We start from the raw sequence: 56,101 nt of genomic DNA on the forward strand, positions 1-56,101 counted from the left end.
ACCGAGCGCAAGTTCTTCCCCGGCTATGTGCTGGCCAAGCTCAAGATGACCGACGATGTCTATCACGTCGTCAAGAACACGCCCAAGGTCACCGGCTTCCTGGGCCCCAATGGCAAGCCGCAGGCGATCAGCGACGCCGAGGCCGCCCGCATCCTGAACACCAAGGAAGAAGCCGCCAACGCGCCGCGCGCCCGCATCGATGTCGATTACGAGATCGGTGATTCGGTCAAGGTGCTCGAAGGTCCGTTCGCCAGCTTCAACGGCATCGTCGAGGAACTCGATTTCGACAAGGCCCGCGTCAAGGTCTCGGTCTCGATCTTCGGCCGCGCAACGCCCGTCGATCTCGACTTCGAGCATGTCGAACTGGCAAAGTAAGGTTTCACCCTCTCCCTTTACGGGAGAGGGACAGCTTCGCGTAAGCGAAGCAGGGAGAGGGCTGGGAGCACAATTCGCGCCCAGACATGCCCTCTCCAACTCCGCCTAGGCAGCGAAGCTGCCAAGGCTCCATATCCTCTCCCGTAAAGGGAGAGGATAAAACGTGCGGGAGACGGGCCTCAACCCGTCGCTTGACCGCTTAATTTGAGGGCAACCGCCCGATAGAATGAAGGAGTGCCATCGTGGCAAAGAAGATTGAAGGCTATATCAAGCTGCAGGTGCCTGCGGGCTCTGCCAACCCCTCTCCGCCGATCGGCCCGGCTCTGGGTCAGCGCGGCGTGAACATCATGGAATTCTGCAAGCAGTTCAACGCTGCCACGCAGGAAATGGAAAAGGGCACGCCCCTTCCGACCGTGATCACCGTCTATGGTGACCGCAGCTTCACCTTCGTGACCAAGACTCCGCCGGCGAGCTATCTGATCAAGAAGGCGGCCAACCTGAAGAGCGGTTCGAAGCTTCCGGGCAAGGAAAGCGCCGGAACCATCAAGCGTTCGCAGCTGGCCGAAATCGCCCAGGCGAAGATGGCTGACCTCAATGCCAACGACATCAAGGCAGCAACGAAGATTATCGAAGGCTCGGCTACGTCGATGGGCCTCGAAGTGGTGGAGGGCTGATATCATGGCAAAAGTGACCAAGAAGGCAAAGGCTCTCGCCGCCAAGCTCGACGCTGAAAAGCTGTACGGCGTTGATGAAGCCATCAAGACCATCAAGGAACTGGCGACGTCGAAGTTCGACGAAACCATCGAAGTCGCGCTGAACCTGGGCGTTGACCCGCGTCATGCCGACCAGATGGTCCGCGGTGTCGTGTCGCTGCCCTCGGGCACCGGCAAGGACGTGCGCGTCGCCGTGTTTGCTCGCGGTGACAAGGCCGAAGCGGCTCTGGCTGCTGGCGCCGAGCGTGCGGGCGCCGAAGACCTGATGGAAGAGATCCAGAACGGCAAGATCGATTACGACCGCATCATCGCCACCCCCGACATGATGGGTGTGGTCGGTCGTCTCGGCAAGCTGCTGGGTCCCAAGGGCCTGATGCCGAACCCGAAGCTGGGCACCGTGACCCCGAACGTCGCCGAAGCCGTCAAGGCGGCCAAGGGCGGCCAGGTGGAATTCCGCGTCGAAAAGGCCGGTATCATCCATTCGGGCATCGGCAAGGCGAGCTTCTCGGACGAGGCGCTGCGCGCCAATTTCGATGCATTCGTCGATGCGATTGTCAAGGCAAAGCCCTCGGGCTCCAAGGGCAAGTATCTGCGCAAGATTTCGGTCAGCTCGTCGATGGGCCCCGGCCTGAAGGTCGATGTGTCGGAAGTGCACGCAGGCTGATTGTCACAACAATCGGTTAAACCCATTCAGGGGTCGAAGGGGAACCTTCGGCCCCTTTTTGGTGTCTGGCTTCGATGAGCCAGTCCTTTGGCCCATCGCCCTCTTGCCGGAGCCCCCATCCATGACCCTCGATCTGCACGTCACGCTGACCTATGACATGGAGGTGCCGACCGACATCCTGCTCCAGGTCGAAGCCGCTGCCATCCCCGAGCAGCGGATCGAATGGGCGCATATCGAGGCATCGACCTGCGATCATTTCGTCCGGGTGGCGGCGCTGGACGGGATCGGCGACCGGATATGGCTGCGCACCAGTGGTCGGCTCAGCATCGATTATCGCGCGCGGATGACGGTGCTGCGCGACCTGGCCGATGTCGCCACCCTGCCGCAGATGCCGCTGCACCTGCTGCCGGGCGAGACGGTGCAATATCTGTTCGATTCGCATTATTGCCCGGCGACCAAGTTCCACAGCTTTGTCGACACCGAGTTCGGCGAGCTGACCGGCGGCGCGCGGATCACGGCGATGCGCGACTGGATTGCCGAACATTTCGTCTATCAGCCGGGCAGTTCCGACGGCACGACCACCGCGCTCGACAGCTTCGTGATGCGCCAGGGCGTCTGCCGCGATTATGCGCATGTGATGATCGTGCTCGCCCGCGCCTGCTCGATCCCCGCGCGCTTTGCCAGCGTCTATGCGCCCGATGTGTCGCCGCCCGATTTCCATGCGGTGGCAGAGGTGTTTCTGGGCGATCCCTCGGGCGAGGGCGGTGCCTGGCACCTGATCGATCCGACCGGCATGGCGACCGCTTCCGACATGGTGAAGATCGGCGTCGGCCGCGATGCGCTCGACGTGGCCTTTCTCACCGCGTTCGGCACCGTCGAACTGGTCGAGCAGCAGGTCAGCGTCACCCGCGCCTGAGGATCGGTCATTCGGTCAGGTCAGGCCGCCAATCCGCCGCCAGCCTGCGGCCAGGGGGAGGGGCCTGGGGTTCGTCCGACAGCTCGGCCACGTCGAGCAGCCGGGCCAGCAGCCTTTTGCCGAAGGGCCAGTCGCCCAGATCCGATTCGGCATTGATATGGCCGGCGCGGCCCGCATCGACATGGTCCGCGCCCCAGAAGCTGGCGAGCCGATAGGCTCGGTCGGGGCTGATATAGGGGTCGTCGCGGCTGCTCACCAACAGGCTGGGGAAGGGGAGTACCCCGCGCGCCGAGGGCGCAAAGCTGTTGAGCCGCGGGTCGGCAGGCGCATTGTCGACCTCTGGCGGGGCGACCAGCAACGCGCCGACCACCTTTCCGCCCGCGCGGGGCCGCTCGAGCGCAGCCCACCAGGCCACCGCATGGCAGCCCAGCGAATGCGCGACCAGCACGATCGGCCCTTCGGTCTGGCGAATCGCCAGGTTCAGCCGGTTGACCCAGGCATTGCGGTTGGGGGTGTGCCAGTTGCCCATATCGACGCGGTGGCAATTGAGCCATTGGCGCTCCCACAGGCTCTGCCAATGCGCGGGGCCGCTATTGTCGAGTCCGGGAACCAGGAGGATATTAGGATCGCTGTGCGAACGGGAATGAAAACCGGTCATGAGGCACCTTCCATTTCGAGTCGGCCCGTCCGGGGAGTGGCGGACCATGACCAGACAATAACTCAACTAAACTAGTAGACAAGTGATCTGCGACACATCGAAGCCGCGCTGCGCCGGGCCGAAACAGCGACAAGGCTTGACTCACGGGCCAGTGCTGCTATTGGCCCGCCCTGACCGGACACGCCGCAAGGCCTGTCCGATCGCCGTCCGAGACAGTTGGTGCGGGGGATTTGCCCCGCTTAATTTCCAGCCTAGACGGGGACATGTTTTTCACTGCTTCCGGCTTCGACCGGAACAGACGCTGCCATTTTCGTCCCTCTGGCGCTTTGGCGCAGCAGGGGCTTCGGCTCGGCAAACACCCCCACGGACAGACGGAGCAGAGCGGCAGGGACCGGCAACGGCCCTTTTCGCGCTGCACAAGCAACCGGGCGCACCGGTGGATGATCGCCGATCGTCCGCAAGCCGATGCGCTCATGTGGAAGGAGAACGGCATGGATCGTGCTGAAAAGAAAGCCGCTGTTGCCTCGCTGAACGCAACCTTCGGTGAAGCCGGTGTGGTGGTGGTGACCCGTAATCTGGGTCTGACCGTTGCCAAGTCGACCGAGCTTCGCACGAAGATGCGCGCAGAAGGCGCCAGCTACAAAGTGACCAAGAACCGGCTGGCCAAGCTTGCCGCTCAGGGCACGCCTTATGCCTCGATCGCTGACCTGTTCACCGGCCCTGTCGCGCTTGCGACTTCGGGTGACCCGGTGGCAGCGGCCAAGGTCGCGGTCAATTTCGCCAAGGATAACGACAAGCTCGAAATCGTTGGCGGCGCGATGGGCGACGTCGTTCTGGATGCCGAAGGTGTCAAGGCGCTCGCCTCGATGCCCTCGCTCGACGAACTGCGCGCCAAGATCATTGGTCTCGTCAATGCCCCGGCAACCAAGGTTGTCCAGGTCATTCAGGCTCCGGCCGGGCAGCTTGCCCGCGTGTTCGGCGCCTATGCGGCCAAGGAAGACGCATAAGCTTTTGTACCCCCTGTCGCAGGCCCGGCACGGTCCGGCTGCGGCAAGCAACATTATCTAGAATTGGAGACTTAAAATGGCAGATATCGCAAACCTGGTCGAAGAACTCTCGAAGCTGACCGTTCTGGAAGCCGCTGAACTCTCGAAGGCCCTGGAAGAAGCATGGGGCGTTTCGGCCGCTGCTGCTGTGGCTGTTGCTGCTCCCGCCGCTGGCGGCGCTGCTGCAGTTGTCGAAGAGCAGACCGAATTCGACGTCATCCTGACCGGCGACGGCGGCAAGAAGATCCAGGTCATCAAGGAAGTCCGCGCGATCACCAACCTGGGCCTGACCGAAGCCAAGACCCTGGTCGAAAGCGCTCCGAAGGCGATCAAGGAAGGCGTCAGCAAGGCTGAAGCCGAAGACATCAAGGCGAAGATCGAAGCAGCCGGCGGCACCGTCGAGCTCAAGTAATCTTTCGCTCCCGCGCCTTCGGGCCTGGGGATGAAGAAAAGGGCGGCCTGCACTGCGCAGGTCGCCCTTTTTCTTTGGGGCCGCAGGGGTTCACGCGAAGCCGCGAAGGTTCATGGAACATCCTGTTCTCCGGCGAAAGCCGGAGCCCAGAAGTCAGATTGCGCGACATCGCCCCTGGACTCCGGCTTTCGCCGGAGAACGGGAAGGAGATAGGCAATCAGCTGCGCAGCAGCTCGTTGATTCCGGTCTTGGAGCGGGTCTGCGCGTCCACGGTCTTGACGATCACCGCGCAATAGAGCGACGGGCCGGGCGTGCCATCGGGCAGCGGCTTGCCAGGCATGGTACCGGGCACGACCACCGCATAGGGCGGCACCTTGCCATAATGCACCTCACCGGTGGCACGATCAACGATCTTGGTCGATGCGCCCAGATACACGCCCATCGAAAGCACCGCGCCTTCGCCGACGATCACGCCCTCGGCGACTTCGGAGCGGGCGCCGATGAAGCAATTGTCCTCGATGATCACCGGGCCCGCCTGAAGCGGCTCGAGCACGCCGCCGATGCCGACGCCGCCCGAGATATGCACGTTGCGACCGATCTGCGCGCAGCTGCCCACCGTGGCCCAGGTATCGACCATCGTGCCTTCACCGACATGCGCGCCGATATTGACGAAGCTCGGCATCAGCACGGCATCCTTCGCGATGAATGCACCGCGCCGGGCGACTGCGCCGGGAACCGCGCGGAATCCCGCGGCCTTGAACTCGTCCGCGCTCCAGCCATCGAACTTGCTCGGAACCTTGTCCCACCAGCTCGCCCCGCCCGGCGCGCCGCTGATCAGGTCCATCGGGTTGAGCCGGAAGGACAGCAGCACCGCCTTCTTGAGCCACTGGTTGACCTGCCAGCCGCCCTGGCCATCGGGCTCGGCGACACGTGCCGCGCCGGTGTCGAGCAGGGTCAGCGCTTCGAGAACGTCTGCGCGCACAGCGCTGTCCGCGCCGGTGTCCAGAGTGTCGCGGCCATCCCAGGCGGCTTCGATGCGGCTTTGAAGGGTGTCGGTCATCCTGCAGTCTCCTGTGTCAGCGCCGCGAGCCACTCGCCCAGCGCGGTAATTTCATGGTCGATATAGCTGTGGTCATGGTCATGATTGCCACCATCGGAGCCATTGTTCATCCACACCGTGGTCATGCCCAGCTGCTTGGCGGGCCTCAGGTTGCGCGCCAGATCGTCGACGAACAGCGCGGTCGCAGGATCGATATCCAGCGCGTCGACCAGGCTCGCATAGGCCGCTTCATGCGGCTTGGGCTGGTAGCGCGTCGCATGGATGTCGTGGATCGCCTCGAATTGGTCGTCCAGCCCCAGCCGGGCCAGCACGCGGCTGGCATATTTGACATCGCCATTGGTGAAGATGAGCTTGCGCCCCGGCAGCTGCGCAAGGCCAGCGGCGGTCACCGGGCACGGCTGCACCCGGTCCATGTCGATGTCGTGCACATAATCGAGGAAATGGTGCGGATCGACCCCATGGTCGAGCATCAGGCCGGCCAGCGTTGTGCCATGCTGGTAATAATAGGCCTTCTGGATGCGGCGGGCCTCGCCCACGTCGACCTTCATCAGCTCGGCGACATAGGTCCCCATGCGTTCGTCGATCAGCGCGAAAAGATCGGTCTCCGCCGGGTAGAGCGTGTTGTCCAGATCGAAGATCCAGGTGCGGACATGATCGAAGGGCGGGCGCATGATGCCCAAGCGCCTAGACGCGCGCGGGCGCATCGGCAAGCCGCCATTCTGCCTGCACCTGCGGATCGGCCTCCGTCGCGGCCCGCATCGCACGCTCGGCAGCCGCCCTGTCCGGATCGAGCCTCGCCAGTGCCCAGACCGCCGCGCCGCGCACCACCGGATCAGCGTCATCCAGCAGCCGGGCAACCGGCACTACCAGCGCGGGATCGCCGCTATTGCCCGCCGCTACAGCCGCATTGCGCACCATCCGTCCGCGTCCGCTGCGCTTGATCGGCGATCCGGAAAAGAGCGCGCGGAAACCTGTGTCATCGAGCGCCAGCAGATCGGCGAGCGACGGCGCGACCAGCTCGGCGCGCGGAAGGAAGGCGCGGTGGCGGTGCGCGGTATCGGCGAACTTGTTCCATGGGCAGACGGCCAGGCAATCGTCGCAGCCATAGACATGGTTGCCGATTCCCTCGCGCAGATTGCGCGGGATGGGTCCTGCATGTTCGATCGTCAGATACGAGATGCAGCGGCGGGCATCGAGCCGATAGGGCGCAGGGAATGCCTGGGTCGGGCAGATGGTCTGGCAGGCGGTGCACGATCCGCAGCGGTCCTGGCCGGCCCGGCTGGGTGACAGCTCCAGCGTCGTGTAGATCGCGCCCAGGAACAGCCAGCTGCCATGGCTGCGGCTGACCAGGTTGCTGTGCTTGCCCTGCCAGCCCAGCCCGGCCGCCATGGCGAGCGGCTTTTCCATGACCGGTGCGGTATCGACGAACACCTTGACCCCGACAGCCTCCGGCGTGGCTTCCGCCTGCTCGACGATCCAGCGCGCCAGTGCCTTGAGCGCGGACTTGACCGTCTTGTGATAGTCGCCGCCTTGCGCATAGACCGAGATGCGTCCCCGGTCCGGATGCGCCTCCAGCGCGAAGGGATCGCGCCCCGGCGCATAGCTCATCCCCAGCATGATCACCGATCGCACATCGCTCCACAGCACCTGCGGTTCGGCGCGCTGGTCGGCGCGCGCCTCCATCCACAGCATCTCGCCATGGCAGCCTTCGTCCAGCCATTGCCGGAAGCGCGCGGCGTTCTGCGGCCCCAATGTGGCGGGCGCAAAACCGCAATCGGCAAAGCCCAGAAGGGCCGCCTGTTCCGCTATCTCTGCCTCAAGGTTTCGCTTGCCGCTCGCCATGGTCATCCGCTACCCGATTACCGGGTTTCGACCAAGTGCGACGGCCCATCCGGAGAGACGCTTGACCAAGGATCGCCCGTGACCGCCAACGCCATCGAAGCGCATGGCCTCGTGAAGATTTTCGGACGGCAGCGCGCGGTGGACGGGGTGGACCTCACCGTGCCCGCCGGCAGCATCTTCGGCATTCTCGGCCCCAATGGCGCGGGCAAGACCACGACGCTGCGCATGCTGCTGGGGATTGTCGATCCCGATGAGGGGACGCGCACGCTGCTGGGCACCGATCACCCGCTCGATGTCGCGCGCCGCGTGGGCTACCTGCCCGAAGAGCGCGGCTTGTACCCGTCGATGAAGGCCTATGACGCCATCGCGTTCATGGGCGCGCTGCGCGGGCTGCCGCTCGCCGAAGGGCGCAGGCGCGGCCGCGCGATGCTGGAGGAGCATGGCCTCGGCAAGGCGGTGGACAAGGAGGTGCGCACGCTCTCCAAGGGCATGGCGCAGACGGTGCAGCTGCTCGGCACCCTGGTGCACGAGCCCGAGCTGATCGTGCTCGACGAGCCGTTTTCGGGGCTCGATGCGCTCAACCAGGCCAAGCTGGAACGGTTGATCCGGGCCCAGGCCGCGCGCGGCGTGACCGTGATCTTTTCCACCCATGTCATCGCGCATGCCGAACGGCTGTGCGAGCGCATCGCGATCATTGCAGGCGGCAAGGTGCCCTTTGCAGGGTCGGTCTCCGAAGCGCGCGACCGGCTGCGCCCGCAGGTGCGGCTCGAGACGCGCGCGCTCGAGGGGCCGTGGCGCGCAGCCTTGCCAGCGGACGCGGTTCCGGAGGGGCATTTCTGGCACTTTACCCTGCCCGAAACCGGGGTCGAGCCGCTGCTGCGCGCGCTGATCGAGGGCGAGGCGGGCATCCAGTCGCTGTCGATCGAGCGGCCAGGCCTGCACGATGCCTTTGTCGCGATTGCCGGGGCCGATGCCGCGCGCCAGCTCGAAGAAGATCAGCAGCAGGAGAGCGCCGATGCCTGAACTCATCCGCGCCGCCTGGGTCATCGCCCGGCGCGATTTTGCCGCGATCATCTTTTCCAAGGCGTTCTTCTTCTTCCTGCTCGGCCCTGTCTTCCCGCTCGCCATCGGGATTGCCGCCGGCAGTATCGGCGGGCAGGTCGCGCGCGATATCGACCGGTCCAGCTTCGCGCTGGTGATGGACAGCGCCGACAGCGGCGCAGCGCTCAAGGCGCGCGCCAGCCTGGCCGAGCAGCTGGGCGAACAGCGCGTGCCGGTGCTGGTCGCGGTGGAAACCGATGACCCGCAGAGCGTGATCGCATCGGGCAAGGACACGCGCTTTCTGGGCGTGCTCACCGGGACGCTGGCCAAGCCCCGGCTGATCGGAACCAAGGGCGAGGTCGAACGCTGGCAGGGCCCGCTCGAATTGCTGGTCGAGCGCGCCCGCGAGGGCGCGGCGGCAGCCCCTGCAACGCTCGAAACGCAGCTGGTGGCCGAAAGCAGCGGATCGCTGGAACAGGGCCGGCTGGTGACCGCGCAGGTCGGCCAAGCGCTGCTGGTGCTGCTCACCATGCTGCTCGCCGGCATGGTGCTGTCGAACCTGGTCGAGGAAAAGACCAACAAGATCATCGAGATTCTCGCCGCCGCCGTGCCGATCGATGCGATCTTCCTGGGCAAGCTGTTCGCGATGGTGGGCATGGCAATGATCGGCATTGCCTGCTGGACGTCGCTGGCGCTAGTGGCTGTCCTGCTCGCGGCCAATGGCCTGCCCGCGCTGCCGACCCCGGCGATCGGCTGGCCCATGTTCCTGGCGCTCGGCATTGCCTATTTCGCCATGGCCTATCTGCTGCTCGGCTCGCTGTTCCTGGGGATCGGCGCGATGGCATCCACTGTGCGCGAGGTGCAGACCCTGTCCATGCCTGCCACGATGGGCCAGCTGCTGTTCTTCTTTCTCGCCTCTTTCTCGGTCACCCGGCTGGGCGAGCCGATCGAGATCTTCGCTGCAATCTTTCCGTTCAGCTCGCCCTTTGCGATGCTCGCCCGCGCGGCGCAGCAGGACGTTCTGTGGCAGCATCTGCTCGCGCTCGGCTGGCAGGCTTTCTGGGTGCTGGTGCTGATCCGCTTCGGCGCACGGCTGTTCCGGCGCAATGTGCTGAAATCGGGTGGCGGCAAGCGCGGGCTGATCGCCGGGCTGTTCGCGCGGAGCTGACACAGAAAGGGCCGCGACGGTCACCCGGCGCGGCCCCATTGGTTAGGGATCAGACGCCCGTCAGTACATGTGCTGGCCACCGTTGATCGACAGCGTCGATCCGGTGATGAAGGCAGCCTCTTCGGCAGTCAGGAAGACCACGCCGCGCGCGATTTCCTCTGCATTGCCCAGCCGTCCGACCGGAATCTGCGCGACGATCTTGTCCATCACGTTCTGCGGGATGGTGGAGAGCATTTCGGTGGCGATATAGCCCGGCGCGATCGCGTTGGCGGTGACGCCGTATTTCGCGCCTTCCATCGCCAGCGACTTGGTGAAGCCGTGGATGCCCGATTTGGCGGCGGCATAGTTGACCTGGCCGATCTGGCCGCCCTGGCCGTTGACCGACCCGATATTGACGATGCGGCCCCATCCGCGCGTGCGCATGCCAGGGAAGCATGCCTTGGCCATGTTGAAGCAGCCGGTCAGGTCGACGCGAATCACCTCGTCCCACTGTTCCCAGGTCATCTTCATCATCGTCGCATCGCGGGTGATGCCGGCATTGTTGACCAGGATATCGACCGGGCCGAAATCCGCCTCGATCTTGGCGACCGCATCCAGGCTCTGCTGATGATCGCCGACATCCCATTTCTGCACGGCGATGCCGGTGCGATCGGCAAAGGCCTTGGCCGCCTCGTCATTGCCGCCATAGCTGGCGATGACATGCGCGCCTGCGTCCTTGAGCGCCAGGCTGATCGCCTCGCCAATGCCGCGCGTTCCGCCAGTCACGATTGCGATTCGGCCCATCATCATCTCCCTCATTGCCCGGAAATCGGTGCGTTCAGGGCCACACTAGGAAGGCCTTGCGCGCAAGACAAGTTGACGCGCACGGGAAGCGTTGGGGTTCTGGTTTCGGGTTCACGCGAACAAAAAGGGCGGCACCAACCGGTACCGCCCCTTTTGCTTGCTGCTTGACCCGCCGTTACTTGGTGCGCAGGCGGACCGGCAGGAACTGCGGCTGGCCGGTGCGGCGCTGGACGCGCAGCAGCACGGCTTCGCGATTGGCAGAGCGTGCCTCGGCAATCACCCGGTCGACCTCGGCCGAGGTGGCCACGGGCCGGTTGTTGATCGACAGGATCACGTCGCCGCGCCGGATACCCTTGGTGGCGGCATCGCCCGACGGATCGACCGCCGCGACGACCACACCCTTGAGCTCGGGCGGAACGCCGATCTGGCGCGCGATCTGCGGCGTCAGTTCGGTCACGGCCATGCCCAGCGCCTGGCGGGTTGCGGTTTCGCTGTCCTGCTCGTCCTGGTCGGAAAAATCTTCTGCCGCTTCGGGGTTGAAGGTCTGCGCCGCCAGCTCTTCCTCGCTGGGGCGACGGCCCACCGTGGCACTGAGCGTCAGCCGCTCGCCATTGCGGACGACGACGACCGGGATCTTCTTGCCCGGCGCGGTATTGGCGACGATGAACGACAGCGTCTGGTCGGGGGTGACATCCTTGCCATCGACCGAGATGACGACGTCGCCGGCCTTGATGCCTGCCTTTTCGGCAGCCTCGCCCGGCTCGACACGCTGGACGAACTCACCGCGACGCTTGGGCAGGCCCAGCGATGCCGCCAGGTCATCGGTCAGCGGATTGATGCCGATGCCCAGATAACCACGCTCGATCGCAGCACCACTGCGCAGCTTCTCGACGATCGGGGCGGCGACTTCAGCGGGGATCGCAAAGCCGATGCCGACGCTGCCGCCGGTGGGCGAGATGATGGCGTTGTTGATGCCGATGACATTGCCGTTGAGGTCGAACATCGGGCCGCCCGAATTGCCGCGGTTGATCGCGGCGTCGGTCTGCAGATAGCGGTCATAGGCGCCGCCTTGGCCGGTGTTGCGATAGACCGCCGAGATGATTCCCGAGGTCACCGTACCGCCCAGGCCGAACGGGTTGCCGATGGCGATGATCCAGTCGCCGACGCGCGTCTTGGTCGAATCGCCGAAGCGCACGAACGGGAAGGGCTTGGTGCCGCTGATCTTGAGCACGGCCAGGTCCGACTGCGGATCGCGGCCGATCAGCCGGGCAGGATATTCGGTGCCGTCGGGCATGGTCACGGTGATCGATTCGACCGAGGCATTGCCCTCTGCGGCGATCACATGATTGTTGGTGACGACATAGCCGTCCGCCGAGATGATGAAGCCTGATCCCAGCGATTGCGCCTCGCGGGTGCCGCCGCCGCCGCCTTCGGGCGCGCCGAACAGGCCGCCAAACGGGGTTCCGGCAAACGGATTGTTGGGCACGCGCACGCGCTGGCGGGTGGAGATGTTGACCACCGCCGGCTGCAACTGCTCGGTCAGGTCGGCAAAGCTCATCGGCGCGCCCGCACGCGGGGCTGCGGCGAGCATCGCGCTCTGGTCGTTCTGGGCAACCTGTGCGCCCAGCGGCTGGCCGGTCGCCAGAACGATCGCGCTGCCACCCAGCAAAAGGGCCGACGTCACTGCATAGGCATATCGCACGTACAAATCCTCTTCATTGATCAAGAAGCGTCCACCGGCGTGCCCCAGATCGCCGGAAAACCGGCACACACCATGGCCATATCCGGTTTGCAATCCACGCCTGAACGCAGATTGAATGGCGGGCGCGCATTCACGCCCGCAGTCTCTTATCGATTCCCCCGACCCTGAAATTCGCGCAGATATTCGTTGTTCGGCGACAGGATGATCGAGGTCTCGCCCGATCCGCCCAGGAACGTCCGCTCATAGCTCTGCATCGCGCGGTAGAACTCATAGAAGGACGCATCCTTGCCGAAGCTGTTGGCATAGGTCCGCGATGCGGATGCATCGGCCTCTGCCCGGATGATCTGGGCGTTCTTCTGGCCCTGCGCGGTGATGGTGCGCGCTTCCTGCTCGCGCGCGGTGCGCATCCGCTGGAAGGCGCTCTGCAGCGGCGTACCCTGGGGCAGGTCGGCGCGCTTGATCTGCACATCGACGATCTGTGCGCCGTACTGAGCGGCGATGCGATCAAGCCCGGCCTGGATGCGGTCCATGATGCCGCCGCGTTCCGGGCTCAAAAGGGCGGCGAACTGGCGCTTGCCCAGCTCGTTGCGCAGCGCCGAACCCAGAATCGGGCGCAATTCCGCCGCGACGCGCTCGACGCTGCCGGCCGAGACGTACATGCGCTCGGGATCGACGATGCGGAAGCGGGCATAGGCGTCCACCTCCAGCCGCAGCTGGTCGGTGGACAGCACCTGCTGCTGTTCCATTTCGACCGCGATCACGCGCTTGTCGACCCAGACGATCTGTTCGGCAAACGGGATGCGCGCGATGAGACCCGCGCCGGTCTGGCCGAATTCCTCATTCTCGCGATAGACGTTGAAGGTGCGCACCGGCTGGCCGAAGCGGACGATCACCGCCTGCTTGGTTTCGGGGACGACCGCGACCGAGCTTGCCAGCACGATCAGCAGCAGCGCGAGCAGGCCCAGCAGCAGCATGGGGCGTTGCATCAGATTGTTCATCAGTTCGACCCCCCCTGCGCCCGCGGGGCTTCCACGGTGGTGCTCTCCTGCATCTTCTTGCGCAGTTCGGGCAGCGGCAGATACGGGGTCACGTTGCCCGGTTCGATGATCGTCTTGTCAAGCTTGGACAGCACGCGCTCCATGGTCTCGTAATACATGCGTCGGCGGGTGACTTCGGGCGCGAGGCGATATTCCTCGTACACCTTGTCGAACGCGGCGGCCTCGCCCTGGGCAGCGGCGGTGAGCTGCTGCGCATAGGCGCGGGCCTCGTTGAGATAGGTCTGCGCTTCCTGCTGCGCGGCGGACACGGCCTTGAACGCCTCGTTCACCGCTTCGGGCGGGTCGGCCTTCTTGATCGCGACGCCCTGCACCTGGATGCCCGAACGATAGCTGTCGAGCAGCTCCTTCATCCGCTGTTCGACCTTCTGTTCGACCTCGATACGGCCGGGGCCGATGGCATCGTCCAGCGTCACTTCGGCAACGCTCGCGCGCATCGCGGCTTCGGCGGCTTCGCGGATGGTCGCCTCGGGGTCGGCCAGCTGGAACAGGTAGAGCGTCGGGTCCTTGATCGTCCAGCGCACCGAATAGGCGAGGTCGACCAGATTCTGGTCGCCGGTGAGGATCAGGTTTTCCTGCGTGCCAGCCGCCGGAATATCGATGGTGCGGATGTTCTGCACATCGACCGTCTCGAACGATTCGATCGGTGCTGGCAGGGTCAGCGCGATGCCGGGATCGACCGTGCGCGAATAGCTGCCCAGAAAGGTGACGACGCCGCGTTCCTGCGGGCCGACACGGTGAAAGCTCGAAAGCACCAGCCAGGCCACGACCACTACGCCGATTGCGATCGGTACATAGCTCTTGCCGTTGGGGCGCTTGGGCAGGCCGCCAAAGCCGCCGCCCCTGAAACCGCCGCCGCCACCGCCACCGGGACGCCGCTTGAACAGGTCCTCGATATTGCTGGCCTTGCGCCCGCCGCTGCCGCCATTGGCTTGCGGCTGCCAGGGGTTGCGCGGGCCGTTGCTGCTACCGTTGCCATCGCTGCCGCCTGAGCCGGAATCGCCGGAGCCGCCCGAACCTCCCGATCCGCTGCCCCAGGGGCTGTTATTGGCCATCGTCAATATGCGGGGGAACCACCCGGTCAGTCTTGTCATATGACCTTTATAGGTTGTGGCTTCGCAAAAAACAGGGGGTTCATGCGCTTCTGTTGTGCGTGGACGCGCATTTCGTCTAGGCGGGTGGGTGCGTCTGCCCGCAAGGCTTGCCTCGCAGGCGCGCACCGCATTATGCGCGAGGGGATGATGGCAGAGCAGAACGAGATCGAGGCCGTAGCGGCAGGTGCCAGCGAGGGCAGGGCCAGCGCGGTCAAACTGCGCGAGGGCGGCGTGGTGTCGCTGGTGCTCGACGTCGCCGGGCTCGACGGCCTGGCGCGCGACAAGCTGGAAATCGCGGTCAAGGGCGCGCTGCTGAAGGTGCAGGACGTCACCAAGGTGCAGGTGGCGATGACCGCCGAACGCCGCCCGCCGCGGCTGATCGTCGTCGGCAGCGGCAAGGGCGGGGTGGGCAAGTCCACCTTCTCGGCCAATCTGGCGGTGGCGCTGCACCGGGCCGGGCGCAAGGTCGGGCTGGTCGATGCCGATATCTACGGCCCCAGCCAGCCGCGCCTGTTCGATTGCGAGGACCAGAAGCCGACCGCGCGCGACCAGAAGCTGGTGCCGGTGCCCAATGATTTCGGCGTGCCGATCCTGTCGATGGGCCATCTGGTCCAGCCGGGTCAGGCAATCGCGTGGCGCGGCCCGATGGCGGGCAATGCGCTGGGCCAGCTGATCGATGCACATTGGGGCGACATTACCGACATCATCGTCGATCTGCCGCCGGGCACCGGCGATGTGCAGCTTTCGATGCTGCAGAAGCACAAGCCGGCAGGCGCGGTGATCGTTTCCACCCCGCAGGACCTGGCGCTGATGGACGCGGTCCGCGCGATCAGCCTGTTCGAACAGGGCAGCGTCCCGATCATCGGCCTGATCGAGAACATGGCAGGCTATGTCTGCCCGCATTGCGGCGAACTGTCCGACCCGTTCGGCATCGGCGGCGCGGAAGCGGCGGCCAAGTCGATGAACCTGCCGTTCCTGGGCCGGGTGCCGCTCGACATGGCGATCCGCAAGTCATCGGATGCCGGCGTGCCCCCGGCTTCGGGCGAGGGGTTGATCGCGGATTCGTTCGGCGCGATCGCGGCCCGCATTTCGACCTGGATCGACAACCGCTTCGGCACGGCGGGCTGACCGCGCATGGCGATGATCACGCGGCGCGGGCTGCTGATCACGGCGGCGGCGGGCACCGGGCTGACCGTCGCCTGGGCGCTCTGGCCGCGCCGATACGACAATCCGCCGGGCATGGACGGCAAGGAAGCGGCGTTCGGCGCGTTCCTGCGCATCGCATCCAACGGCACGGTGATCGTGAGCAACCCGCATTGCGAAATGGGGCAGGGCGTCGGCACGGTGCTTGCGCAGATCGTGGCGGAAGAGCTGGGCGCGGACTGGCGCACCATCGCGCTTGAACCCGCACCGCCCGCGCCGGTCTTTGCCAACGCCCGGCTGGCGAGCGAATGGGTGCCGCTGCTGCTGCCCCCCGCGCTGGGGCTGCAGCCCGACGGCAATGATATCCTCATCCGCCGCTGGGCCGCGATGCGCGATTTCGTGGTGACCGCAGGCGATACCGAGATCACGGCCTATGAAGCCAGCTATCGCGCCGCCGCCGCTACTGCCCGCGCGCTGCTGTGCCAGGCCGCGGCCGATCGCTGGGGCGCGGCGGTGGAAGAGACCGACACGCGCGACGGCTTTGTCGTCTGGGGCAACGAGAAGCTGCGCTTTGCCGAACTCGCGGCCGAGGCGGTCGGCTATCCGGTGCCCGATCCTGCACCCCTGCGCACCAGCCTGCCCGGCAATGTCCGGGCCGAGCCGATCGGCGATGCGCCGCCCTTTGCGCGGCTCGACCTGCCCGCCAAGGTCGATGGCAGCGCGACCTTTGCCGGCGATGTCCGGCTGCCCGACATGGTCTATGCCGCGATCCGCCAGGGCCCGGTTGGCGCGGTGCGGCTGGAAAGCGTCAGCCGCAAGCCGGCACACGGCGTCACCGGGCTGATCGATGTGATCACGGGCGATGACTGGGTGGCGGCAGCGGCGACGAGCTGGTGGGGGGCGGACAAGGCGGTGCGGCTGTTGCGCCCGCGCTTTGCTCATATCGGCGGCCGTTTGAGCGGCGACGAGATTGCCGAGCGGCTCGACAAGGCGCTGGATGGCCCGGACAAGGGCGGGCGCACTGGCTATCGCCTGTTCGCACGCGGCGAGGAGGACGCAGGCTTTGCTGCGGGCAAGGGTATCGCCGCACGCTATTCGATCGCTGCTGCGCCGCATGCCACGCTGGAAACCGGGGCGGTGACCGCGCGTTTTGCCGACAACCGGCTCGAGCTGTGGGTGGCGAGCCAGGCCCCGCAGGTCGCGCGCCGCCGTGCCGCCGCTGCGCTCGGCATTCCTGCTGCACAGGTGCAGATCTATCCGATGCCGGCAGGCGGATCGTTCGACCGGCGGCTGGATGACGATCTGGTGGCGCCTGCAGCGATCCTGGCGCGCGATCTGCGCCGCCCGGTGCAGCTGATGCGCTCGCGCATGGAAGAGACCGCTCGCGATCCGGTGCGCACGCCCGCTGCCGCGCGCGTCGCCGCGCTCACCGACGCACAGGCGAATATCCGGGCCTTGTCGGTCAAGATTGCCTGCCCGCCCAGCGCGCGCGAATTCGCGCAGCGGCTGTTCAACGATGCGCACGGCACCGATGCCATCGATTCGACCAGCGGTGAGGCGGACCGGATGGCGGTGGCAGGCGCGATGGTGCCCTATGACATCCCGAACCTGGCGGTCGATCATTATCCTGTCCGGATCGACGTGCCCACCGGGCGCTGGCGCGGCAATTCGGCGACCTATGGCGTGTTCGTCACGGAAACGTTCATCGACGAGCTGGCGGCGCGGGCGCGGCGCGAGCCCTTGTCCTATCGGGTGCAGATGCTGGGGCAGAATATCCGCCTCGCCAACTGCCTGACGCGCGTGGCGGGCCTGGCCGAATGGGATGGCGGGCTCGACAATAGCGGGCAGGGCGTGGCCTGTGCCTCGTGGAACAATGCGCATATCGCGGTGATCGCCAGCGCCTCGCGCGCCAGCGACGGTCCCGATGGCAGCGCAGGGCGCGGCGGCTTCCGCGTCGAGCGCCTTTCGGCGGTGGTCGATGCCGGTCGCATCATCAATCACGACATAGCCTTGCAACAGATCGAGGGCGGCATGATATTCGGCCTGGCGATGGCGATGGGGTGCGCCACCGGCTGGACCGATGGTTATCCCGATGCCAGAGCGTTAAGAGACCTTTCCCTGCCGCTGCTCGCGGACATTCCGGAGATCCGTGTGGACCTTATCGAAAGCCAGGAGCCGCCTGCGGGGCTGGGCGAGATTGGCGTGCCTGCCGTTGCACCTGCGATCGCCAATGCGCTCGCGTCTGCCACCGGTCTTCGCCTGCGCCAGCTTCCCCTTCTGTCAGGTGGCCTGTGAGCGGAGCCGAAATCTCGCGATCGGGCATGGTCCCGCCGCCCGAGCATCCGCCGATCCTGAAGCCCAGGGTCGGCGTGCTGCTGATCAACCTGGGCACGCCCGCCGCGCCGACGACCAAGGCGGTGCGCGATTATCTGGGCGAATTCCTCTCGGACAAGCGCGTGGTGGAAATCCCCGCCATCGTCTGGCAGCCGCTGCTGCGCGGCGTCATCCTCAACACCCGCCCGCAGAAATCCGCCGCCGCCTATGCCGAGGTTTGGACCGACCAGGGCTCCCCGCTCGCGGTCTATTCGCGCCGTCAGGCCGAAGCGCTCAAGACCCGGCTGGGCGATGCGGTGCTGACCGACTATGCGATGCGCTATGGCCAGCCGTCGATCGAATCGCGGATCAAGGCGATGAAGGACGCGGGGTGCGACCGCATCCTGCTCGCCCCGCTCTATCCGCAATATTCGGGCGCGACCACCGGCACCGCCAACGACAAGGCGTTCGAGGTGCTGCAGGCGATGCGCTGGCAGCCGGCCATCCGCACGCTTCCCGCCTATCATGACGATCCGGCGCATATCGACGCGCTCAAGCGCAATATCGAGCATGCCATCGCCTCGCTCGATTTCGAGCCCGAAGAGATCGTCACCAGCTTTCACGGCATGCCGCTGCGCACGCTGCATCTGGGCGATCCCTATCACTGCCAGTGCCGCAAGACCGCCCGCCTGCTGAGCGAGGCGATGGGGCGCAACCTGATCGTCTCGTTCCAGTCGCGCTTCGGCCGCGCCAAATGGCTCGAGCCCGCGACCGACGCGACGCTCGAGGCCTTGGGGCGAAAGGGCGTCAAGCGCATCGCCATCGTCGCGCCGGGCTTTTCGGTCGATTGCCTGGAGACGCTGGAGGAGCTGGCGATGCAGGGGCGCGAACAGTTCGAGCATGCCGGCGGCGAGAAATTCGCCTATCTTCCGTGCCTCAATGCGAGCGCCGAGGGCATGGACATGCTCGAGACGCTGGTGCGGCGGGAACTCGCAGGCTGGGTTTGAGGTACTGAGCCCTCTCTCCTTCAGGGGAGAGGGTTGGGAGAGGGGCATGCGCAACGCTTCCCCTCTCAGCTGCGCCTAGGCAGCAAGCTGCCAAGTCTCGCGTCTCTCCCCTGAAGGAGAGAGAGCGGGAATCTCCTCAACAGTTTACAAGCCCTCACCCTCGACTTGGCACCACAGGCACGGCATATCGTCCTCAACATCAGCAGCAGGGGTGAGCCATGTCCGATATCTTTCTAGGCCTTGGCGGGGGCGAGCGGCAGATGCTGGTGCTGGCCCGTGCCAACCGGCATGGCATGGTCGCAGGCGCGACCGGCACCGGCAAGACGGTGACGCTGCAGGGCATTGCCGAAAGCTTCTCTGCCGAGGGCGTTCCCGTCTTTGTCGCCGATGTGAAGGGCGACCTGGCAGGCATCGCCATGCCCGGTTCGCCCACGCACAAGGCGCACGACAAGCTGGTCGCGCGCGCGGCCGAAATCGGGCTGGAAGGCTTTGCCTATTCGGACAATCCGGCAGTCTTCTGGGACCTTTATGGCGAGCAAGGCCATCCCATCCGCACCACGATCAGCGAAATGGGGCCGCTGCTGCTCGCGCGGCTGATGGGATTGAACGAAACGCAGGAAGGCGTGCTCAACATCGCCTTCCGCTTTGCCGACGAACAGGGGCTGTTGCTGCTCGATCTGGCCGACCTGCAATCGGTGCTCGCCTATACCGCCGAAAATGCCAGCGAGTTGTCCGCGCGCTTCGGCAATGTCACCAAGGCCAGCGTCGGCACCATCCAGCGCCAGCTGCTCCAGCTCGAAAGCCAGGGCGCCGCGCAGTTCTTCGGCGAACCCGCGCTCGAGATCGACGATTTCCTGCGCTGCGACGATCAGGGCCGCGGCTATATCAACGTGCTGGCCGCCGACAAGCTGATGCAGAGCCCCAAGCTTTACGCCACCTTCCTGCTGTGGCTGCTGTCCGAACTGTTCGAGACGCTGCCCGAAGTCGGCGATCCGGAAAAACCCAAGCTCGTCTTCTTTTTCGACGAGGCGCATCTGCTGTTCGATGACGTGCCGGAGGCGCTGGAGGAAAAGATCGAGCAGGTCGTCCGCCTGATCCGCTCCAAGGGCGTGGGCGTCTATTTCATCACCCAGAACCCCATCGACATCCCCGAAAAGGTCGCAGGTCAGCTCGGCAACCGGGTGCAGCACGCGCTGCGCGCCTTCACCCCGCGCGACCAGAAGGCGATCAAGGCGGCAGCGGACACCTTCCGCATCAACCCCGAACTCGATGTCGAAACCGCGATCACCGAACTGAAGACCGGTGAGGCCTTGGTCTCGACGCTGCTCGAGGACGGGTCTCCCTCGATCACGCAGCGCACGCTGATCAAGCCGCCGCGTTCGCGCCTCGGCCCTCTGACCCCCAAGGAGCGCGCGATCATCCAGTCGGTCTCACCGCATGACGGCAAGTACGACACCCGGGTAGAACGCGAATCGGCCATGGAAGTGCTGGCGCAAAAGGCCGCCGATGCCGCTGCCGTGGCCGAAGAGGTCGAGGCCAAGGGCAAGGAAGAGGTCGCCAAGCAGCCGCGCAAGACGACATCGATCTGGGCCAAGGCCGGCAATGCGGCAGCTGGCGCGGCGGCGGCATCGGCCGGTGCGGTGATCGCGGGGGCGATTCGCGGCAAGAAGAGCAGCGCGCGCCCCGTCGCATCGGCGGCCACAGCCGCAGCGGGCGAAGTCGCGACCGAGATCGGCAAGGCGTTTGGCTTTCCGGGCCTGGGCCGTTTCGCGCGGAATTTGCTGGGCGGGCTGATGCGCTGACAGCCGTTCTGGAATTCTGGTTCACGCGAAGACGCGAAGTTTATCGTTCTCCGGCGAAAGCCGGAGTCCAGAGCGAACTTGGTGCAACATGACTCCTGGGCTCCGGCTTTCGCCGGAGAACGGCTCAGGTCAGGGCGGTGCGCTTTCTCTCTTCGCGCCTTCGCGCCTTCGCGTGAACCCCAAAGCCCTCAAACGCTCTGGATATAATCCCTGAGCGCCGCCGCCTCGCTTTCGATCTTGTCGATGCGATATTTGACCAGATCGCCGATCGACACGAAGCCGATCAGCGTCGTGCCCTCGACCACCGGCAGGTGGCGGATGCGCCGCCGGGTCATCAGCGACAGCGCGGACATGACCTGGGTGTCGGGCGTCACGGTGATGGCAGGGGCGGTCATCGCCTGTTCGACCGGCTGGTCGAGGATGCCGGGCCCGTCCGAATGCAGCCGATAGACCAGGTCGCGCTCCGAAAAGATCCCCACCACCTCGCCATCGCGCACGATCGGCAGCGCGCCGATGCGCTTTTCCGCCAGCAGATTGGCGGCATCGCGCACGGTCGCATCGCAGGTGCAATGATGGACGCTTCCATCGCGGGCGGAAAGAATATGGGCAATCGTCATGGCAAGCGCTCTCCCAAGTCAAGGCCCGGTCGCCTCGTTGACCGGCGCTGCTGCATGAGCGCCGCCAGAGCGACTCAAGGCCATGCCATGGTCCCACGAAATGCTTGGAAAGAAAAGCGGTGCGCACCTATATCCACGTCCATGCCTCGATTTTCAAATCTCGACGATCCCGATTATGCCCGCTTTGCCTGGGGCCGCTACTGGCGGGTGATGGGCTGGATGGCTGCGGTCACGACGCTGGCCATCGTGCTGATCCTGGGCGTGCTGTTCCTGCTGCACGGCTGGGTCTCGATCCATCTCTATATTGCCGCCGCGCTCGGTATCGGCTTTACCATGCTGCTCACTGCGGCGCTGATGGGGCTGGTCTTCCTCTCCAGCGGCACCGGGCATGATGATTCGATAGACGACGCGCTCGATCCCGACGCGCCTTGAAGGGGCCTTTTGATGTCTGAACCCACTGGATCGCTGACTGCGGGCCGCGAGCCCGTGCTGCGCGTGGTGCCTGCCCCTGCGGACATCAATTCCAACGGCCATATTTTCGGCGGCTGGGTGCTGGCGCAGATGGATATCGCAGGCGGCATCGTCGCCGGGCGCGAAGTGCAGGGGCCGTGCGCCACCGTCGCCATCGAGACGATGCAGTTCCTCGCGCCGATCCTGCTGCGCGACATCATCTCGATCTATGGCGAGGTCGAGCGCGTCGGGCGTACCTCGATCGCGATCCGGCTCGACGTCATCGCCACGCGCGGACGCGGCGCGGAGGAAGTGCGCGTGACCAGCGGGCTGTTCACCTTTGTGGCATTGGACGAGAACCACCGTCCGCGCGCGATCGTTCGGGAAGCGCCGTTGGTCTGACCATCCTTTGCGCACCAGCGGAACCCCCGCCTGCGCGGGGGTGACGGGTCACTTGCTGGAGAGGTCCGACATCAGATTGCCGACTGTCTGCACCAGCAGCGCAATGTCGCCGTCGCGCGACAGGCGGTGGTCGCCATCCTTGATGAGCGTCAGCTGCACATCGGTCGATCGCAGCTGCTTGGCCGTTTCCAGCGCATATTGCCAGGGCACGTCGGGGTCGTTCTGCCCCTGGATCAGCCGCACCGGGCCGTCATAGGCGATCTCGCCGATCAGCACACGGTTGCCCTCGCCCGATTGCCAAAAGCGGCGCGTGGTCACCATCGGCTCGGGCCCGTATTCGCTTACCCGTTCCAGCCGCCCTTCGGTGAGGATGGTCATCTTCTCCTCCTGGCTGAAACCCCACATGGTGAAATCGGGCGCAGCGGCGATGCCGATCAGCCCCGCGACGCGCTGCGGACGCCCCAGCGCGGCGAGCAGCGCCAGCCAGCCGCCCATCGACGATCCGACCAGCAGCACCGGCCCTGTCACCACCGTGTCGATCAGCGCCAGCGCATCGCCCAGCCAGTCGGCCAGCGCCTGCTCCTCGAACGCGCCGCTGCTCGATCCGCACCCGGCATAATCGAAGCGCAGCATCGCATGGCCGGTATCCGCCGCCCAGGCATCGAGCGCCAGCGCCTTGGTGCCGGTCATGTCGCTGGCATAGCCGGGCAGGAAGACAAGCGTCGGCGCGCCGACGCGCTCGGGCGCTGCGCGGCGATGCGAATAGACGATACGCGGCCGGTCGGCGCGGTCGAGAAAGCTGAGGCTGTTGGTCATGGCTGGCGGCTTAGCCGAGCATCACCTGTCTGGCTAGCCACGCCTCTCCCCTCCCTCTGGGGAGGGGTGGCCGAAGGCCGGGGTGGGGATGCGCGACCTGTGGTGCTCCTGGCCCACCCCGGTGCGGCAAGCCGCACCTGCCCCTCCCGCATGCGGGAGGGGAAAGGGCGTGCGCATCATCTGCCTCTCCCTCGATGGGAGAGGCAGCGAGACTTGGCGACGTGAGGAGCCTAGTCGCAGCGGTGAGGGTGAGGGCGCGGCTCGGCGCGACATCACGACGGAGGCCCTATCTTGCGCGATCACCCCCACCCAACCCTCCCCCATCAAGGGGGAGGGCTTCAGGCTCAATCGCGCATGAAGATCGCCTCGATCGGCAGGGCGAACAGATCGGCGATGCGGAAGGCAAGGGGGAGCGAAGGGTCGTATTTAGTGCCGAGGTTAGGCGTAGGTTGCGACTGGTGAACGAAACATTACCGAGGTCGGTCTGGCAACAAGTACTTTATTTTCAAATGATGCCATTTTGTGTATAGCTTAAACATGATCACTTTTGATTCGGTGCAGCAAGAAATTGAGTGGGCGAGGTCTAATCTCAATCGAGCTGGGATTTTGTTGGATCAATATGTTGAGAGTCAGCCCTTTTCCTTAGTGATTGAGGATGACGCCGAGACTGGTGGAAAAATCCACAAAATTAAGCGAATGGTGGATCCACCTACCGAAATCGGTCATTTGATTAGAAATTCTATTCTTGACTTGAAGCACTCGTTCGACAGGTCTCTTCATGTGGCAGCATTCACTGCCGGAAGGGAGGATTTTAACAAAAATTACCCTTGGTCAGAAAATGTCGCCGGGCTAAAGGCGATTCTGCGCTCGCGCCAGTCCAAAAATTCGACATCTTTACCTCTCAATATTATCAAGGAGATTTTTCGCCAAAAGCCGTACTCTGGAGAAAAAATGCCGATATCAAGCCGGTATTTAGTAAGGGAAATGGCTCAAATGGCGAATAATAAGCACTCAATTGGATTTGAGTTTGTTGCTAGGCCTAGCGGGACTATGATTTCGGGTTTCATGTCGTATAATGCTTCTATATCGTTTGGTACATGGGACGCGGTGAACAAGGAAAGTGTATTTGTTAGAGTTTGGCCCGGTGGACACGCAGCTTATGGGCAAACTAGCATATCCGTCGATATATTCTTCAAGCGAGATGGTCCGATAGGTAAGGTACCGGCTTCGGTTGCGTTAAGAGAATTTTTAAAAAGCGCTCAAATGTCTCTTGAAGGGTTTCAGCGGGTCTGTGGCGTTTAAGTTATCTGGATTGATACAGAGCGCCCGATTTGGCTACGTTACACCAAATGGCAATCAGATTTTTTGATGAAAGTCCCAAGTTGGTTGCACTTGTGATCGGCGAGAAGCTCGTCTCCTGAACTAAGAGGGGGGAGCTTCGTGGTGCGCCTAGTGACTCCCGCCCCCTTCCCCGCTATACCGAGCGCATGGCGAGCATCCGCACCCTCACTAGCACAACCACTCCGGGCGACCGGGGGCGGGGCTGCGTGGGCTGAAGGGCACGCGGCGCTGGCCACCCGGAGCGGGTGGCGCGGCGTCGGCTCTCCCGCACTTTCCGGCAAGAAACACAGGCGCATAACCCCTTTTGGGGCGCGGCGCTTTGTGCCATGGCGCCTCAGGCGCTGCAGGGCGCCAGGAACAGGAAAGACAGTCATGTCCCAGCTTTTGAAGATCAGCCTGCCCGATGGATCGGTGCGCGAAATGCCCGAGGGCTCGACGCCCGCCGATGTCGCCGCCGCGATCGGTCCCGGCCTTGCCAAGGCGGCGATTGCCGCGCGTGTCGATGGCGAGCTGCGCGATATCACGCGCCCCTTTACCGGCGATGCGCAGCTGGCCTTGGTCACCGCGAAGGACGAGGCCGATGCGCTGGAGCTGGCGCGGCACGATTTCGCGCATGTGCTCGCCGAAGCGGTGCAGAACCTGTTCCCGGGCACGCAGATCACCTTCGGTCCATCGACCGACGACGGCTTCTATTATGACTTTGCGCCTGCCGAGCGCCCGTTCACTGACGAGGACCTGCCCGTCATCGAGGCCGAGATGCGCCGCATCATCGCTGCGAACAAGCCGCTCAAGCGCGAGGTGTGGGAACGCGATGCGCTGATCGCGCGCTGGACCGAGCAGGGCGAGACGTTCAAGGCCGAATGGGCCGCCGAACTGCCCCAGGGCGACGAAATTACGGTCTATTGGTCGGGGGACGACTGGATGGACATGTGCCGCGGGCCGCATCTGGCCTCGACCGGCAGGCTCGATCCTGCAGCGTTCAAGCTGACGCGCGTGTCGGGCGCCTATTGGCGGGGCGACCAGCGCAACCCGCAATTGTCGCGCATCTATGGCACCGGCTGGCTCAACAAGAAGCAGCTCGACGCGCATCTGGTGCGGCTGGAAGAGGCGGCCAAGCGCGATCATCGCAAGATCGGGCAGGAAATGGACCTGTTCCACCTGCAGCAGGAGGCGCACGGGTCGGTCTTCTGGCATCCGCGCGGCTTCGTGATCTATCGCGCGCTGGAGGCCTATATGCGCCGCCGGCTCGATGCCGCGGGCTATCTGGAGGTCAAGACCCCGCAGGTGATGGACGCGCGCCAATGGGAGCAGTCCGGGCACTGGGGCAAATATCGCGAGAACATGTTCGTCATCCCCGACGAGGTGCCCAACACCGAGGATGAAGGCCCGGTCGTGTCGAACGATGCCGCGTGGATGGCCTTGAAGCCGATGAACTGCCCGGCGCACGTCCTGATCTTCCGCCAGGGCATCAAGAGCTATCGCGACCTGCCCTTGCGCCTCGCCGAAATGGGCTGCTGTCACCGCAACGAGCCGCATGGCGCGCTGCACGGGCTGATGCGCGTGCGCCAGTTCACGCAGGACGATGCGCACATCTTTTGCCGCGAGGACCAGCTGGTCGACGAGATCAGCAAATTCTGCGACCTGCTCGACGTGGTCTACAAGGATCTGGGTTTTGGCGATTATGCCATCAAGCTCGCGCTGCGCCCCGAAAAGCGGTTCGGCAGTGACGAGATGTGGGACTGGTCCGAACAGTCGATGCGCGATGCCGTCGCCGCCACGGGGCGCAACACCGAAGAATGGGGCTGGGAAGAGCTGCCCGGCGAAGGTGCCTTCTATGCGCCCAAGCTGGAATTCCATCTCACTGATGCGATCGGCCGCACCTGGCAGGTGGGCACGATCCAGACCGATACCGTGCTGCCCGAACGGCTCGATGCCAGCTATGTCGCGGAGGATGGCAACCGCCACCGCCCGATCATGCTGCACCGTGCGATCCTGGGAAGCTATGAGCGGTTCATCGGCATCCTGATCGAGCATTATGCGGGCAAGTTCCCGCTGTGGCTCGCGCCGGTCCAGGCGGTGGTCGCGACAATCGTGTCCGATGCCGATGATTATGCGCGCGAGGTGGTGGCCCAGCTTCAGGCGGCGGGCATCCGCGTCGAGGAGGATCTGCGCAACGAGAAGATCAACTACAAGGTGCGCGAGCATTCGGTGGGCCGCGTGCCCAACATCCTGGTCGTCGGCAAGCAGGAGGCCGAAAAGCGCACCGTGGCGCTTCGCCGCCTGGGCGAACAGCAGCAGCAGTTCCTTTCGCTCGACGAGGCGGTGGCAATGCTGAAGAACGAGGCGCTTCCGCCCGATCTCAAGGGCTGACACGCCCAGCATCGGTTGAAGCAAAAGCCCCCTGTTCCACCACCGGAACAGGGGGCTTTTTCATGCCCGCGCCATGCCGCTCTCGCGCAAAAGAAAAGGGCGCGATGGCCAAGCCACCGCGCCCCGATCCTCTCCCGCGAGGGGAAACGTCTTAGAAGGTCACGCGAACCCCGAAACGCACCGCCCAGAGCGAGCCGCGCAGATCGACAGCCTCGGCCGGAGCCGTGAAGGTGGTGCCGGTGCGGTTGGCGAACTGGTACTGCGCGCAGGTGTTGGTGCCCTGCGCAACGCAGGTCACGTTGGCGATCGTGCCGTAATAGGGGAAGCCAACCTGACGGATGGTGCCCCAATCGGAGTCGAGCAGGTTGAGGACGTTCTCGACGTCCGCCAGCAGTTCGACCTTGGTGCCCAGCACGAACGGCACTTCCTGACGCAGCGACAGGTCGAGCTTGTTGTAGCGCGGGGTGCGACCGATGTTCTTCGGCGCGATGCGGCCCTGATACTTGTTCAGCTCGGAATTCTGAACGAAGCTCTGGAAACCGGCAAAGTCGAAGTTTGTAGCATAGGTCACCAGCGGATCAGCCGTCCGCGACGCGACGTTGGGCACGTACGCCAGATAACGGTTGTTGGTACCGGTGACACCGAAGACCGCCGAACGTAGGTTACCCGATGCCTGGTCGGCAAAGGTGTAGCTGTAACGCTGACCCGAGAGCGAGTTGAAGAACAGCTCGAACCGGGTGGTGTTGTCGCCGAACAGCTTGGCGTCATAGCCCATGACGATGCGGAAGGCATCGTCACGCTGATAGTTGGACGTGCCATAAGCCGCGAAGTTCGGGTCCACGACCGCCGCGTTGGTGTAGTTCGAGAACGCCACCGACGAGGTGCCGGAGTTGGTGTCCTTGGCGCGCTGGTAGGTATAGGCACCGCCGAGGCGGAAGCCGTTTTCCCAGCGCTTGTCGAACCGTGCGACCACGTTCCAGCTGTAACCGCGATCGTCGTTGGTCAGCAGGATGTCGGTGTTGGTGGTTGCACCCTGGCCAGCCAGGACGCTGTAGCGCGGACGGCCATCGGGCAGAACGCCGGTCACGACCGAACGCAGATCGGTCCAGGTCAGACCCGACTTCACCTTCGACCAGACCACATCCACACCGAAGTTCCAGTTGTCGCCCAGGAAGCCGAGATCAGCATTGTAATCCACGGTGCCCGAAACGCGCCACTGCGACGGGATCTTGTAGTTCGGATCCAGTGCGTTGGTCGGCGACTGCGCGGTACCGGCGGTGCGGATCGCATCAACCAGCGCCTGCGGAATACCGGTGCCGCCCGAAACGTTGTTCAGCGTCGCTGCACCGATCGCGTTCTGCTGCGCAGCGCTCAAACCGGTGACGCCCGAAATGGTGAAGGTGTCAGGAGCGCCGCCCGTGCCGGGAACACGACGAACCTGCACGTTACCCAGCGTCGGACCGGGGTTCGAATAGCTGTTCGAAATCCACACATTGGGGTTGCCGCCGCCGAACAGACCGGCCGAACCGCGGACGGTCAGGCGATCGGTCGGCTTCCAGTTGAGGCCGAAGCGCGGCTGGAACAGCTGGCGACCGTTGAGGGTCTGAGCGTTGGTGAAACCGAAGCGGTTGAAGAAGTCGTTGTTGACGAACGGACGATCGGGGGTGTCGAACAGGTCCCAGCGGAAGCCGGCGGTGACCACCAGGGTGTCGGTGACGTCAACGGTATCCTGCAGACCGAAGGTCCAGCTGTTGTTTTCGAAATCGGCGGTGACCGTATCGATGCCGCCACGCAGAGGAGCCGAGAAGTTCAGCTCATTGGCCTGACGGTTCTGCAGACCTGCGATCGAGTCGAAATACCAGGCACCCGAGACGCGCTGGGCGAACAGGTTGCGGATATCCTGGGTGCGACGCTCGGCAATCAGCTTGAGCGTGTGGTTGTTCAGCTGCAGCGTGGCCTGGAACTCGATGTTCAGCGACTGCGCATCGAGCTCGTTCGCCTGGCGGCTGATGTCCGGACCGAAGGTGAGCTGACGCTGGCCTGCGGTACAGGTCAGTGCCGCCGTGGCAATCGTCTGATTGGTAATCGGAGCAGGCGAGGTCGGGTCGAGACAGGTGCGGAACTCACCGAAGGACGCTGCGCCGAACGGCTGCTGGATGCGGACATAATCGGCATAGGACACGCGCAGCTGGGTCGAGAAATTGTCGGTCCACTGGTCGTTGAACTGGACGATGCCGAAATGGTTGGTCGCGCCCTGGTTGTAGTTGTTCGACAGGTACGAGAAAGTGGGGTTGGTCGCTGTCAGCGCACCGATACCGGTCTGGCCAGCGGTGACGTTACCCTTGTTGTAGATATAGGTGAACGTGGCGCGGTGACCGTCGGCGATGTTCCAGTCGACCTTGGCAACGACCTTGTCATCCTTCTCGGGAATGTTGCCGCCGACACCCTGGGTGTCGAAATTATAGACGTTCTGGGCGATCGCGCTGATATTGCTGAGCTGGGCATCGGAAATGCCGAGCGCTCCGGGCAGGATGGGGGCAGGCACGACGTCCCGCAGCCGCTCATAGGTCAGCGAGAAGAACAGCTTGTCCTCGATGATCGGGCCGGTCAGCTGCGCGGTGTAGATCTTCGATTCGAAGGCGCCGGTACGACGAACGCCGCGGGCAGTGTCGCCGCGCAGGCTGTCATCGCCGTAATAGAAGCCGGCAAGGCCCGAGAACTCGTTCGAGCCCGACTTCAGCTGCGCGTTGATCGCGCCGCCCTGGAAAAAGCCCTGCTGGATGTCGACGGGAGCGACTTCCACCGAGAACTCGCCGATTGCATCGAGCGGAACCGGACCACGGGTCGAAACAAGGCCGCCGGCTTCCAGACCGAAGGGATCGCCAAAGGCGACGCCGTCAACGGTGAAGCGGTTGAAGCGGTTGTTCTGTCCTGCGATCGAGATCGCGCCGCCATTGGTCGGATCGAGGTTCACGCGCGGGTCGCGCGCGGCCAGGTTGCGGATGTCGCGGTTGACGTTCGAGACGCCTGCGATGTCGCGAGCGGTCAGCACGGTGCCGGCGCCCGATTCGAGCGGGGTCGATGCGGCGATCGACGAAGCGGTCACGACGATGACGGCTTCGGACTGCAGTTCGACCGGCAGACGGAAGGGCTGGCCAGCCTGGAGGAAGATGTCGGTGACCGACGACTGTTCAAAGCCCGATGCGTTGACTTCGACCGTGAACGGGCCGCCCAGACGCAGACCGACGGCGCTGAAGTTGCCTTCGGCGTCGGTGGTGGTGGTGGCCACGGTGCCCGACGGCGTGTGGATCACCTTGACGTCGGCATTGGCAACCGGTGCGCCATTGGCGGTGACGGAACCACGGACCGACGAGGTCGTTTCCTGTGCGTGCGCCGGTGCGGCCATGACGGTGGCCAGCGAAAGCGCCGCGGCGCTTGCCGCGAGATAATAGCGAATCTGCATGTGTCATTCCCCGTTTCTTGCCGCCCATGGGACACTGGCGGCGATGAAAGCGCTCTCAAAAATCAAGAGATGAGCGGCGCACTAGGGGGCGCTAAGGACAGAAAAGCGAAACGAATGTGAAGGAAATGTGACAGATTTAAGTCACGATATGACGGTTCGCTTGGGAATCGTTCGCAAATGCACCAAACCATTGAAATAGCGATGTAAATTGGCGCATTCCAGCCTTGCTGCGGGCAAGGCGATCCGCTGCCCAGTCGCCGCTGCATGACGTTTTGTTCGCAACTGCGGCATAAATGACACGCTGCCCGGGCTGGCTGCGCGGGCGGCCGTTACAATTGCCCCAACGTGGCGACGACTCGCGCCAAAAGAAGGGGACGCAAAGCCTTCGCCCTGCGTCCCCCTGATAATCTTCAGCAATCTGGCCGGAATATCCGGACGTGAAGGGTCAGGCAGCGTCGCCTGCACCTACCTTGTCCTTGGCAGCGAAGACCTGAATCGGGTCCTTGCGGCCTTCGACCACGTCGCGGTCGACCACGATCTCGGCTACGCCCTTCATGCCGGGCAGTTCGAACATGGTGTCGAGCAGCATCGCCTCGACGATCGAACGCAGGCCGCGTGCGCCGGTCTTTCGCTCGATGGCCTTTTTGGCGATCGCCTCGAGCGCGTCATCGGTGAAGCTCAGCTCCACGTCTTCCAGCTCGAACAGCTTCTGATACTGCTTGATCAGCGCGTTCTTGGGTTCCTTGAGAATCTTCACCAGCGCGGTGATATCCAGGTCCTCGAGCGTCGCGATGACCGGCAGACGACCGACGAATTCAGGGATCAGGCCGAACTTCAGCAGATCCTCGGGCTCGCCATGGCGCAGCAGTTCGCCGGTCTTGCGCTCTTCGGGCGCAGCAACATGCGCGCCGAAGCCGATCGACTTGCCCTGCAGGCGGTCACCGATGATCTTTTCAAGGCCCGCAAACGCACCGCCGCAGATGAACAGGATGTTGGTCGTGTCCACCTGCAGGAATTCCTGCTGCGGATGCTTGCGCCCGCCCTGCGGCGGAACCGAGGCGGTGGTGCCTTCCATCAGCTTGAGCAGCGCCTGCTGCACGCCTTCGCCCGAAACGTCGCGCGTGATCGAGGGGTTCTCGGCCTTGCGGCTGATCTTGTCGATCTCGTCGATATAGACAATGCCGCGCTGCGCCTTTTCGACATTATAGTCGCTGGCCTGCAGCAGCTTGAGGATGATGTTCTCGACATCCTCGCCGACATAGCCGGCCTCGGTCAGCGTCGTCGCATCGGCCATGGTGAAGGGCACGTCGAAGGTCTTGGCGAGCGTCTGCGCGAGCAGCGTCTTGCCGCAGCCGGTGGGGCCGACGAGCAGGATGTTCGACTTGGCGAGTTCAACCTCGCCCGATCCCTTGCCCGAATGGTTGAGGCGCTTGTAGTGATTGTGCACCGCGACCGAGAGCACGCGCTTGGCGCGGTCCTGGCCGATGACATAATCGTTGAGGACGTCGCAGATTTCCTGCGGCGTGGGCACACCGCCATCCTTCTTGCCGGCCAGGCCAGCCTTGGATTCCTCGCGGATGATGTCGTTGCACAGCTCCACGCATTCGTCGCAGATGAACACCGTGGGTCCGGCGATCAGCTTGCGCACTTCGTGCTGCGATTTTCCGCAGAAAGAGCAGTAAAGGGTGCTCTTCGAATCGGAACCGCTCAGCTTGGTCATAGCTCTTCCTTCTGTTCCGGCTGCATTATGCCCGGAACGTAACGTTTCAGCCTAGTGCCTAAAATGCGAAATTCAACACGCAACACCGGTGACGGGCACCGGTATTGCGCGCAGGCTCGCGGCGGCCATGGCGTGCGACGCACCCTGTCATAGGGTGCAATCCTTGTTAATTCCCTGCCTCTTCGGACGGCGTCGGGCGCTTTTCCATCACATGATCGACCAGACCGAAGTCCTTGGCTTCCTGGGCTTCCAAGAAGGTGTCGCGGTCCATGGCCTTTTCGATTTCCTCGAGCTTGCGGCCGGTGAACTGCACGTACAGGTCGTTCATACGCTTGCGGATTCGCAGGATTTCGCGCGCCTGGATCTCGATATCCGATGCCATGCCGCGCGCACCGCCCGAGGGCTGGTGCACCATGATGCGGGCATTGGCGAGCGCGGTGCGCATACCGGGTTCGCCTGCAGCCAGCAGGAAGCTGCCCATCGATGCAGCCTGGCCGATGCACACCGTGCCGACGCGCGGACGGATATATTGCATGGTGTCATAGATCGCCATGCCTGCCGTCACCACGCCGCCGGGCGAGTTGATATACATGAAGATGTCCTTTTTCGGATTCTCCGATTCCAGGAACAGCAGCTGCGCGACGATGAGCGAGGCCATGTTGTCCTCGATCTCGCCGGTCACGAACACGATCCGTTCACGCAGCAGCCGCGAGAAAATGTCAAAGCTGCGCTCTCCGCGGTTCGACTGTTCGATGACAATCGGGACCAGGGCATCGCGGACGGTATCGTACATATGGGCCTTCTTTCTGCGCTTTTGGTTCGCTGGTCTAAATCGGCCTGTTTGCGCGCAAGTTCAAGCCCCGATGCGTTGCCCCCTGCCGACCATCAGAGTTGCAGCCGCGCCGCACAGCATGAGCACGCCTGCCAGCAGGATCGCGTTGCGCGGATCGGAGCCGAGCAGCGGGCCGTAGATCAGCGGCATCGTCATCGTCTCGATCAGCATCGGCACGACGATGAACATGTTGAATATGCCCATATAAACCCCGGTCCGCTCGGGCGGGATGCAATCGGCCAGCATCACATAGGTGTTGCCCATCATCCCCGCCCAGCCCAGGCCGATGCCGATCATCGGCACGAACATCGCCGCGCGGCTGTCGAGCATCGGCAGGCTCAGCATCGCGATTCCGGATGCCACCAGACAGACGGCGTGGACCGGCTTGGCCCCCATTTTCCGGACGATGGGGATCAGCACCAGCGCGGCGATGAACGACACCGCATTATAGGCCACGCCCATCTGCTGCGCGGTCAGCGAGGCCGAGATGAAATCGGCGCTGGTCGCGCGCGCGCCTTCGCCTGCCGGGAACAATGTGCGCGACACCGACAGCGCGATGAACTGCCAATAGACGAACATCGCATACCATTGGCACAGCATCGCCCAGGCCAACTGGCGCATCGGGCGCGGCATGGCGACAAAGGCATCGCGGATTTCGGCCAGGGCAGCGCCAGCGCCCATCGGCTTTGCCGCCATTTCGGCCAGCTCGGCCTCGGACAGCTTCAGTTCGGGCACGCGCAGCACCGACCAGACGATGGTCGAGATCGACAGGATCGCGCCGATGACAAAGGCGATGCGGACGATGACGGGTATGCCGTTGATGTCGACCAGGTTCTGGCTGATTCCGAACGACACGAGCAGGCTGGGTGCGGCATAGGATAGGCATTGCGCCAGCCCCGTGAACGCGCTCTGCACCAGAAAGCCTGCAGGCCGCTGCACAGGCTCCAGACGGTCGGCGACATAGGCGCGGTACGGCTCCATGGTGATGTTGTTGCCCGCATCGAGCAGCCAGAGCAGGCTCGCAGCCGTCCACAATGTGCTCGAATAGGGCATCAGGAACAGGCACAGCGAACAGATCACCGCGCCGATCAGGAAATAGGGGGTGCGCCGGCCGAGCTTCGAGCGGGTGCGGTCGGAGAGCGCGCCGACCAGCGGCTGGATCAGCAGGCCGGTCATCGGACCTGCCAGCCAGAGCAGCGGCATCGTCGCCTCGTCCGCGCCCAGAAAGGTATAGATCGGCGTCATGTTGGCCTGTTGCAGGCCAAAGCTGAACTGCAGGCCGAAAAAGCCCAGATTCATCTCGACGATTCGCGGCAGCGACAGGCGCGGCGGTGCCGATGGGCGGGTCGCGAATTCGGGGGCCGGAGCATGCGCGGCGCTGGTCATATGCCTCTCCTTATGTCCATGCGGCGTCTTGCCTTGCGCCTTGATAGCCATGCTATGCCGCCGGGCCAACGCTTGGCAAGCTTTTTTGCAATCGATTGCACATTCTGCTTGCAATCGTTTGCTAACTTGCTAGCGTCGATGGTCATAGCCGACTAACCGGCAGGTTCAGGAGAGATGTGATGTCGATTTCCAAGGCTCTGCGCGCATCGAGCGCCACTGCGGCGCTTGCCGCTGCATTTTTCAGTTTCACCCCCGCTGCCCTGGCGCAGGACACCGCCGCACAGGACGATTCCGACCAGAACGAAGTCATCGTCGTGACCGCCGTGGCGCGCGGCGCGAACGTGCTCGACAGCTCGGTCTCGGTCAGCGCGATCGACGCCGACCAGATCGCGACCACCGCACCGCGCAGCGCGGCTGAAATCTTCCGCAACATCCCCGGCATCCGCTCCGAATCATCGGGTGGCGAAGGCAATGCCAATATCGCCGTGCGCGGTCTGCCGATCGCCTCGGGCGGTGCCAAGTTCCTGCAGCTGCAGGAAGACGGCCTGCCGATCCTTGAATTCGGCGACATCACCTTCGGCAACTCGGACATCTTCCTGCGCTCGGACCTCAACATCGCCCGGGTCGAGGCGATTCGCGGCGGCTCGGCCTCGACCTTCGCCTCCAACTCGCCCGGCGGCGTGATCAACATGATCTCCAAGACCGGCAAGGGCCAGGACGGCGGCACCATCCAGGCGACGCTCGGTCTCGATTATGACGAAAAGCGCTTCGACTTCGATTATGGCGGCACGCTGGCCGAAGACCTGTATTTCCACATGGGCGGTTTCGTCCGCCAGGGCGAGGGCCCGCGCGATATCGGCTATGACGGCAACCGCGGCGGCCAGTTCAAGATCAACATCACCAAGGAATTCACCGGCGGCTTCATCCGCTTTTACGGGAAGTATCTGAACGACCGCGCAGTCGCCTATCTGCCCAACCCGGTCCGCGTGACCGGGACCAACGGCAACCCCAATTATTCCAACGTACCCGGCTTCGACATCAGCGGCGACAGCCTGCACTCGCGCTTCTTCCGTTCGGCGCTGAGCCTTGATGGCAACAACCAGGCGCGGCGCTTTGACATCACCGACGGCCAGCGACCGCTGGTCAAGGCCTTCGGCTTCGAGGGCGAGTTCGAGGTGGCCGATGGCTGGACGGTGACCAACCGCTTCCGCTTCTCCGACGTGTCGGGCAGCTTTGCCTCGCCGTTCCCGGGATCGATCGATACCGCCGCCAACACCGCGACGGCGCTGGCTGGTGCAGGCTCGCGCCTGGTCTTCGCCAATGGCCTGCAGGCCGGGCAGAACGTTCCCGGCAACGCGCTGGTGGCCAGCGTCGTGCTGTTCAACACGCGGCTCAACAGCCTCGACAATATCACCAACGACCTGCGCATCACCGGCGATTTCGAGCTGGGCAGCGGCAAGGCCACGCTGACGGCCGGCTTCTACAAGTCGCGTCAGGACATCAACACCGACTGGCTGTGGACCTCGCACCTGCTCGAAGTGCGTGGGGGCGGCAATGCCGCGCTGATCGACGTGGTGGCGGCCAATGGCCAGCGTCGCAGCGATCTTGGCACCGTGGCCTATTCGGCCAGCTTCTTCGGCAATTGCTGCCGCCGCAGCTATGACCTGCAGTACGATACCAATGCGCCCTTCGCCTCGCTGTCGCTCGAATTCGACCGTCTGACGGTCGATGGCAGCATCCGCTATGATTTCGGCGATGCCTCGGGCAGCACCTTCGGCTCTGATCTGGGCGGTGGCCGCGTCGGCATCACCAGATTCGATTTCAACGGCAGCGGCACGATCAGCCCCGCTGAAGCGCAGACCGCGACCATCCCGCTGGGTGCACCCGCGCTGGTCGACTACAGCTACAATTATTTCAGCTACTCGCTGGGCGTGAACTATCGCGTGTCGGATGATCTCGCGCTGTTCGCCCGTTACAGCAAGGGCGGCCGCGCCAATGCCGACCGCATCCTGTTCAACAACGACAATGTGAACTTCGTCACCGGCGACATCCGCAGCGAAGGCATTGCGATCGACTTCGTCAAGCAGGCGGAAGCGGGCGTGAAATACCGTTCGGGCGGCCTCGCGCTCTATGCCACCGGCTTCTACGCGGAGACCGAGGAAACCAACTTCGAAGCAACCAGCCGCCAGACCTTCGACCGTCAGTTCAAGGCGCACGGCATCGAGCTCGAAGCCTCGTATCGCACCGGCGGCTTCACCTTCAGCGCGGGCGGCACCTATACCGATGCCGAAATCAGCCGCGACCGGATCAGCCCCGCCAACCAGGGCAACAAGCCGCGCCGCCAGGCCGATTTCATCTATCAGCTGAGCGGTCAGTACGAGCAGGACATGTTCACGCTGGGCGCCAACATGGTCGGCACGACGGACAGCTTTGCGCAGGACAACAACCTGCTCGTGCTGCCCGGCTTTGCCCAGGTGAACGCCTTTGTCGCAGTGCGCCCGTTCGACCGGGTCCAGCTGTCGCTCAACGCCAACAACCTGTTCGACACGCGCGGCTTTACCGAGGCGGAAGAGGGCGCGATCCCGGCCAATGGCATCGTTCGCGCGCGTTCGATCAACGGCCGCACCATCTCGGCCACGCTGCGCTACGACTTCTGACGCGCACGATGACGACTGCCTGGACCGCCGCGCATATCGCCGCTCTTGAAGGTCAGCCCCTGCCGGTGCCGGGGCTGATCGGAGAGGATGATGTGCGGCGGATCCTGCCCGATCTGCTGCTGTGGGACATGTGGCCGCTGCAGCAGGCCAATGGCACGCTCGCATCGGTGGCGGGGGGCAGCCTGTGGATGGTGCTTGCCGCACCCGACCGGGGCGATCCCATCCTGCGCCATTTCGAGGCGAAGATCCGGCTGCTCCATCTCGATGTCCATGGCTGGCACGATCTGGGCGACATGCTGCCGCCGGGCCTCGGCGATTTCGAACGCGAATGGTCAGGCTCTGCGGTGCTGGAGGGGGACAGGGTCACGCTCTATTTCACCGCAGCCGGCTATGCCGACCGCCCCGGCGGCTTTCAGCAGCGGCTGGGCGAGACCCAGGGCGTGCTGCAGCCCGATGGCCGCATCACCGGCTGGTCGGCGGTGCGCGAAAGCGTGGTCGCCGATGGCGCGGTCTATCTGCCCGCCGACAAGCACGAGGGCGCGCCGGGCACGGTCAAGGCGTTCCGCGACCCGGCCTTTTTCATCGATCCTGCAGATGGTACCCGCTATCTGGTCTTCACCGGATCGCTGGCGGCATCGGACAGCGCCTTCAACGGCGCGGTCGGGCTGGCGCGGATGAACGATGCCGGCCAGTGGCAGCTGCTGCCGCCGATCATCCATGCCGATACGCTGAACAACGAGCTTGAGCGCGCGCAGATCATCGCGCATCAAGGCCTGTATTATGCCTTCTGGTCCACGCAAAACTCGGTGTTCAACCCTGAAGGCCCGACCGGGCCGACCGGTTTTTACGGCATGGTCGGCGAATCGGTGACCGGCCCCTGGCGCCCGCTCAACGGCACCGGCCTGGTGATCGCCAATCCCGATGAAGAGCCGATGCAATGCTATAGCTGGTTCGCCAGCGCCGACCTGCTGGTGTGCGGCTTTGTCGATCATTGGGGGCTGAAGGGCCGCAAACCGACCGATAGCGCGCTGATCGCGGCAGAGACGTTCGGCGGCACGCCCGCCCCGATGGTGCGGATCGCGCTCGACGGTGATCGCTCGCGCATCGTCGAGGTCTTCGCGATGGACCGGCTGCACGCGGTCTGCGATGTCGGCTGACCGTCCGCTGCTCGGCGCGATCGAGGCGGGCGGCACCAAATTCGTGCTGGGTGTCGGCCATGGGCCCGATGCGATCATCGAGCAGGTCCAGATCCCCACCCGCGATCCCGAGGTGACGCTGGCAGAGAGCCTCGCCTTTTTTGCGCGGCACCCGGACGTGGCGGCCATCGGCATAGGCTCGTTCGGCCCGCTGGAGCGCAACCGCAGCGACGCGAAATGGGGGCATATCCTGTCCACCCCCAAGCCCGGCTGGAGCGATTGCGACCTTGCCGGAACCATCGCGCGCGCCCTGAACGTGCCGGTCGCCTTCGATACCGATGTCAATGCCGCAGCCCTCGCCGAGGCGCGGCTGGGCGCGGCGCGCAATGCCACGGTCAGCGTCTATATCACCATCGGCACCGGGATCGGCGGCGGGGTGATTGCCGACGGGCAGATTGTCGGCGGAAAGGCGCATCCGGAGCTTGGCCATATGCGCCCGCGCCGCGCGGCGGATGACCAGGATTTTGCCGGGCATTGCCCGTTTCATGGCGATTGTCTGGAAGGGCTGGCGAGCGGCCCGGCGATCATCGCGCGCTGGGGCCAGTCGCTTTCGCACCTGGCCCCCGATCATGGCGCGCATGGCCTGATCGCAGGCTATCTTGCCGAGGCCTGCAACACGCTGCGCGCGGCGCTTGCGCCCGATGCCATCGTGCTCGGCGGCGGGGTGATGGGCACGCCGGGCCTGTTCGATCGGATCGTGGCCGAGGCCGCCGCGCGCGACGGCGGCTATTTCGCCTTGCCCGCAGCGCAGGTGATCCGCCGCCCCGCGCTCAGCCCCGTATCGGGGCTGGCAGGGGCCTTCCTGCTGGCGGCGGATCTCCTCTAAGCCGCGTTACTCGGCTGCTGCTGCGGCAAGCTTATCCTGCGTGCGCAGCTCGAAATCGCTGGCATCATGGCGCTCGTGCAGCTGCTGGCTCAGGTCATCGCCAAAGGCGCGGTTGACGATGCGCCCGCGCTTGACCGCCGGGCGTTCGCCAATCTGGTCTGCCCAGCGCAGCAGATGGGTATATTCATGCGCCTGGAGAAACTCGGCCGCGTTATAGACCTGGCCGGTCGCGACACCGGCATACCAGGGCCAGATCGCGATATCGGCGATCGAATAGTCGCTGCCCGCCATATATTCGTGATCGGCAAGGTGCCGGTTGAGCACGTCGAGCTGGCGCTTGGTTTCCATCGTGAAGCGGTCGATGCAATATTCGATCTTGAGCGGCGCATAGGCATAGAAATGGCCGAAGCCGCCGCCGAGATACGGCGCGCTGCCCATCTGCCAGAACAGCCAGTTCATCGCCTCGGTGCGCTTGATCGGGTCGCTGGGCAGAAACGCGCCGAACTTCTCTGCCAGATAGAGCAGGATCGAACCCGATTCGAACAGCCGCACCGGCTCGGGGCCGCTGCGATCCATCAACGCGGGGATCTTGCTGTTGGGGTTGATCGCGACGAAATCGCTGCCGAACTGTCCGCCCTGGCGGATGTCGATCAGCCAGGCATCATATTCGGCGCCCGAATGGCCCGCCGCCAGCAGCTCTTCCAGCATCACGGTGACCTTCACGCCATTGGGCGTCGCCATCGAATAGAGCTGCAGCGGATGCTGGCCGACCGGCAGTTCCTTGTCGTGCGTCGCGCCGGCTATCGGCCGGTTGATATTGGCAAAGGCACCGCCATTGTCCTTGTTCCAGGTCCAGATGGCAGGCGGCGTATAGTCGGCGGGAAAATTGGTCATGGATCGGGCCTTTCGCGATCAGGTCGCGATGCCAGGGCCGGATCGCGACGACAGGGGCGTCATCGGCCAAGATGGACGCGGCGTGGCACCAGTCAAGGGACCAGCAGCGCGGAACCTGCTGCGTGAGCGTTGTGCACATGCGAAAAAGGGCGGCCGTTGCCGACCGCCCCTTCCCGAATCAGTACCTGATTGCCTTGCGGCGATCAGGGGCTGTTGGGCTCATCATCGTCAGAGATGACGATGATGCCGCCCACGACGGCGGCAGCGGCCACGACACCAATGATGATGCCGGTGCTGCCTTCTGCGTCGCTCTCTTCGCTCGAGGCGCTGACGCGGGCTGCGGAGGTCGCAGCCTGTGCCAGAACCGGAGCGCCGACCATGGTGGTCAGAGCAAGCGCAGCCAGTGCGGTCTTTGCAAGTTTCATAGGATTGTCCCTTCAGACATGCTGCTAGCGGCTGCGGTATCCCACAGCTTATTAGCAAATGCAACATGCGTTGGGCGCAATTATAGCGGAATTCACCTCAGTTTTTGGCTGTTTTGAAGCCCTTACAGCATGTCGAGCAGTCCCATGGCCGCCATTTGTAACGGCGCAAGATAAACCGCATCATCAAAGGATACGCTATTGGTCAGCGCATAGAAACGGTGTGCTCTGTCTTCGCTCAGCCCCATTTCACGGTAAAAATTGATATATTCGCGGTGGACGGGATCATCCGAGGGCAAGTCGCGGGCCTCGCGGCCAAGCTCGTCGCGCCAGCTGTGCACGGCGAATTCGGCGTGCGAATCGGCCCTGCGCCTCACGCCTGCCAGGAACAGTTCGACCGCGCCCGAGCGGACCGATCCGCCAGCAGGCACCAATGTCTCGATTCGCGCCTTGCGCAGCATCCGGGCGAGGCGCAGGTTCGCCTCGTCATCCTCTGATCCGGGGCACTCGATCATCCGCAAGGTGCGGATTCCGGGAAAGGCCTGCAGCATGGCGGCAAACTGCCGGGGCGTGCGCGAATCGACCACGCCGATCATGTCGGCGCTGGTCGTATCGGTGACGCGGAACGGGCCGAATGTCGCGAGCGCAGGCGCTGACGGCTCGGGCGCTTCCTGCGTTTCCTCGGTCCAGCTCAGCTCCTCGCGCCAGGCGATGGCATCCGTCTCGATCACCGGCGTGATGATCGTCAGGCTGACCTCGCGCGCCTCGATGCGATGGGGACACAGGATCAGCGCCAGCAAGGCAAGGACGGGCAGGGGACGGAAAAGCGACATGAGCGGGCATCGGCACCAGGTGGATGATCCACCATCGATGCGCCCGCCGATTTGCCTGCAGGTTGACGAACATGGTCAGGCAGAAGCGTTAAGCCCAGGTTATCTCGCGGGCCCGCGCCCCGTCAAAGCCAGCGATTGCAGGGCCTTGGGCCCGGCCAATGTGGTTACTGCCCCTCTGCCAGCGCGGCAAGCTGATCGGCCATCACCGCCCAGCCGGATTCGAAACCCATCGCCTTGTGCTGTTCACAGGCCTCTCTGGTCCAGTGCCAGGTGGTGGCGACATAGCGCGTGCCTTCGCCTTCGGGCGCGATCTCCAGGCAGCCAACCATGAACGCGGTCTGCGGTATCCACCCGCTGCGAAAGGCATCGGTAAAGACGATGCGCTTGCCCGGTGTCACCTCCAGCAGCACGCCATCGCCCTCATGGCTTTCGCCATCGGGGCCGCGCATCATCGTCGCCATCCGCCCGCCCGATCGCCAGTCGATCTCGATGATCTCGGTCCGCCAGGGGCGGGGGCACCAATAGTCTTCCAGCCTTTCGGTCATCACCTGCCACACCCTGTCCGGCGGCGCGGCGATATGGCGAGTGACGCGCAGCGGATAGCCGGGTTCGTCCTGTGCTTCGGTCATGATCTTGGTCCTACCAGCGAGAAGATGGCGCCCTGCTGGGCGCGGTCAGGCGGTCAATTCGACCACGGGAACGAAGCCGCCGAAGATCAGCCGCTTGCCGTCGAAGGGCATGGGGTTCCTTTCCGGGTCCATGCGCGGATCGAGCCTGGCGGGGTCGGTCATCATCTCCTGCATCTTGGCCATCGCGGCATCGCGCGTTGCCTTGTCCGGCCATTCGATCCAGCTGAACAGCACGGCCTCGCCATCCTGCGCCTGGACGGCGCGCCGGAAATCGGTGGTGTGGCCGGCGGGCACATCATCGCCCCAGCATTCGACGATGCGCAGCGCGCCCAATTCCATGAACACCGCATCGCCCATGCGGGCATGTTCGATAAATCTGTCCCGATTGGCTTCGGGGCAGGCAATCACGAATCCGTCGATATAGGTCATGGGTACGGGTCCTTGTCGCAGAAGGAAGGGTCAGGGTGGCAAAGGCACGTTTCAGGCCGAGTCGGCCGCAGCCTCGATTGCGGCGAGGGCGATTTTCACGATCGCTGGAGGGGCAGTCTCGCTCATCGGCGCATCCTCGCTTGGCCCGGCCGCCTGTTTCTGCGACTCGGGGGGCTGTCGTTGCCCAGAGTGACCAGCCGTGTTACAAAAAGCAACTGTTTAGTTATTATTTATAACTTCGGGGGATGGGTTGCCCAAAAGGCTGTATGACGATGCGTGCGGCACCGCGCACGCGCTGGAACTGGTTGGCGAACGCTGGGGGTTGCTGGTGATGCGCGAGCTGATGCTCGGGCCCCGGCGGTTCAACGAATTACGTGCCGATCTGCCGGGGATCAGCGCCAATGTCCTGACCCAGCGGCTGGAAGGGCTGGAGGCCAGGCACCTGCTCGTCCGCCGCCGCCTGCCGCCGCCCGCCTCGGCCCAGGTCTATGAACTGACCCCCTGGGGCTATGAGGCCGAACCGCTGATCCAGATGCTCGGCCGCTGGGCGGCGCGCTCGCCCTGGCATGATCCGACGCTGCCGATCAGCGGCGTGTCGGTGATGCTGTCCTTCCGCACGATGATCGACCGGGCGCGGGTGGGCAAACTCAAGTGCACCACCGGCTTTGTCTTTGGCGACATGACCTATGTCGGCCAGCTCGATTCCACCGGCATCGCCATCGCGCGCGGCGATGCGCAGGGATGCGACCTTGTATTCACCGGAACCCCGCATGCGCTGGCAGGCGCGGTCTATGGCGGGGTGCCGCTCGCCGCGCTGGAAGCCGAAGGGATGCTGCATGTGCAAGGCGATCCTGCGCTGATTGCGCGCTTCCTCACCCTGTTCCCGTTGCCCGAGCGGGTAGAATTGCCTCCGGAATGAAGCAATCGCGCGCTTTTCCCTCGACTCCCTGACATCGGCGCGTCAGGCTCGCTCCCGGAACAAACAGGGGGCAGCGCATGGTCGCCATCGTCCAGACCGTAGCCTATCTGGGGCTGGAGGCGCGCAGCGTCGAGGCGCAGGTCCAGATCTCGCCCGGCATGCAAAAGGGCATCGCGGTGGTCGGCCTGCCCGACAAGGCGGTGGGCGAAAGCCGCGAGCGGGTGCGCGCCGCGATCGCTTCGCTGGGCCTGTCGCTGCCGCCCAAGCGCATTACCGTCAACCTTTCGCCGGCGGACCTGCCCAAGGAAGGATCGCATTACGATCTGCCGATCGCGCTGGCGCTGCTCGCCGCGATGGGGATCATCGATGCAGAGCTGGTCAGCGAATATGTCGCGGTGGGCGAACTGGCGCTGGATGGGCGCATCGCCGCCTCGCCTGGCGTTCTGCTCGCCGCGCTCCATGCCTCGGCGACCGGCCGGTCGTTGATCTGCCCGGCGGTGCAGGGTGCAGAAGCCGCCTGGGCGGGCGGCATCGATGTCATTGCCGCGCCCGACCTGCTCACCCTGCTCAATCACCTGAAAGGCCATGGCCGCCTGAGCCCGCCCCAACCCGGGATAGCCGCCGAGCCTGAACCGGGACCGGACCTCAAACAGGTCAAGGGCCAGGAAACCGCCAAGCGCGCGTTGGAGATCGCAGCTGCCGGAGGGCACAACCTGGTGATGGTCGGGCCACCCGGCGCGGGCAAATCGCTGATGGCATCCTGCCTGCCCGGCATATTGCCGCCGCTGACGCCGCAGGAAGCGCTGGAAGTCTCGATGGTGGCCAGCGTTGCAGGCACGCTGACCGATGGCCGGATCAGCCGGGCGCGCCCGTTTCGCGCACCGCATCACAGCGCCTCGATGGCGGCGCTGGTCGGCGGCGGGCTCAAGGTGCGGCCTGGCGAGGTGTCGATGGCGCATCTGGGCGTCCTGTTCCTCGACGAGCTTCCCGAATTCCAGCGCACCGTGCTCGATTCGCTGCGCCAGCCGCTCGAAACAGGCGAGGTCAGCGTTGCGCGCGCAAATGCGCATGTCACCTTTCCGGCGCGGGTCAAGCTCGCAACACACGTAAACTGAAACACCGGGCGCCTGTTTTCAACCAGTAGTTGAAATAACGTCAGCGTTTCAATTGATTGGTGAGTGTTTCGCCTTCGTGGTATAACAGGTCATTCAACGGGAGGAACACTGATGAGCAGTCGGCAGCTCGACGAAATTCAGGAGCAAAAACAAGCCGAAGCGGTAGCAGCCGCACTCGCCATTTCAGTCGATGATCTCAATGCTCTGGAGTGGGATTTGTCGGCTCATGAGAGCGACGACGGGCTCCTGTATGGCTACAATGTCGAGTTTGGTGAAGGCTCCGATCCTAAGGTGCTGGCTCGAATTCCTGGCCTAGTGAACGGTTCGTGGGTTAGGATCGGCCCTGATCTATAAGGGAGGTTACCTTGCCAGCGTTCTTTGTCCCGATGGTCGAACCCGAGAAGCAGGAGGAGGCCTACGCTGAACTTGCTCGATTAATTGGTGCTGGTGCCCATGCGCCGGGCAGACGCATTTACTCGATGACTTGGAAGCATGACGGTGTTGAGTGGACCGCAACTGTGGGCGAAACGCTGCGCGGGACAGAGACAAAGAAGATCGGACGAGGCAGAGCCGCGACCTACCGGGACATACCGCGCAGGACGGATGATACGGTCTTGGCGATCTACTCAGGCGTGCCTTACATGATCGCTCATGACAACAAGAGCCGATATTGGAACCTGCCAATCCTAGCCGGTGATCCATCTCGAGTAGAGATGTTTGATACTTAGGAAGGCGCTTGTCGGGTGCAGAACCCACTGAAATCAGTGCATTTAGCTTTCATCTGGTGTCGGTGGGCCTTCGACGATAACTTCGTATCCGTTTAGATCGATGTAAACGACCAAGCCACCGGGCTCCGAAAAATCATAGATCGGCGGTTTATCCTCGGTGATCCGAACCGAGATGATTGATCCTGCGCGAAGGCCCTTTTTGTAGCTTGTAGTTTTGATGTGGACGACCGATCCGACGGGCGGCACACAATCAGCTTCCGTGGAGAAAAGCACGCTTCCGCTGAGCGCAAACTGTAACTTCATCTTCTCAGTCCCTTGTTTAAAACACGTCGTCGGTGATCGTTTTTTCACCGCCGTCAACGTCGTCATCCCACGTCAGTTTGACCGTCGCCCGCCGGGGGGATTGCATATGAACGCGCACTTGCAGATTAATGGCTTGATGGGGCTCGAGGGATGGAAAAGGGAACTTATCCATCGTCCCGCCCACGCGAAATAAATCCTCACCATCCAAAACCTCGAAGCGGATGTTTCGAGCCACCCCCTTGCCACGATTGTAAATCCGATACTGATAGGCGGATTTGCCGGTTTTCACGAAGTTGGCTGACAGATCGCCCTTTTTGGCTGCGACTGTTTCGCCAGTCTCCTTCTCGATCAAAAGAGCGTTTAGCCTTCGCGTAAGCTCGTCGCCCTTCCGCTGCCGCCAAAGCGTGAAGCCAGAGAGGCCAAACGCAGCGACTGCCATTACATCACTGATCGTTACTTCCATTTTTTGAACATTTTCGAGAAGTCGGCCTTCACGTCCTTCAGCACCTCTGCCTTCAGGGCATCCACCTCGGCTTCAATGCGAGCGCCGTTCGCTTCCCGCAATTCGTCCTTCGTCATCACTCGATCACATCGGACGCAACGCACTTCCGGATCGCCATCATCGTGCTCGAAGCTCTCGCCTCCGCAGGTGGGGCATTGGTAAGTGATTGATCGATCGTAGTTGTCCTTCATACGTTCTATCTCCGCTCAGCTCTTGGAACAATAACAGAACATATGGAAACTTGACTAGGCATATTCTCCGCACATTTAGTGCTTGAGGGCGTGCCGGCACTCGCGAATGAGTTTATCGGGTTGGTCCGACGTGAAAACCATGTCGATAATGTCGCGCACGATGCGCGCGCGTGGCGGAATTCTCAGCTCATCGCTAGGATGGAAGAACGTCTGGTGAGCTAGTTTCATCCCCTGGACGAGTGCTTCGATATTGTGGTTCGCAACGAGGTCGAAACTGGCCGTGTCCCAAGGGTTTCTCTTAGCTGCATCGACGCAGACATCGCCAACTGTGACCTGCCGGGAAACGGCGGTGTCAGCGGCATGGAAGCGAGGCCGATAACCAAATTCAGCCTCTCTGGTGCGAGGCAATTTCAGGACGCCTGAACCGAGATAATCGCCCAAACCCTGCTGACTTCCGACAAGCGACGCATCGCCGACGCCTGTGCCGACCATCGACCAACCTTTCTGGTCGAGGAAAGCGCCGCAATAGACTTGGTAATTGGCCGACATCAGCGAATGGCTGGCACTGTCGAAACTGAACTGCAGGGCTGAATGGATATGACGGCGCACGGCGCGCTGCACAACCGTGTAGAGGCAGGCCAGATCGAGTTCTGACTTGCCCAGAATGTGGACCCATTGAGCATTTTCCAGCAGGCCGTCGTCGCGCAGATCGATCAGCCTTTGCAGAAGCAGGCTGAAGTCCTCGCGATGGCCAGCGGCAAAGGACCAGCCCTCGAACGCATAATGCTTTACATGCTCATACCATGCCTTGCTCTCTGCCTCGGTTCGCCCCTGAAGGACGTTGAGGAATTTGGTCGCGCCGGGTGTGCGCTCGACAACAAATTGTTGGTTGTTAAGCGATGTCTGGACCAGTGCGGCGTTGAAGTCCTCCGCCTGTCGGTTGCTGGCAGCGCCCTGTTCGATAAGGGGGCCATGGCCTTCTTTGCGAAGCCGTTCAGTATGTGTGGCGATCTGGCCGCTCTTGATGCCGCCAGTCGGAAAATCCAGCACCATCGAGAAATCGGTGTTGGCCTGCATCCATCGCATCATGCGTCGGACGGTTTCGGGACCACGATATGTGATTTTGCCGGTCTGAACCTGATATCCGCCGCTGTCCCCCACTACGATCGAGCGGCTCCGGTCACGCGCGCTGACGATCGTGGGTGGATCGTTCTCGTGGATAGATTTGGCGGCCTGACCCGCGCTAAACAGCGCCCACGGATAGTGGAAAAGCTTGCTCTGGGGATCGAGGAAATTGAGGTCCTGCGCGGCGAATGGCAGCGGTCGGCGGAATGATCCGCCGTGGGCGAAACGGGCATAGCCAAAACTGAGCGCGGGTAGATAAATGGCGCAATTTTCGAAGCTGTTCTCGTAGGATACGGTCATTCGCACTCACTTGATCGCGCGCATGGTGAGCGCCTCAGTTACTTTCTCGAAATCTTTGGGGCCTAAAGATTTCCAAACCTTTAGCCCGGAGTTCACCATGTCATCAGCCGCCCCCGCGATCAGCAACAGCGAGACGGCGGACAACGCGAATGGAGAGTTATTCAGGCAGATAAAGGCGCTCGCTGGAGAATTTGAAAAACGGGACATCAACGCAAAGGACGCTCTCTATGCTGCCTTGGAAGCATTATTTGCGTTCGTGATGAACCTTGAAACCGAAGCCGAGCGACGGCAATTTATCCAAGTGCAGGGCGGCAACTGGGGTAAGGTCGCTCGGGACAATCCCTTTCAACCCTTCGTCAAGCTCGCCTTCGACGGTGACGGCATAAGCGATACCTCGCGCAGCCAATATGCTTCGGTTCTACGATATGCCGAGTTCGCCCGCGACAAAGCCATGCCGCTGGCTGACTGGTTGCGAACCTCGGGCGGCATCGATGGGCTTTATAAGGACGCTATCGACTTTTTCCCAAAGCCGCACAAGCACATCGAGCAGGCAAAACTCGAAGCGGCGGTAAGATCGATCAAAGAGCGACAATTGAGCGAAAAGTTCGATATCCAGACCGCCGATGTCGCGGAGGGTTACGTTATGGCGCTCCTGCACGTCGATGCGAAGGGCAACGCGCATGTCGTAGAATATACGGAGCGTGATCAGGCCAAGCTGGATGGTCTGTTTGAGAAACTCGCCAAGGCAGAAGTGAAGAAGGCAGTGGAAGCTGAGAAGCCGCTATTCGCGCTGTGCCGCGCAATCCGCCTGCTCACCAGCATCGTTCCGGCGGGTAAATCAAACACGGATCGGCTCATCACCTTGTCGCGGCAGATCGATGAGGATGGCGGCGTTGCTGTCATGGTTCGAGCCATCTCTACCGCCTATGAAGGACCGCTTGGCGAGGTGTTACTCGGCGATATGATCGATTGGGTGCCTGCCGATGGTTTGTTGGCACTTGGACAATCCGACGCTGTGCGCTTCTGTGAAGCTTTCACCTTGAGCGGGGGATGGGCGTTTGATGGGCGCATGTTGGCTCATGATGCTGCAACCGTTGCAGACATCATTTTGCTCGACAGCATCCCCGCCGTCCCGAAGGGCAAATCCTATTTCAAGCGTCGGGCTGACTTTCAGCAGATCGCTCCCATCATCGTAGAGTGTGACGGCGCAGTTGGATTTCAGGGCCAGTGTCGGCGCAATGCCAAGGGTAAGGCATATCGTGGCGTCCTTACGCTTGATTGGACGGGGCAGCATCTGCGCTACCAGCCATATGCGGCAGGCGGTGCCAGTCACGATATTTTCGGATTGAACATTGATCCAAAGTTTGGAGATGACCGTATGTTCGGTTGTGACATGCTCGTCGGCCTGTGTGCTATTGCTGATGAACTTCAATCCGACCTGACAGGGTGGCTGGTGAGCACGCCGGAAGAAGACAACTGCGCGATGCTGATCGACCATGTGGCGGGCAAAGATCGGATCAACATTGTGATGCCGCTCGTGAAAACGGCAAACGGACATACCACACAGACAAACGTGGCTTTGCCCACTCCCGCGAAAGTTTGATAGCCATGAAGCATTCGTCTTCAACGAATGAATTGCCTCTAGAATGGGGCAGCTTCCTCGCCGCACTGAAAAGCTATATCGATGATATGAAGCCAAAGATCGACGAAATATATGACTATCCATTTTTCACGCCCGATGATTTTGCATGGGAGCGCGGCACACAGGCTCAGAAAAATGTAGCCCTGCGAAAGCACTATAACCTTAAATGGCTTGCCGCTAGCGAACAGGATTGCCTCGCCAGCAAGGAAGCTATTACGCGCCAATATATAGTCAATTTTGGCGGTATCAGGAAAAACTCGGACGAGAGAATTAGCCGCTACGCGCAGGCTTCGGACGAGGAATTGGCCCACGGGAAGCTCGCCGGTGTAGCGTCATGGTCAAAGGTATTGTCAATTCGCGATCCCGCGGCTTATGCGATCTACGACGCACGGGTGGCATTTTCGCTTAATGCTCTACAGCTGCAAAGGCTTGGACATGTAGGCGTATGGTTCCCGCTCCTTCCCACTCAGAACGCTACATTAAAGCGGGTTCAGCGGCCATTTGCCAACATCAAGCCCAAGTTGGAACATCGCATAAAGTCTAAGTTTGCTTATCGTCGCTACATGGAGGCGTTAAGCCACGCGGTCGGTAACGGCGCTCCCGATGACGGTGAGATGATCTTGTTTGCCGTGGCACCGAAACTTGCTCGAGATTGGGCAAGCGCCAATATCCCCGCAAAAGCGTAACGATCAGCGATCTTGCAGAGTTTGCAGCCTGCCCGATGAGCATTAGGATCAGGCAGGTGCAATGATGCGATAAACACTGGTCCTGCTTACGTTGAGTTGTCGCGCAATGGCACTGGGGGAAAATCCTTCACCGTTGAGGCGATGAATCGTCTCGCGGTCAATCGACGCAGAGCGTCCTCGATATGCGCCTCTTGATTTAGCCTTCTCAATACCGTCGCGTTGGCGCTCTCGGCGCAGATCGTTCTCGAACTCGGCGACAGCTCCGAGTATAGCGAGGGTCAATTTCCCTGTGCTGGTCGCCGTGTCGATGGACTGGCGCAAGCAATGAAATGCGACGCCCCGCGCAGTCAGCTTTTCCAACATGGCATAAAGATCGGTGAGGGACCGCGCGAAGCGATCCAGGCGTGAAACGACCAGCGTGTCACCATCCCGCATGAACTCCATCATTTCAGTCAGCCCGGCGCGGGAGGTGTTGGTGCCGGTTGCTTTGTCGGTGAAGATGCGTTCGCAGCCATGCGCGTTGAGCTCGTCCAGCTGGACGTCAAGGTTCTGGTCAGTTGTGGATACACGCGCATAGCCGACGATCATGCTGCCTCCTGTAGCAATAGGGTCTTTGACCCGCATCGTCTGTTGTCACATTTGCAAGAGAGCAACCTTATTGTGACAGAATTTCAGGGCGTTTGTGCTGTCGCGCATGGGTAAACCCATAAAGTGTGCGGGCGGGGCCGCGCCTTCCCTGATATATTATCAGTTAACCCGATTTTGCTATTTGTCGCGTCATGAACGATATGCCCCGCGATCTACACGTCAGCGAAAGCTTAACGCGAGAGCAATGGCTGGAACGCGCGCATGTGTTTCGCAGCAAATTGATCGAACGGTGCGCGCAGGTTGAGCGGTGGGCGACGAAGGCGGCCAATTCAATCCTGCCACCTGCAACCGGGAAGTCACGACCCGCGATGGTTCTGCTGGGACATAAAATTGAAGAGGTGCGTGATCTTGCACGCAAACACCCCGACCGCTTTGGCAACGCCGTCAAAGTGATCGAGCGGCTCAATCAATTCCAGCCTTATGCTGAACTTCGGAGCGAACTGGCTCATGCGACAACGGAAGTTGTCATCCTCGAAAATGGCGAAGCGCAATTGCAGTTCAATAACGCCGGGCTGTGCCACCAGCTTATCGAGCGCAGGATTGTGCTGACCGGCGAAGCAGCGAGGCAAATAGCCAAAGATTTGGCGGACCTGACCAATCAGATACAGCAGCTAAGCACGAAGCCCAGCTCTTAGTCCGACCGGTTGGTCATTTTTTGGGGACCAAAGTTTTTACGGTCAGAGGCAGCGGTCAAATGCCGCGATCATGGCCCGCTTTGCAAGGGCCGCAGCGTCGTCGGCATCCTCCGGCAATCCGGCTGCCCTAGAAATATCGGTCAGACGTAGAGCGGTCTTCACCAAAGAGCGCAAGCTGGGACGCGCTCCAGAACAGCGAAGATAGTCATAATAGCGCGGACTATGGCCGAGATATTCCGTCGAGAATATTGCGTGGTTGTGTGCTTGTCCTGTATTGTGAAGAAATACAAAAACGTCGTCGAGGATCATACTGCGCGCCTCCATCAAGTGCGGGAACGCTTGTATTTATCCTCAGATCGACCGCCCCGGATAAATAGAAAAATACGAGGCCGCTAACGAGAGAGCCGAAACAATCGGCCGGAAGGAAACTGTATGATACCTACGATAACCGGAACACCGGATACTGAGGCGCGCTATCGGGCGGGCCTCATCTCAACGATGACAGATTTTGCCCCGACGCTATTTGTCACATTCGTTTTCAATCGAGCCATCACTATCAGCAAGGCAGAGGGGGACCTGACGAAGTTTCGCCGCTGGGTGTATCGCAGCGCCACGGGCAAGAGGCGCGGCCCCGGCGGTGAGATGCCGTATATGGCTGCCGTCGAACATGAGGGCACCAACCTCCATATACACGCCCTTTTCAATGTGCCGTCCGACCTGATCCCACGCTTCGAACAGCATGGTCCACGGCTCTGGCAGAAGATTATGAAGAGCGGCAATCTCGACATTCAGGCCGTATCCGACGTGACCGGCGTCGCGCATTACATCACCAAAGAGCTGACCACCGGCACCAGCCACCAGCTCCTTCTATCCCCCACCTCTTAAACTCGCCCGCTCTCCCCTTGGCCGTGCTGGGGGACAACGGATCGTGGCCACCGCGAATATGTTCACTGCATCGTCGTTCAGATGGTGCAGTGAATAGTATTGGAAGAGTAGATAGATCGACACACCATCAGCCACACAGGCAGATGAAGAACCACAGACACATTATACGAGACTGGTAACAACCAAACCAGACCCTCACGATGCTGATACGAAGCATGGAAAGGGGTATATCTGTGGTTACGGCGAATGAATTAATTTCCTGATATTTCTGGTAATTAACGCCAATCTTCGGTCGTCCTTTTGGACGACGACGTTATCGCTTCGCCTTGTCCGAAACAGCAAGGAGATGCTCATGTCGATCCTCAAGTCCCTCAAACTTGCCGCTGCCACACCGGCAAATCCCGGTGCGTCCGAACATTCCTTCCGCACCAAGCTGCTGCGCTACCTCGAAGAGCAGCGGGCATTGGCGGAGGCGGAAATCGCAGGAACGCCGTTTCAGGCAACCAAGAAGGTCACGCGCACCAACGAGGCGGGCGAAAAAGTCCGCGTTGAAGCAGCGCGACAGATCCGCAAGGGCTGGTTCAAGGACGCCGGTGGCAAGCTGTTTTTCCAGCTTCGCTACGGCAGCAAGCCGCTGGAATTTGCCAAGGGCATGAACGCTGTATCCGTTCAGGATATCAGTGAACTGCCGGTCATCATCGGCTCCATCATTGATGCCATCAACGCAGGGGAGCTTGATCCGCAACTGACGGCGGCCATCGCGGAGCGCAAAGCCAACTTTAAGCCCAAGGCAAAGAAGGCAGCAGCCTGATATGGCGGATATGGTGAGGCGGGCAGCGATTGCCCGCCTCAACGACCGCCTACGCACCACGGGTCTCGGCGGCTCGATATTCATGACCGCCGGTATCGCGGCATTGCCAGAGGCAGTGCGAAATGCAGCCATCTTGGCCGTGCGCCAGTTCTCCGCATTCACCCAGGACAATGACCCGCATGGCGAACATGATTGCGCGGTGCTGACGGTGCAGGATCAGCGGGTCATCTGGAAGATCGACTACTATCCGCGCGATGATACCGGGAGTGATCCTGACCCAGCCGATCCGGCGACCACGAAGCGCGTCCTAACGATCATGCTGGCGGAGGAATACTGACCATGTGGCGCTACCAGCTCATCGATTTATCGGAACAGCATATCCGGCAACTTCGCCTGCTCATCAAGCTCAACCGTGCAGAAGCCTACGTCATCGTCAGAACCGATAAGCCTTGGCCACCGGAGATACTGCTCCATCCGCGTCAGCATGACGCCAAGATTGCGCGTGAGGCCATCAACTGAGTTCTTCGCTGTGCTCTACAGTCATATCCTGACCGATTGCGGATTTGCCCAAGCGCAAAACCTTTTTTCGAGCTTGAGCTGTTTTTTCTAACAAGAAATTATCGATTTGGCCCTGAAACGCTTCTTGGCTCAAAGGTATTGCTGCGGTTAGCGCCTCGATGGAACTTTCAAGCGTGGTAGCAATCGTGTCTGCCAACTTCAACTTGCCGGTCGTCTCATCATATTCCACGACGAACCAAACAATGTCGCAGTTTGAAAGATGTTTGACGGTCACAAAGGAGCCAAGCGACGATCGGAAAGGTGTGTCGATGACCACAGACATTTTTTTCCCCCATCGCCGCAATGTTGGAATTTTTGTTTGAAGTTGCGGCATCAGCCTTTTTGGGCCTGACGATCGGTAATCAGGCCTCCGGTTTGCATCCGGGAAGATATGTTCAGATGGGTCTTCATATTGCTTGATGTGTCCTCCCATACCTTCGCCTGAGAAATACACTGCTTGAAGCTCTAACGCGCACCACCGGGAACTGTCTGCTGGATCGATTAGGATGCTATCGATGCGACCAACAGCCTCACCTTCCTTTTCCTCGATCTCGTCCAAGCCCACAGCAGACGTGAGGAACTGCACTTCTTTCAGAACAATTGGTGTTTCAACGTTCAGAATTTGGGTGCCGACGATTTCGAAGATGAAGTTATCCTCCCAAAAACGGGAAGGGCATAATGTGACAAGCGGCCCATTGTGCAAGACGGTCCCGTTGCCTTGCAAAGTTCGCTTTTGGACTGTGCAGATACCGCCTTTTTTGTTGCAGGTGGCTCCCGGCTGTGCAGCTTGTCGGAACGGGCAAGGCAACCCCGAGAGCTTGGCGGACCCCATCGATGCGAGAGCTTTAAGTTCATCCGCTGTGTAATCGTTTATGCGCCGACCATACCACTCTGCTATGCCGTAACGGCTACGTTCTTTTCCTGCCGTCGCCACTCAAATTTGCCCCTAAGTTATCCACTCCAGGGACAAACTACACGCTAATTTGAGCGAGGAAAGGGGTTAGTCGTGGCGGCTAGCAGGCCACCGCAAGAGAAGGGCGAAATCCATCACCCGCCTCGGTGCGCTCCGACGCATCTATGAGTGTTTCCGCAACTCTCTTTCCGAGAATTGGCGGGACAGCATTTCCGACTTGAACATACTGTTCGGTCCGACTGCCCTTGAACACGAATTGATCCGGGAATGATTGCAATCTTGCTGCCTCCCGAACGGTTATCGAACGATCCTGCGTTGGATGAATATAAGCTCCCCAATGGACATCGCATTTGGTCAAAATTGTGCATGCCAAATCGGTGGGACGAGGACGTCCATAACGCTTGGTATGATCGCTACGTTTTGCTCTTTTCATGCCTTCAGGCAAAAGGTGGACTGGTATGTCGCGCCACGATCCCCCCTGCGGAATGTGCTGCATCCGCAGCATATTCGTCTGTGACAACTTCGATGCTGAGTGATTATGAACTAACTCCGCACTGCCCCGCAGTTCACGTTGATATTCATTAACAGCGCCAGTGGCATAAGGCAGCAGCTCGGCGGCTTCGCCATTTGCTAGAACTGGCAGGTCCGAGATCGCATCCCAGATTGTGACAAACTTTTCTCGATCTGAACCATGTGTTGCATCGGGAAACAAAATTGGCGCGTCGGTTCTGGTTGCGATAAAGAAAACTCGCCGCCGCTCCTGTGGCACACCGTATTCTTCAGCCTTCAGAATACGTTTTTTCACCCGATACCCCAATGTCCCCATACCGCGCTCGATCTCATCAACGATTTGCCCGCCTGCGATCGAGGTGATGCCCGTCACGTTCTCCATGACTAACCACTTGGGCCTTAAGCCATCTACGATACGGAGATATTCGCGGAAGAGACCCGCGCGCGGATCATCCACGCCCCGCTGATGATTATATACCGAGTAACCTTGGCATGGTGGGCCTCCAACTAAAACGTCAAGTTCACCCTTCTTAAGCCCTGCTGCCTTCAGCAAAGCTTGCGTGCTTACTTTTTGTATCGGTCCTCCGAGAAACTTGGCTTCGTGATGAGTTGAAGAAAACGTTGCCCCTGAAGGTTCGTCATAGTCTTGACCTGCAAGCACATGAAAACCGGCCTGTCGAAATCCTTCAGACAGACCACCAGCGCCGCAGAACAAGTCCACGGCTGTCAGATTAGGTCGGTTGCTCATGCCATTTTCCTGCGTTCACGAGGAAGCGCAAGCGGAAGCTGTGCATCTTCGTTTCGATATTTCATCATAAATTCAATTATTGCCTGCCGCCCAACCCAAGCCATCGACACGTTATGGCGTTCGGCTAGTGCCAGCAATTCTTGGTGTTCGGCATCGGAAAGGCCCACCGATAAGCGAGGCGGCTTTGTAGCAGATATCATGTCGCCCCTCTCTCGCGGCCTAATCTGCTGCAATGTGCAGCACGTTGCAGCATCATGATGTAAACTGCTGCTGATAGCAAGCCGGGATGGGGTCTGATTTTGCATAAAGCGATCAGAACATATCAGGAACATAAACGCAATGTGTGTTTGCTAATAGGGTTGTTGTCATGTGGTCCCTGAAGGCAAGCCGTTCCTGCCCTATGAGGGTCAAGAGGGGCCTTTCTAACTTGTCGGGGGCCTGGGTTGCGAGCGGGTTGGATTGACCCTGTGAGATGCTGATAGGAGCTTCGTGAGGGCGCGCTAGCAGGACGCGCTGAGAATTCTTGTTACTTGCGCCCGATCAGCGAGATATTTAACAACGGCATCGAGAATAGCCGCTTCGTCGCCATTACCTTGTTCCATCCGCGCCACTGCTTCGGCTTGAGCATCGGCAATGGTCGTCCATGCGGTTTTCTCATAGCCGTCACCTGCCAGACGCGCGGCTATCTTGGCAGCAATCTTTGCGCGAATGTTCTCCGGCAGCAGATCAGGGCGGTGTTCATAAATCAGGCGACGGCCCAGTGCGATAAGCCGAACGTCGCCAAACCCTTCAACGATTGCGGGTC

General features: G+C 62.3%; 59 protein-coding genes and 1 pseudogene (2 of these 60 cut by a window edge). 29 read left to right on the forward strand and 31 right to left on the reverse strand.

The window, feature by feature from the left end:
• The 4 genes from nusG to OU999_14235 form a co-directional block, all read left to right on the forward strand.
• Positions 1-375, forward strand: the 3' portion of a protein-coding gene (gene nusG / locus OU999_14220; protein WAC22887.1) for a transcription termination/antitermination protein NusG. 162 nt of this gene lie to the left of the window's left edge; only the last 375 of its 537 coding nucleotides appear in the window; its start codon lies off the left edge, out of view; its stop codon occupies positions 373-375.
• 242 nt (positions 376-617) lie between these two features.
• Positions 618-1,049: a 50S ribosomal protein L11 gene (rplK, locus tag OU999_14225; protein ID WAC22888.1), complete on the forward strand. Its 432-nt coding sequence runs from the start codon at positions 618-620 to the stop codon at positions 1,047-1,049.
• 4 nt (positions 1,050-1,053) lie between these two features.
• Positions 1,054-1,752 carry a 50S ribosomal protein L1 gene (rplA, locus tag OU999_14230; GenBank protein WAC22889.1) on the forward strand — a complete coding sequence of 233 codons (699 nt, stop codon included), beginning with the start codon at positions 1,054-1,056 and terminating at the stop codon, positions 1,750-1,752.
• Between the two features lie 121 nt (positions 1,753-1,873).
• Positions 1,874-2,668, forward strand: a complete 795-nt coding sequence (locus OU999_14235) for a transglutaminase family protein (GenBank protein ID WAC22890.1) — start codon at positions 1,874-1,876, stop codon at positions 2,666-2,668.
• A gap of 7 nt (positions 2,669-2,675) precedes the next feature.
• On the opposite strand, the gene OU999_14240 is transcribed toward OU999_14235, so the two are convergent.
• Positions 2,676-3,326 (reverse strand): alpha/beta hydrolase, encoded by a 651-nt coding sequence (locus OU999_14240; protein WAC22891.1) that lies wholly within the window; start codon positions 3,324-3,326, stop codon positions 2,676-2,678.
• A gap of 491 nt (positions 3,327-3,817) precedes the next feature.
• On the opposite strand from OU999_14240, the gene rplJ reads away from it, so the two are divergent.
• Positions 3,818-4,333, forward strand: a complete 516-nt coding sequence (gene rplJ, locus OU999_14245; protein ID WAC22892.1) for a 50S ribosomal protein L10 — start codon at positions 3,818-3,820, stop codon at positions 4,331-4,333.
• 76 nt (positions 4,334-4,409) lie between these two features.
• Positions 4,410-4,784, forward strand: coding sequence for a 50S ribosomal protein L7/L12 (gene rplL / locus OU999_14250; GenBank protein WAC22893.1), 375 nt, complete (start codon positions 4,410-4,412; stop codon positions 4,782-4,784).
• A 217-nt stretch (positions 4,785-5,001) separates the two neighbouring features.
• On the opposite strand, the gene dapD is transcribed toward rplL, so the two are convergent.
• From dapD to queG, 3 genes are read right to left on the reverse strand one after another with little or no spacing between them, the layout of a single operon-like run.
• Complete coding sequence (gene dapD / locus OU999_14255) at positions 5,002-5,844, reverse strand: 2,3,4,5-tetrahydropyridine-2,6-dicarboxylate N-succinyltransferase (protein ID WAC22894.1); 843 nt, start codon at positions 5,842-5,844, stop codon at positions 5,002-5,004.
• The gene (locus tag OU999_14260; GenBank protein WAC22895.1) at positions 5,841-6,515 is read right to left on the reverse strand and encodes a pyrimidine 5'-nucleotidase; all 675 of its coding nucleotides are present in this window, start codon (positions 6,513-6,515) and stop codon (positions 5,841-5,843) included. Before OU999_14260 ends, dapD begins: the two co-directional genes overlap by 4 nt.
• 13 nt (positions 6,516-6,528) lie before the next feature.
• A complete protein-coding gene (queG, locus tag OU999_14265) occupies positions 6,529-7,686 on the reverse strand; it encodes a tRNA epoxyqueuosine(34) reductase QueG (GenBank protein WAC22896.1) in 1,158 nt (385 codons plus the stop codon).
• Positions 7,687-7,764: 78 nt separating this feature from the next.
• Between queG and OU999_14270 the strand changes: the two genes are divergently transcribed.
• Together OU999_14270 and OU999_14275 are read left to right on the forward strand one after the other, a co-directional pair.
• Entirely contained in the window at positions 7,765-8,709 is a 945-nt protein-coding gene (locus OU999_14270) for an ATP-binding cassette domain-containing protein (GenBank protein ID WAC22897.1), read from the forward strand.
• Positions 8,702-9,895 carry an ABC transporter permease gene (locus OU999_14275; protein ID WAC22898.1) on the forward strand — a complete coding sequence of 398 codons (1,194 nt, stop codon included), beginning with the start codon at positions 8,702-8,704 and terminating at the stop codon, positions 9,893-9,895. Before OU999_14270 ends, OU999_14275 begins: the two co-directional genes overlap by 8 nt.
• A 60-nt stretch (positions 9,896-9,955) precedes the next feature.
• On the opposite strand, the gene phbB is transcribed toward OU999_14275, so the two are convergent.
• The 4 genes from phbB to hflK all read right to left on the reverse strand — a co-directional run bounded on the left by phbB (position 9,956) and on the right by hflK (position 14,529).
• Positions 9,956-10,678 (reverse strand): acetoacetyl-CoA reductase, encoded by a 723-nt coding sequence (gene phbB / locus OU999_14280; protein WAC25435.1) that lies wholly within the window; start codon positions 10,676-10,678, stop codon positions 9,956-9,958.
• Between the two features lie 175 nt (positions 10,679-10,853).
• Entirely contained in the window at positions 10,854-12,380 is a 1,527-nt protein-coding gene (locus OU999_14285; GenBank protein ID WAC22899.1) for a Do family serine endopeptidase, read from the reverse strand.
• A 146-nt stretch (positions 12,381-12,526) separates the two neighbouring features.
• Positions 12,527-13,378 carry a protease modulator HflC gene (locus OU999_14290; GenBank protein WAC22900.1) on the reverse strand — a complete coding sequence of 284 codons (852 nt, stop codon included), beginning with the start codon at positions 13,376-13,378 and terminating at the stop codon, positions 12,527-12,529.
• Positions 13,378-14,529, reverse strand: coding sequence for an FtsH protease activity modulator HflK (hflK, locus tag OU999_14295; protein WAC22901.1), 1,152 nt, complete (start codon positions 14,527-14,529; stop codon positions 13,378-13,380). The genes OU999_14290 and hflK overlap by 1 nt, the downstream gene beginning before the upstream one ends.
• A gap of 348 nt (positions 14,530-14,877) precedes the next feature.
• Between hflK and OU999_14300 the strand changes: the two genes are divergently transcribed.
• From OU999_14300 to OU999_14315, 4 genes are all read left to right on the forward strand, one after another.
• Positions 14,878-15,657 carry an Mrp/NBP35 family ATP-binding protein gene (locus OU999_14300; GenBank protein WAC25436.1) on the forward strand — a complete coding sequence of 260 codons (780 nt, stop codon included), beginning with the start codon at positions 14,878-14,880 and terminating at the stop codon, positions 15,655-15,657.
• A gap of 6 nt (positions 15,658-15,663) precedes the next feature.
• Entirely contained in the window at positions 15,664-17,967 is a 2,304-nt protein-coding gene (locus tag OU999_14305; GenBank protein WAC22902.1) for a molybdopterin-dependent oxidoreductase, read from the forward strand.
• A 26-nt stretch (positions 17,968-17,993) separates the two neighbouring features.
• Positions 17,994-18,992 (forward strand): ferrochelatase, encoded by a 999-nt coding sequence (hemH, locus tag OU999_14310; protein ID WAC25437.1) that lies wholly within the window; start codon positions 17,994-17,996, stop codon positions 18,990-18,992.
• 218 nt (positions 18,993-19,210) lie between these two features.
• Positions 19,211-20,794, forward strand: coding sequence for a DUF853 family protein (locus OU999_14315; protein ID WAC22903.1), 1,584 nt, complete (start codon positions 19,211-19,213; stop codon positions 20,792-20,794).
• A gap of 188 nt (positions 20,795-20,982) precedes the next feature.
• Here OU999_14315 and OU999_14320 read toward each other — a convergent pair whose 3' ends face one another.
• A complete protein-coding gene (locus tag OU999_14320; GenBank protein ID WAC22904.1) occupies positions 20,983-21,411 on the reverse strand; it encodes a CBS domain-containing protein in 429 nt (142 codons plus the stop codon).
• Positions 21,412-21,552: 141 nt separating this feature from the next.
• Here OU999_14320 and OU999_14325 point away from each other — a divergent pair, with 141 nt between their 5' ends.
• Positions 21,553-21,843: a hypothetical protein gene (locus OU999_14325; GenBank protein WAC22905.1), complete on the forward strand. Its 291-nt coding sequence runs from the start codon at positions 21,553-21,555 to the stop codon at positions 21,841-21,843.
• Between the two features lie 12 nt (positions 21,844-21,855).
• On the forward strand, positions 21,856-22,263 hold the full coding sequence (locus tag OU999_14330; GenBank protein WAC22906.1) for an acyl-CoA thioesterase: 408 nt from the start codon (positions 21,856-21,858) through the stop codon (positions 22,261-22,263).
• 48 nt (positions 22,264-22,311) lie between these two features.
• On the opposite strand, the gene OU999_14335 is transcribed toward OU999_14330, so the two are convergent.
• Both OU999_14335 and OU999_14340 read right to left on the reverse strand, forming a co-directional pair.
• Positions 22,312-23,079, reverse strand: coding sequence for an alpha/beta hydrolase (locus OU999_14335; GenBank protein ID WAC22907.1), 768 nt, complete (start codon positions 23,077-23,079; stop codon positions 22,312-22,314).
• Between the two features lie 344 nt (positions 23,080-23,423).
• Positions 23,424-23,513: pseudogene (locus OU999_14340) on the reverse strand (transcriptional regulator).
• A 103-nt stretch (positions 23,514-23,616) separates the two neighbouring features.
• Between OU999_14340 and OU999_14345 the strand changes: the two are divergent.
• Both OU999_14345 and thrS read left to right on the forward strand, forming a co-directional pair.
• Complete coding sequence (locus OU999_14345; protein WAC22908.1) at positions 23,617-24,381, forward strand: hypothetical protein; 765 nt, start codon at positions 23,617-23,619, stop codon at positions 24,379-24,381.
• Positions 24,382-24,792: 411 nt separating this feature from the next.
• Complete coding sequence (gene thrS, locus OU999_14350; GenBank protein ID WAC22909.1) at positions 24,793-26,790, forward strand: threonine--tRNA ligase; 1,998 nt, start codon at positions 24,793-24,795, stop codon at positions 26,788-26,790.
• Between the two features lie 151 nt (positions 26,791-26,941).
• Here thrS and OU999_14355 read toward each other — a convergent pair whose 3' ends face one another.
• From OU999_14355 to OU999_14375, 5 genes are all read right to left on the reverse strand, one after another.
• Entirely contained in the window at positions 26,942-30,253 is a 3,312-nt protein-coding gene (locus tag OU999_14355; GenBank protein WAC22910.1) for a TonB-dependent receptor, read from the reverse strand.
• A 141-nt stretch (positions 30,254-30,394) separates the two neighbouring features.
• Entirely contained in the window at positions 30,395-30,718 is a 324-nt protein-coding gene (locus OU999_14360) for a hypothetical protein (GenBank protein WAC22911.1), read from the reverse strand.
• Positions 30,699-31,973 (reverse strand): ATP-dependent Clp protease ATP-binding subunit ClpX, encoded by a 1,275-nt coding sequence (clpX, locus tag OU999_14365; GenBank protein ID WAC22912.1) that lies wholly within the window; start codon positions 31,971-31,973, stop codon positions 30,699-30,701. The genes OU999_14360 and clpX overlap by 20 nt, the downstream gene beginning before the upstream one ends.
• A gap of 166 nt (positions 31,974-32,139) precedes the next feature.
• Positions 32,140-32,766 carry an ATP-dependent Clp endopeptidase proteolytic subunit ClpP gene (clpP, locus tag OU999_14370; GenBank protein WAC22913.1) on the reverse strand — a complete coding sequence of 209 codons (627 nt, stop codon included), beginning with the start codon at positions 32,764-32,766 and terminating at the stop codon, positions 32,140-32,142.
• A gap of 60 nt (positions 32,767-32,826) precedes the next feature.
• Entirely contained in the window at positions 32,827-34,191 is a 1,365-nt protein-coding gene (locus OU999_14375; protein WAC22914.1) for an MFS transporter, read from the reverse strand.
• Positions 34,192-34,370: 179 nt separating this feature from the next.
• Between OU999_14375 and OU999_14380 the strand changes: the two genes are divergently transcribed.
• From OU999_14380 to OU999_14390, 3 genes are read left to right on the forward strand one after another with little or no spacing between them, the layout of a single operon-like run.
• Positions 34,371-36,848, forward strand: a complete 2,478-nt coding sequence (locus OU999_14380) for a TonB-dependent receptor (protein WAC22915.1) — start codon at positions 34,371-34,373, stop codon at positions 36,846-36,848.
• A gap of 8 nt (positions 36,849-36,856) precedes the next feature.
• The gene (locus tag OU999_14385) at positions 36,857-38,005 is read left to right on the forward strand and encodes a glycoside hydrolase family 68 protein (protein WAC22916.1); all 1,149 of its coding nucleotides are present in this window, start codon (positions 36,857-36,859) and stop codon (positions 38,003-38,005) included.
• Positions 37,995-38,870, forward strand: a complete 876-nt coding sequence (locus OU999_14390) for an ROK family protein (GenBank protein ID WAC22917.1) — start codon at positions 37,995-37,997, stop codon at positions 38,868-38,870. Before OU999_14385 ends, OU999_14390 begins: the two co-directional genes overlap by 11 nt.
• A gap of 6 nt (positions 38,871-38,876) precedes the next feature.
• Here OU999_14390 and yghU read toward each other — a convergent pair whose 3' ends face one another.
• The 5 genes from yghU to OU999_14415 form a co-directional block, all read right to left on the reverse strand.
• Positions 38,877-39,764, reverse strand: coding sequence for a glutathione-dependent disulfide-bond oxidoreductase (gene yghU / locus OU999_14395; protein ID WAC22918.1), 888 nt, complete (start codon positions 39,762-39,764; stop codon positions 38,877-38,879).
• A 203-nt stretch (positions 39,765-39,967) separates the two neighbouring features.
• On the reverse strand, positions 39,968-40,189 hold the full coding sequence (locus OU999_14400; GenBank protein ID WAC22919.1) for a hypothetical protein: 222 nt from the start codon (positions 40,187-40,189) through the stop codon (positions 39,968-39,970).
• Positions 40,190-40,311: 122 nt separating this feature from the next.
• Positions 40,312-41,019, reverse strand: a complete 708-nt coding sequence (locus OU999_14405) for an alpha/beta hydrolase (GenBank protein WAC22920.1) — start codon at positions 41,017-41,019, stop codon at positions 40,312-40,314.
• Positions 41,020-41,183: 164 nt separating this feature from the next.
• A complete protein-coding gene (locus OU999_14410) occupies positions 41,184-41,648 on the reverse strand; it encodes an SRPBCC domain-containing protein (GenBank protein WAC22921.1) in 465 nt (154 codons plus the stop codon).
• A 45-nt stretch (positions 41,649-41,693) separates the two neighbouring features.
• Positions 41,694-42,077, reverse strand: coding sequence for a DUF1428 domain-containing protein (locus OU999_14415; GenBank protein WAC22922.1), 384 nt, complete (start codon positions 42,075-42,077; stop codon positions 41,694-41,696).
• Positions 42,078-42,327: 250 nt separating this feature from the next.
• On the opposite strand from OU999_14415, the gene OU999_14420 reads away from it, so the two are divergent.
• The 3 genes from OU999_14420 to OU999_14430 all read left to right on the forward strand — a co-directional run bounded on the left by OU999_14420 (position 42,328) and on the right by OU999_14430 (position 44,465).
• Positions 42,328-42,996, forward strand: a complete 669-nt coding sequence (locus OU999_14420) for a helix-turn-helix domain-containing protein (GenBank protein WAC22923.1) — start codon at positions 42,328-42,330, stop codon at positions 42,994-42,996.
• Positions 42,997-43,073: 77 nt separating this feature from the next.
• A complete protein-coding gene (locus OU999_14425; protein ID WAC22924.1) occupies positions 43,074-44,111 on the forward strand; it encodes a YifB family Mg chelatase-like AAA ATPase in 1,038 nt (345 codons plus the stop codon).
• Positions 44,112-44,222: 111 nt separating this feature from the next.
• Complete coding sequence (locus OU999_14430; GenBank protein WAC22925.1) at positions 44,223-44,465, forward strand: hypothetical protein; 243 nt, start codon at positions 44,223-44,225, stop codon at positions 44,463-44,465.
• Positions 44,466-44,881: 416 nt separating this feature from the next.
• Here OU999_14430 and OU999_14435 read toward each other — a convergent pair whose 3' ends face one another.
• From OU999_14435 to OU999_14450, 4 genes are all read right to left on the reverse strand, one after another.
• Positions 44,882-45,142 carry a hypothetical protein gene (locus OU999_14435; protein WAC22926.1) on the reverse strand — a complete coding sequence of 87 codons (261 nt, stop codon included), beginning with the start codon at positions 45,140-45,142 and terminating at the stop codon, positions 44,882-44,884.
• Positions 45,143-45,158: 16 nt separating this feature from the next.
• Positions 45,159-45,605, reverse strand: a complete 447-nt coding sequence (locus OU999_14440; protein ID WAC22927.1) for a hypothetical protein — start codon at positions 45,603-45,605, stop codon at positions 45,159-45,161.
• Positions 45,596-45,835, reverse strand: coding sequence for a hypothetical protein (locus OU999_14445; protein WAC22928.1), 240 nt, complete (start codon positions 45,833-45,835; stop codon positions 45,596-45,598). The genes OU999_14440 and OU999_14445 overlap by 10 nt, the downstream gene beginning before the upstream one ends.
• Before the next feature lie 75 nt (positions 45,836-45,910).
• Positions 45,911-47,260: a hypothetical protein gene (locus tag OU999_14450; protein ID WAC22929.1), complete on the reverse strand. Its 1,350-nt coding sequence runs from the start codon at positions 47,258-47,260 to the stop codon at positions 45,911-45,913.
• 10 nt (positions 47,261-47,270) lie between these two features.
• On the opposite strand from OU999_14450, the gene OU999_14455 reads away from it, so the two are divergent.
• Both OU999_14455 and OU999_14460 read left to right on the forward strand, forming a co-directional pair.
• Complete coding sequence (locus tag OU999_14455; GenBank protein WAC22930.1) at positions 47,271-48,863, forward strand: hypothetical protein; 1,593 nt, start codon at positions 47,271-47,273, stop codon at positions 48,861-48,863.
• Positions 48,864-48,868: 5 nt separating this feature from the next.
• Positions 48,869-49,588, forward strand: a complete 720-nt coding sequence (locus OU999_14460) for a hypothetical protein (protein ID WAC22931.1) — start codon at positions 48,869-48,871, stop codon at positions 49,586-49,588.
• A gap of 48 nt (positions 49,589-49,636) precedes the next feature.
• On the opposite strand, the gene OU999_14465 is transcribed toward OU999_14460, so the two are convergent.
• Entirely contained in the window at positions 49,637-50,176 is a 540-nt protein-coding gene (locus OU999_14465; protein ID WAC22932.1) for a recombinase family protein, read from the reverse strand.
• 191 nt (positions 50,177-50,367) lie between these two features.
• Here OU999_14465 and OU999_14470 point away from each other — a divergent pair, with 191 nt between their 5' ends.
• The gene (locus tag OU999_14470; GenBank protein ID WAC22933.1) at positions 50,368-50,871 is read left to right on the forward strand and encodes a hypothetical protein; all 504 of its coding nucleotides are present in this window, start codon (positions 50,368-50,370) and stop codon (positions 50,869-50,871) included.
• A gap of 42 nt (positions 50,872-50,913) precedes the next feature.
• On the opposite strand, the gene OU999_14475 is transcribed toward OU999_14470, so the two are convergent.
• Positions 50,914-51,180: a hypothetical protein gene (locus OU999_14475; GenBank protein WAC22934.1), complete on the reverse strand. Its 267-nt coding sequence runs from the start codon at positions 51,178-51,180 to the stop codon at positions 50,914-50,916.
• A gap of 189 nt (positions 51,181-51,369) precedes the next feature.
• Here OU999_14475 and OU999_14480 point away from each other — a divergent pair, with 189 nt between their 5' ends.
• The 4 genes from OU999_14480 (at position 51,370) to OU999_14495 (ending at position 53,086) form a co-directional block, all read left to right on the forward strand.
• Positions 51,370-51,756 (forward strand): hypothetical protein, encoded by a 387-nt coding sequence (locus OU999_14480; GenBank protein ID WAC22935.1) that lies wholly within the window; start codon positions 51,370-51,372, stop codon positions 51,754-51,756.
• A gap of 352 nt (positions 51,757-52,108) precedes the next feature.
• Entirely contained in the window at positions 52,109-52,567 is a 459-nt protein-coding gene (locus OU999_14485; GenBank protein WAC22936.1) for a hypothetical protein, read from the forward strand.
• Between the two features lies 1 nt (position 52,568).
• Positions 52,569-52,904, forward strand: coding sequence for a DUF3768 domain-containing protein (locus OU999_14490; protein WAC22937.1), 336 nt, complete (start codon positions 52,569-52,571; stop codon positions 52,902-52,904).
• A 2-nt stretch (positions 52,905-52,906) separates the two neighbouring features.
• Complete coding sequence (locus OU999_14495) at positions 52,907-53,086, forward strand: hypothetical protein (protein ID WAC22938.1); 180 nt, start codon at positions 52,907-52,909, stop codon at positions 53,084-53,086.
• Here OU999_14495 and OU999_14500 read toward each other — a convergent pair.
• From OU999_14500 to OU999_14515, 4 genes are all read right to left on the reverse strand, one after another.
• On the reverse strand, positions 53,079-54,059 hold the full coding sequence (locus tag OU999_14500; protein ID WAC22939.1) for a NotI family restriction endonuclease: 981 nt from the start codon (positions 54,057-54,059) through the stop codon (positions 53,079-53,081). The two genes, OU999_14495 and OU999_14500, sit on opposite strands and share 8 nt — an antisense overlap.
• Positions 54,060-54,138: 79 nt before the next feature.
• A complete protein-coding gene (locus OU999_14505) occupies positions 54,139-55,296 on the reverse strand; it encodes a DNA cytosine methyltransferase (protein WAC22940.1) in 1,158 nt (385 codons plus the stop codon).
• Entirely contained in the window at positions 55,293-55,496 is a 204-nt protein-coding gene (locus OU999_14510) for a hypothetical protein (protein ID WAC22941.1), read from the reverse strand. Before OU999_14510 ends, OU999_14505 begins: the two co-directional genes overlap by 4 nt.
• Before the next feature lie 300 nt (positions 55,497-55,796).
• Positions 55,797-56,101 carry the 3' portion of an exonuclease domain-containing protein gene (locus OU999_14515; protein ID WAC22942.1) on the reverse strand. It continues 1,096 nt past the right edge of the window, so 305 of the gene's 1,401 nt are visible here — the last part of the coding sequence; its start codon lies off the right edge, out of view — the gene reads right to left on this strand; the stop codon is at positions 55,797-55,799.

Origin of the sequence: Blastomonas sp. SL216 (genome assembly GCA_026625625.1) — a bacterium.
Lineage (GTDB): Bacteria > Pseudomonadota > Alphaproteobacteria > Sphingomonadales > Sphingomonadaceae > Blastomonas.

Excerpts from the sequence above, each read along its gene's own strand:
- clpX (WAC22912.1), bottom strand. The coding sequence starts at position 31,973 with ATGACCAAGCTGAGCGGTTCCGATTCGAAGAGCACCCTTTACTGCTCT.
- rplJ (WAC22892.1), top strand. The coding sequence starts at position 3,818 with ATGGATCGTGCTGAAAAGAAAGCCGCTGTTGCCTCGCTGAACGCAACC.
- hemH (WAC25437.1), top strand. The coding sequence starts at position 17,994 with ATGGTCCCGCCGCCCGAGCATCCGCCGATCCTGAAGCCCAGGGTCGGC.
- OU999_14380 (WAC22915.1), top strand. The coding sequence starts at position 34,371 with ATGTCGATTTCCAAGGCTCTGCGCGCATCGAGCGCCACTGCGGCGCTT.
- OU999_14300 (WAC25436.1), top strand. The coding sequence starts at position 14,878 with ATGACCGCCGAACGCCGCCCGCCGCGGCTGATCGTCGTCGGCAGCGGC.
- OU999_14470 (WAC22933.1), top strand. The coding sequence starts at position 50,368 with ATGAACGATATGCCCCGCGATCTACACGTCAGCGAAAGCTTAACGCGA.
- OU999_14240 (WAC22891.1), bottom strand. The coding sequence starts at position 3,326 with ATGACCGGTTTTCATTCCCGTTCGCACAGCGATCCTAATATCCTCCTG.
- thrS (WAC22909.1), top strand. The coding sequence starts at position 24,793 with ATGTCCCAGCTTTTGAAGATCAGCCTGCCCGATGGATCGGTGCGCGAA.
- OU999_14275 (WAC22898.1), top strand. The coding sequence starts at position 8,702 with ATGCCTGAACTCATCCGCGCCGCCTGGGTCATCGCCCGGCGCGATTTT.
- OU999_14475 (WAC22934.1), bottom strand. The coding sequence starts at position 51,180 with ATGATCCTCGACGACGTTTTTGTATTTCTTCACAATACAGGACAAGCA.
- clpP (WAC22913.1), bottom strand. The coding sequence starts at position 32,766 with ATGTACGATACCGTCCGCGATGCCCTGGTCCCGATTGTCATCGAACAG.
- OU999_14410 (WAC22921.1), bottom strand. The coding sequence starts at position 41,648 with ATGACCGAAGCACAGGACGAACCCGGCTATCCGCTGCGCGTCACTCGC.
- OU999_14480 (WAC22935.1), top strand. The coding sequence starts at position 51,370 with ATGACAGATTTTGCCCCGACGCTATTTGTCACATTCGTTTTCAATCGA.
- OU999_14400 (WAC22919.1), bottom strand. The coding sequence starts at position 40,189 with ATGAAACTTGCAAAGACCGCACTGGCTGCGCTTGCTCTGACCACCATG.
- OU999_14450 (WAC22929.1), bottom strand. The coding sequence starts at position 47,260 with ATGACCGTATCCTACGAGAACAGCTTCGAAAATTGCGCCATTTATCTA.
- OU999_14465 (WAC22932.1), bottom strand. The coding sequence starts at position 50,176 with ATGATCGTCGGCTATGCGCGTGTATCCACAACTGACCAGAACCTTGAC.
- OU999_14235 (WAC22890.1), top strand. The coding sequence starts at position 1,874 with ATGACCCTCGATCTGCACGTCACGCTGACCTATGACATGGAGGTGCCG.
- OU999_14290 (WAC22900.1), bottom strand. The coding sequence starts at position 13,378 with ATGAACAATCTGATGCAACGCCCCATGCTGCTGCTGGGCCTGCTCGCG.
- OU999_14385 (WAC22916.1), top strand. The coding sequence starts at position 36,857 with ATGACGACTGCCTGGACCGCCGCGCATATCGCCGCTCTTGAAGGTCAG.
- OU999_14495 (WAC22938.1), top strand. The coding sequence starts at position 52,907 with ATGTGGCGCTACCAGCTCATCGATTTATCGGAACAGCATATCCGGCAA.
- OU999_14405 (WAC22920.1), bottom strand. The coding sequence starts at position 41,019 with ATGTCGCTTTTCCGTCCCCTGCCCGTCCTTGCCTTGCTGGCGCTGATC.
- OU999_14460 (WAC22931.1), top strand. The coding sequence starts at position 48,869 with ATGAAGCATTCGTCTTCAACGAATGAATTGCCTCTAGAATGGGGCAGC.
- OU999_14375 (WAC22914.1), bottom strand. The coding sequence starts at position 34,191 with ATGACCAGCGCCGCGCATGCTCCGGCCCCCGAATTCGCGACCCGCCCA.
- OU999_14440 (WAC22927.1), bottom strand. The coding sequence starts at position 45,605 with ATGGAAGTAACGATCAGTGATGTAATGGCAGTCGCTGCGTTTGGCCTC.
- OU999_14260 (WAC22895.1), bottom strand. The coding sequence starts at position 6,515 with ATGCGCCCGCCCTTCGATCATGTCCGCACCTGGATCTTCGATCTGGAC.
- OU999_14505 (WAC22940.1), bottom strand. The coding sequence starts at position 55,296 with ATGAGCAACCGACCTAATCTGACAGCCGTGGACTTGTTCTGCGGCGCT.
- OU999_14305 (WAC22902.1), top strand. The coding sequence starts at position 15,664 with ATGGCGATGATCACGCGGCGCGGGCTGCTGATCACGGCGGCGGCGGGC.
- OU999_14335 (WAC22907.1), bottom strand. The coding sequence starts at position 23,079 with ATGACCAACAGCCTCAGCTTTCTCGACCGCGCCGACCGGCCGCGTATC.
- queG (WAC22896.1), bottom strand. The coding sequence starts at position 7,686 with ATGGCGAGCGGCAAGCGAAACCTTGAGGCAGAGATAGCGGAACAGGCG.
- OU999_14315 (WAC22903.1), top strand. The coding sequence starts at position 19,211 with ATGTCCGATATCTTTCTAGGCCTTGGCGGGGGCGAGCGGCAGATGCTG.
- OU999_14490 (WAC22937.1), top strand. The coding sequence starts at position 52,569 with ATGGCGGATATGGTGAGGCGGGCAGCGATTGCCCGCCTCAACGACCGC.
- rplL (WAC22893.1), top strand. The coding sequence starts at position 4,410 with ATGGCAGATATCGCAAACCTGGTCGAAGAACTCTCGAAGCTGACCGTT.
- OU999_14320 (WAC22904.1), bottom strand. The coding sequence starts at position 21,411 with ATGACGATTGCCCATATTCTTTCCGCCCGCGATGGAAGCGTCCATCAT.
- rplA (WAC22889.1), top strand. The coding sequence starts at position 1,054 with ATGGCAAAAGTGACCAAGAAGGCAAAGGCTCTCGCCGCCAAGCTCGAC.
- OU999_14445 (WAC22928.1), bottom strand. The coding sequence starts at position 45,835 with ATGAAGGACAACTACGATCGATCAATCACTTACCAATGCCCCACCTGC.
- OU999_14390 (WAC22917.1), top strand. The coding sequence starts at position 37,995 with ATGTCGGCTGACCGTCCGCTGCTCGGCGCGATCGAGGCGGGCGGCACC.
- OU999_14485 (WAC22936.1), top strand. The coding sequence starts at position 52,109 with ATGTCGATCCTCAAGTCCCTCAAACTTGCCGCTGCCACACCGGCAAAT.
- phbB (WAC25435.1), bottom strand. The coding sequence starts at position 10,678 with ATGGGCCGAATCGCAATCGTGACTGGCGGAACGCGCGGCATTGGCGAG.
- yghU (WAC22918.1), bottom strand. The coding sequence starts at position 39,764 with ATGACCAATTTTCCCGCCGACTATACGCCGCCTGCCATCTGGACCTGG.
- OU999_14415 (WAC22922.1), bottom strand. The coding sequence starts at position 42,077 with ATGACCTATATCGACGGATTCGTGATTGCCTGCCCCGAAGCCAATCGG.
- OU999_14425 (WAC22924.1), top strand. The coding sequence starts at position 43,074 with ATGGTCGCCATCGTCCAGACCGTAGCCTATCTGGGGCTGGAGGCGCGC.
- OU999_14355 (WAC22910.1), bottom strand. The coding sequence starts at position 30,253 with ATGCAGATTCGCTATTATCTCGCGGCAAGCGCCGCGGCGCTTTCGCTG.
- hflK (WAC22901.1), bottom strand. The coding sequence starts at position 14,529 with ATGACAAGACTGACCGGGTGGTTCCCCCGCATATTGACGATGGCCAAT.
- OU999_14345 (WAC22908.1), top strand. The coding sequence starts at position 23,617 with ATGATCACTTTTGATTCGGTGCAGCAAGAAATTGAGTGGGCGAGGTCT.
- OU999_14325 (WAC22905.1), top strand. The coding sequence starts at position 21,553 with ATGCCTCGATTTTCAAATCTCGACGATCCCGATTATGCCCGCTTTGCC.
- OU999_14330 (WAC22906.1), top strand. The coding sequence starts at position 21,856 with ATGTCTGAACCCACTGGATCGCTGACTGCGGGCCGCGAGCCCGTGCTG.
- OU999_14510 (WAC22941.1), bottom strand. The coding sequence starts at position 55,496 with ATGATATCTGCTACAAAGCCGCCTCGCTTATCGGTGGGCCTTTCCGAT.
- dapD (WAC22894.1), bottom strand. The coding sequence starts at position 5,844 with ATGACCGACACCCTTCAAAGCCGCATCGAAGCCGCCTGGGATGGCCGC.
- OU999_14435 (WAC22926.1), bottom strand. The coding sequence starts at position 45,142 with ATGAAGTTACAGTTTGCGCTCAGCGGAAGCGTGCTTTTCTCCACGGAA.
- OU999_14430 (WAC22925.1), top strand. The coding sequence starts at position 44,223 with ATGAGCAGTCGGCAGCTCGACGAAATTCAGGAGCAAAAACAAGCCGAA.